This window comes from Collinsella sp. OM04-5 (assembly GCF_003439125.1).
Classification (GTDB): domain Bacteria; phylum Actinomycetota; class Coriobacteriia; order Coriobacteriales; family Coriobacteriaceae; genus Collinsella.
This window is the reverse complement of sequence record NZ_QSUU01000010.1, coordinates 1-56,900: the sequence shown is the minus strand read 5'-3', so window position 1 is coordinate 56,900 and position 56,900 is coordinate 1. Positions and strand designations below refer to the sequence as shown.

At 57.8% G+C, this 56,900-nt stretch carries 57 protein-coding genes and 2 tRNA genes (1 of these 59 running past the window's edge); 17 read left to right on the top strand and 42 right to left on the bottom strand.

What is annotated here, in order from left to right; translation table 11 throughout:
- The 6 genes from DXB53_RS07190 to DXB53_RS07165 all read right to left on the bottom strand — a co-directional run.
- Window positions 1-202 carry the 5' end (the start) of an L-lactate dehydrogenase gene (locus tag DXB53_RS07190; protein WP_006234343.1) on the bottom strand. Its footprint begins 749 nt before the window's first position, so the window shows 202 of its 951 coding nt (coding positions 1-202); it begins with the start codon at window positions 200-202; the stop codon falls past the left edge of the window.
- 200 nt (window positions 203-402) lie between these two features.
- Window positions 403-1,566, bottom strand: a complete 1,164-nt coding sequence (locus DXB53_RS07185) for a pyridoxal phosphate-dependent aminotransferase (protein ID WP_117583911.1) — start codon at window positions 1,564-1,566, stop codon at window positions 403-405.
- A 118-nt stretch (window positions 1,567-1,684) separates the two neighbouring features.
- A complete protein-coding gene (locus tag DXB53_RS07180; RefSeq protein WP_117583910.1) occupies window positions 1,685-3,685 on the bottom strand; it encodes an NAD(+) synthase in 2,001 nt (666 codons plus the stop codon).
- 312 nt (window positions 3,686-3,997) lie between these two features.
- Window positions 3,998-6,319, bottom strand: coding sequence for a radical SAM protein (locus DXB53_RS07175; protein ID WP_117583909.1), 2,322 nt, complete (start codon window positions 6,317-6,319; stop codon window positions 3,998-4,000).
- A 7-nt stretch (window positions 6,320-6,326) separates the two neighbouring features.
- Window positions 6,327-7,511: an MFS transporter gene (locus DXB53_RS07170; RefSeq protein ID WP_117583908.1), complete on the bottom strand. Its 1,185-nt coding sequence runs from the start codon at window positions 7,509-7,511 to the stop codon at window positions 6,327-6,329.
- Window positions 7,489-7,770 carry a DUF2087 domain-containing protein gene (locus tag DXB53_RS07165; RefSeq protein ID WP_055251466.1) on the bottom strand — a complete coding sequence of 94 codons (282 nt, stop codon included), beginning with the start codon at window positions 7,768-7,770 and terminating at the stop codon, window positions 7,489-7,491. Before DXB53_RS07165 ends, DXB53_RS07170 begins: the two co-directional genes overlap by 23 nt.
- Before the next feature lie 493 nt (window positions 7,771-8,263).
- Between DXB53_RS07165 and DXB53_RS07155 the strand changes: the two genes are divergently transcribed.
- Complete coding sequence (locus DXB53_RS07155; RefSeq protein ID WP_117583907.1) at window positions 8,264-9,226, top strand: hypothetical protein; 963 nt, start codon at window positions 8,264-8,266, stop codon at window positions 9,224-9,226.
- A gap of 140 nt (window positions 9,227-9,366) precedes the next feature.
- Window positions 9,367-10,668, top strand: a complete 1,302-nt coding sequence (locus DXB53_RS07150; RefSeq protein WP_117583906.1) for a hypothetical protein — start codon at window positions 9,367-9,369, stop codon at window positions 10,666-10,668.
- A gap of 61 nt (window positions 10,669-10,729) precedes the next feature.
- Here DXB53_RS07150 and ettA read toward each other — a convergent pair whose 3' ends face one another.
- The 3 genes from ettA to DXB53_RS07135 form a co-directional block, all read right to left on the bottom strand.
- Window positions 10,730-12,409 carry an energy-dependent translational throttle protein EttA gene (gene ettA / locus DXB53_RS07145; protein ID WP_055251458.1) on the bottom strand — a complete coding sequence of 560 codons (1,680 nt, stop codon included), beginning with the start codon at window positions 12,407-12,409 and terminating at the stop codon, window positions 10,730-10,732.
- 184 nt (window positions 12,410-12,593) lie between these two features.
- Entirely contained in the window at window positions 12,594-13,298 is a 705-nt protein-coding gene (locus tag DXB53_RS07140) for an SdpI family protein (protein ID WP_117583905.1), read from the bottom strand.
- Window positions 13,291-13,569: an autorepressor SdpR family transcription factor gene (locus tag DXB53_RS07135; RefSeq protein ID WP_022094448.1), complete on the bottom strand. Its 279-nt coding sequence runs from the start codon at window positions 13,567-13,569 to the stop codon at window positions 13,291-13,293. The genes DXB53_RS07140 and DXB53_RS07135 overlap by 8 nt, the downstream gene beginning before the upstream one ends.
- A gap of 461 nt (window positions 13,570-14,030) precedes the next feature.
- Between DXB53_RS07135 and DXB53_RS07130 the strand changes: the two genes are divergently transcribed.
- Both DXB53_RS07130 and DXB53_RS07125 read left to right on the top strand, forming a co-directional pair.
- Complete coding sequence (locus tag DXB53_RS07130; RefSeq protein ID WP_117583904.1) at window positions 14,031-14,828, top strand: ThiF family adenylyltransferase; 798 nt, start codon at window positions 14,031-14,033, stop codon at window positions 14,826-14,828.
- Between the two features lie 14 nt (window positions 14,829-14,842).
- Window positions 14,843-15,625 carry a TatD family hydrolase gene (locus DXB53_RS07125; RefSeq protein WP_117583903.1) on the top strand — a complete coding sequence of 261 codons (783 nt, stop codon included), beginning with the start codon at window positions 14,843-14,845 and terminating at the stop codon, window positions 15,623-15,625.
- A 264-nt stretch (window positions 15,626-15,889) separates the two neighbouring features.
- On the opposite strand, the gene DXB53_RS07120 is transcribed toward DXB53_RS07125, so the two are convergent.
- The 4 genes from DXB53_RS07120 to DXB53_RS07105 form a co-directional block, all read right to left on the bottom strand.
- Complete coding sequence (locus DXB53_RS07120) at window positions 15,890-16,549, bottom strand: HAD family phosphatase (protein ID WP_338134623.1); 660 nt, start codon at window positions 16,547-16,549, stop codon at window positions 15,890-15,892.
- A gap of 63 nt (window positions 16,550-16,612) precedes the next feature.
- The gene (locus tag DXB53_RS07115) at window positions 16,613-17,455 is read right to left on the bottom strand and encodes a Cof-type HAD-IIB family hydrolase (RefSeq protein WP_117583901.1); all 843 of its coding nucleotides are present in this window, start codon (window positions 17,453-17,455) and stop codon (window positions 16,613-16,615) included.
- Between the two features lie 236 nt (window positions 17,456-17,691).
- Complete coding sequence (gene pgi / locus DXB53_RS07110; protein ID WP_117583900.1) at window positions 17,692-19,386, bottom strand: glucose-6-phosphate isomerase; 1,695 nt, start codon at window positions 19,384-19,386, stop codon at window positions 17,692-17,694.
- A 199-nt stretch (window positions 19,387-19,585) separates the two neighbouring features.
- Window positions 19,586-20,110 (bottom strand): iron-containing alcohol dehydrogenase, encoded by a 525-nt coding sequence (locus DXB53_RS07105; RefSeq protein WP_158556507.1) that lies wholly within the window; start codon window positions 20,108-20,110, stop codon window positions 19,586-19,588.
- A 225-nt stretch (window positions 20,111-20,335) separates the two neighbouring features.
- Between DXB53_RS07105 and DXB53_RS07100 the strand changes: the two genes are divergently transcribed.
- Window positions 20,336-21,841, top strand: a complete 1,506-nt coding sequence (locus tag DXB53_RS07100; RefSeq protein WP_117583898.1) for a DNA repair protein — start codon at window positions 20,336-20,338, stop codon at window positions 21,839-21,841.
- Window positions 21,834-22,259, top strand: a complete 426-nt coding sequence (locus tag DXB53_RS07095; protein WP_233503836.1) for a hypothetical protein — start codon at window positions 21,834-21,836, stop codon at window positions 22,257-22,259. Before DXB53_RS07100 ends, DXB53_RS07095 begins: the two co-directional genes overlap by 8 nt.
- A gap of 26 nt (window positions 22,260-22,285) precedes the next feature.
- Here DXB53_RS07095 and DXB53_RS07090 read toward each other — a convergent pair whose 3' ends face one another.
- On the bottom strand, window positions 22,286-22,669 hold the full coding sequence (locus DXB53_RS07090) for a heavy-metal-associated domain-containing protein (protein ID WP_117583897.1): 384 nt from the start codon (window positions 22,667-22,669) through the stop codon (window positions 22,286-22,288).
- Between the two features lie 174 nt (window positions 22,670-22,843).
- Here DXB53_RS07090 and DXB53_RS07085 point away from each other — a divergent pair, with 174 nt between their 5' ends.
- Window positions 22,844-23,548 carry a DUF3793 family protein gene (locus tag DXB53_RS07085; protein WP_117564428.1) on the top strand — a complete coding sequence of 235 codons (705 nt, stop codon included), beginning with the start codon at window positions 22,844-22,846 and terminating at the stop codon, window positions 23,546-23,548.
- A 45-nt stretch (window positions 23,549-23,593) separates the two neighbouring features.
- Window positions 23,594-24,013, top strand: coding sequence for a flavodoxin (locus DXB53_RS07080; protein ID WP_117583896.1), 420 nt, complete (start codon window positions 23,594-23,596; stop codon window positions 24,011-24,013).
- Window positions 24,014-24,129: 116 nt separating this feature from the next.
- Here DXB53_RS07080 and DXB53_RS07075 read toward each other — a convergent pair whose 3' ends face one another.
- The 5 genes from DXB53_RS07075 to DXB53_RS07055 all read right to left on the bottom strand — a co-directional run bounded on the left by DXB53_RS07075 (window position 24,130) and on the right by DXB53_RS07055 (window position 29,535).
- A complete protein-coding gene (locus tag DXB53_RS07075) occupies window positions 24,130-24,882 on the bottom strand; it encodes an amino acid ABC transporter ATP-binding protein (RefSeq protein WP_055251428.1) in 753 nt (250 codons plus the stop codon).
- Between the two features lie 12 nt (window positions 24,883-24,894).
- Window positions 24,895-26,256 carry an ABC transporter permease subunit gene (locus tag DXB53_RS07070; protein ID WP_233503835.1) on the bottom strand — a complete coding sequence of 454 codons (1,362 nt, stop codon included), beginning with the start codon at window positions 26,254-26,256 and terminating at the stop codon, window positions 24,895-24,897.
- A gap of 118 nt (window positions 26,257-26,374) precedes the next feature.
- Window positions 26,375-27,235, bottom strand: coding sequence for an ABC transporter substrate-binding protein (locus DXB53_RS07065; RefSeq protein ID WP_117583895.1), 861 nt, complete (start codon window positions 27,233-27,235; stop codon window positions 26,375-26,377).
- A gap of 147 nt (window positions 27,236-27,382) precedes the next feature.
- A complete protein-coding gene (locus tag DXB53_RS07060; protein ID WP_117583894.1) occupies window positions 27,383-28,249 on the bottom strand; it encodes a deoxyribonuclease IV in 867 nt (288 codons plus the stop codon).
- Between the two features lie 98 nt (window positions 28,250-28,347).
- Window positions 28,348-29,535: an aldo/keto reductase gene (locus DXB53_RS07055; protein WP_117583893.1), complete on the bottom strand. Its 1,188-nt coding sequence runs from the start codon at window positions 29,533-29,535 to the stop codon at window positions 28,348-28,350.
- Between the two features lie 261 nt (window positions 29,536-29,796).
- Here DXB53_RS07055 and DXB53_RS07050 point away from each other — a divergent pair, with 261 nt between their 5' ends.
- On the top strand, window positions 29,797-30,711 hold the full coding sequence (locus tag DXB53_RS07050) for a ketopantoate reductase family protein (protein ID WP_233503834.1): 915 nt from the start codon (window positions 29,797-29,799) through the stop codon (window positions 30,709-30,711).
- Window positions 30,712-30,818: 107 nt separating this feature from the next.
- Here the strand turns inward: DXB53_RS07050 and DXB53_RS07045 are convergent, their stop codons facing one another.
- The 3 genes from DXB53_RS07045 to DXB53_RS07035 all read right to left on the bottom strand — a co-directional run bounded on the left by DXB53_RS07045 (window position 30,819) and on the right by DXB53_RS07035 (window position 33,612).
- Window positions 30,819-31,025 carry a hypothetical protein gene (locus DXB53_RS07045; protein WP_117583891.1) on the bottom strand — a complete coding sequence of 69 codons (207 nt, stop codon included), beginning with the start codon at window positions 31,023-31,025 and terminating at the stop codon, window positions 30,819-30,821.
- Window positions 31,026-31,212: 187 nt separating this feature from the next.
- Window positions 31,213-31,989: a hypothetical protein gene (locus DXB53_RS07040; RefSeq protein ID WP_117583890.1), complete on the bottom strand. Its 777-nt coding sequence runs from the start codon at window positions 31,987-31,989 to the stop codon at window positions 31,213-31,215.
- 312 nt (window positions 31,990-32,301) lie between these two features.
- Window positions 32,302-33,612: an O-acetylhomoserine aminocarboxypropyltransferase/cysteine synthase family protein gene (locus tag DXB53_RS07035; RefSeq protein WP_117583889.1), complete on the bottom strand. Its 1,311-nt coding sequence runs from the start codon at window positions 33,610-33,612 to the stop codon at window positions 32,302-32,304.
- A gap of 272 nt (window positions 33,613-33,884) precedes the next feature.
- Here DXB53_RS07035 and DXB53_RS07030 point away from each other — a divergent pair, with 272 nt between their 5' ends.
- From DXB53_RS07030 to DXB53_RS07010, 5 genes are all read left to right on the top strand, one after another.
- Entirely contained in the window at window positions 33,885-34,787 is a 903-nt protein-coding gene (locus tag DXB53_RS07030; protein WP_117583888.1) for a LysR family transcriptional regulator, read from the top strand.
- Between the two features lie 99 nt (window positions 34,788-34,886).
- On the top strand, window positions 34,887-35,372 hold the full coding sequence (rnhA, locus tag DXB53_RS07025) for a ribonuclease HI (protein ID WP_117583887.1): 486 nt from the start codon (window positions 34,887-34,889) through the stop codon (window positions 35,370-35,372).
- A 73-nt stretch (window positions 35,373-35,445) separates the two neighbouring features.
- Complete coding sequence (locus DXB53_RS07020; protein ID WP_117583886.1) at window positions 35,446-36,552, top strand: Gfo/Idh/MocA family protein; 1,107 nt, start codon at window positions 35,446-35,448, stop codon at window positions 36,550-36,552.
- Window positions 36,553-36,554: 2 nt separating this feature from the next.
- Entirely contained in the window at window positions 36,555-36,965 is a 411-nt protein-coding gene (locus DXB53_RS07015; RefSeq protein ID WP_117583885.1) for an acylphosphatase, read from the top strand.
- A 61-nt stretch (window positions 36,966-37,026) separates the two neighbouring features.
- Entirely contained in the window at window positions 37,027-37,407 is a 381-nt protein-coding gene (locus DXB53_RS07010) for a Fur family transcriptional regulator (RefSeq protein WP_199408885.1), read from the top strand.
- A 15-nt stretch (window positions 37,408-37,422) separates the two neighbouring features.
- On the opposite strand, the gene DXB53_RS07005 is transcribed toward DXB53_RS07010, so the two are convergent.
- The 3 genes from DXB53_RS07005 to DXB53_RS06995 all read right to left on the bottom strand — a co-directional run bounded on the left by DXB53_RS07005 (window position 37,423) and on the right by DXB53_RS06995 (window position 39,314).
- Complete coding sequence (locus DXB53_RS07005; RefSeq protein WP_158551675.1) at window positions 37,423-38,220, bottom strand: HAD-IIB family hydrolase; 798 nt, start codon at window positions 38,218-38,220, stop codon at window positions 37,423-37,425.
- An 83-nt stretch (window positions 38,221-38,303) separates the two neighbouring features.
- A complete protein-coding gene (locus DXB53_RS07000; protein WP_117583883.1) occupies window positions 38,304-38,882 on the bottom strand; it encodes an urease accessory protein UreE in 579 nt (192 codons plus the stop codon).
- Between the two features lie 3 nt (window positions 38,883-38,885).
- Window positions 38,886-39,314, bottom strand: a complete 429-nt coding sequence (locus tag DXB53_RS06995; RefSeq protein ID WP_055286916.1) for a peptidylprolyl isomerase — start codon at window positions 39,312-39,314, stop codon at window positions 38,886-38,888.
- 120 nt (window positions 39,315-39,434) lie between these two features.
- On the opposite strand from DXB53_RS06995, the gene DXB53_RS06990 reads away from it, so the two are divergent.
- Together DXB53_RS06990 and DXB53_RS06985 are read left to right on the top strand one after the other, a co-directional pair.
- Window positions 39,435-40,448: a dipeptidase gene (locus tag DXB53_RS06990; protein ID WP_117583882.1), complete on the top strand. Its 1,014-nt coding sequence runs from the start codon at window positions 39,435-39,437 to the stop codon at window positions 40,446-40,448.
- Between the two features lie 74 nt (window positions 40,449-40,522).
- Window positions 40,523-41,299 carry a M48 family metallopeptidase gene (locus tag DXB53_RS06985; protein ID WP_158551674.1) on the top strand — a complete coding sequence of 259 codons (777 nt, stop codon included), beginning with the start codon at window positions 40,523-40,525 and terminating at the stop codon, window positions 41,297-41,299.
- Between the two features lie 6 nt (window positions 41,300-41,305).
- On the opposite strand, the gene folB is transcribed toward DXB53_RS06985, so the two are convergent.
- From folB to nrdG, 4 genes are all read right to left on the bottom strand, one after another.
- A complete protein-coding gene (gene folB / locus DXB53_RS06980) occupies window positions 41,306-41,791 on the bottom strand; it encodes a dihydroneopterin aldolase (protein WP_117583880.1) in 486 nt (161 codons plus the stop codon).
- A gap of 43 nt (window positions 41,792-41,834) precedes the next feature.
- Entirely contained in the window at window positions 41,835-42,416 is a 582-nt protein-coding gene (locus tag DXB53_RS06975; protein WP_171021502.1) for an HD domain-containing protein, read from the bottom strand.
- A gap of 1 nt (window position 42,417) precedes the next feature.
- Window positions 42,418-42,975, bottom strand: a complete 558-nt coding sequence (folE, locus tag DXB53_RS06970; protein ID WP_117583879.1) for a GTP cyclohydrolase I FolE — start codon at window positions 42,973-42,975, stop codon at window positions 42,418-42,420.
- Between the two features lie 66 nt (window positions 42,976-43,041).
- The gene (nrdG, locus tag DXB53_RS06965) at window positions 43,042-43,623 is read right to left on the bottom strand and encodes an anaerobic ribonucleoside-triphosphate reductase activating protein (protein ID WP_117583878.1); all 582 of its coding nucleotides are present in this window, start codon (window positions 43,621-43,623) and stop codon (window positions 43,042-43,044) included.
- 116 nt (window positions 43,624-43,739) lie between these two features.
- Between nrdG and DXB53_RS06960 the strand changes: the two genes are divergently transcribed.
- Complete coding sequence (locus DXB53_RS06960) at window positions 43,740-44,003, top strand: hypothetical protein (protein ID WP_117583877.1); 264 nt, start codon at window positions 43,740-43,742, stop codon at window positions 44,001-44,003.
- 46 nt (window positions 44,004-44,049) lie between these two features.
- Here the strand turns inward: DXB53_RS06960 and nrdD are convergent, their stop codons facing one another.
- The 13 genes from nrdD to DXB53_RS06895 form a co-directional block, all read right to left on the bottom strand.
- Window positions 44,050-46,272: an anaerobic ribonucleoside-triphosphate reductase gene (gene nrdD, locus DXB53_RS06955; protein WP_117583876.1), complete on the bottom strand. Its 2,223-nt coding sequence runs from the start codon at window positions 46,270-46,272 to the stop codon at window positions 44,050-44,052.
- A 568-nt stretch (window positions 46,273-46,840) separates the two neighbouring features.
- The gene (locus tag DXB53_RS06950) at window positions 46,841-47,308 is read right to left on the bottom strand and encodes a hypothetical protein (protein ID WP_117583875.1); all 468 of its coding nucleotides are present in this window, start codon (window positions 47,306-47,308) and stop codon (window positions 46,841-46,843) included.
- Between the two features lie 100 nt (window positions 47,309-47,408).
- Window positions 47,409-48,608 (bottom strand): MFS transporter, encoded by a 1,200-nt coding sequence (locus tag DXB53_RS06945; RefSeq protein ID WP_117583874.1) that lies wholly within the window; start codon window positions 48,606-48,608, stop codon window positions 47,409-47,411.
- A gap of 74 nt (window positions 48,609-48,682) precedes the next feature.
- The gene (buk, locus tag DXB53_RS06940; RefSeq protein WP_117583873.1) at window positions 48,683-49,795 is read right to left on the bottom strand and encodes a butyrate kinase; all 1,113 of its coding nucleotides are present in this window, start codon (window positions 49,793-49,795) and stop codon (window positions 48,683-48,685) included.
- 3 nt (window positions 49,796-49,798) lie between these two features.
- Window positions 49,799-50,806: a phosphate acyltransferase gene (locus DXB53_RS06935; protein WP_117583872.1), complete on the bottom strand. Its 1,008-nt coding sequence runs from the start codon at window positions 50,804-50,806 to the stop codon at window positions 49,799-49,801.
- Between the two features lie 5 nt (window positions 50,807-50,811).
- Window positions 50,812-51,045, bottom strand: coding sequence for an acyl carrier protein (locus DXB53_RS06930; protein ID WP_055251381.1), 234 nt, complete (start codon window positions 51,043-51,045; stop codon window positions 50,812-50,814).
- A gap of 104 nt (window positions 51,046-51,149) precedes the next feature.
- Window positions 51,150-51,572, bottom strand: a complete 423-nt coding sequence (locus tag DXB53_RS06925) for a Zn-ribbon domain-containing OB-fold protein (protein WP_117583871.1) — start codon at window positions 51,570-51,572, stop codon at window positions 51,150-51,152.
- Between the two features lie 38 nt (window positions 51,573-51,610).
- On the bottom strand, window positions 51,611-52,897 hold the full coding sequence (locus tag DXB53_RS06920; RefSeq protein WP_233503833.1) for a thiolase family protein: 1,287 nt from the start codon (window positions 52,895-52,897) through the stop codon (window positions 51,611-51,613).
- Between the two features lie 322 nt (window positions 52,898-53,219).
- Entirely contained in the window at window positions 53,220-53,837 is a 618-nt protein-coding gene (locus DXB53_RS06915) for a TetR/AcrR family transcriptional regulator C-terminal domain-containing protein (protein WP_117583870.1), read from the bottom strand.
- Between the two features lie 29 nt (window positions 53,838-53,866).
- Window positions 53,867-54,355: a 4'-phosphopantetheinyl transferase superfamily protein gene (locus DXB53_RS06910; RefSeq protein ID WP_158551577.1), complete on the bottom strand. Its 489-nt coding sequence runs from the start codon at window positions 54,353-54,355 to the stop codon at window positions 53,867-53,869.
- 284 nt (window positions 54,356-54,639) lie between these two features.
- Window positions 54,640-54,714, bottom strand: a tRNA-Val gene (locus tag DXB53_RS06905).
- Window positions 54,715-54,717: 3 nt separating this feature from the next.
- A tRNA-Gly gene (locus DXB53_RS06900) sits at window positions 54,718-54,793 on the bottom strand.
- 141 nt (window positions 54,794-54,934) lie between these two features.
- Entirely contained in the window at window positions 54,935-56,668 is a 1,734-nt protein-coding gene (locus tag DXB53_RS06895) for a glycoside hydrolase family 13 protein (RefSeq protein ID WP_233503832.1), read from the bottom strand.
- Window positions 56,669-56,900: the final 232 nt, after the last annotated feature.

Sequence of the window (56,900 nt, the reverse complement as noted above, 5' to 3'; positions counted from 1 at the left end):
CGGAATAATCGCCGGCGTAGATCTTCATCGGCTCGGCAAACGTCATGCCGTGCGCGATATCCAGGGCCTCACCCTCGGCGCGGTTCTTGTCCACGTCGATGAGGACCATCTCGGAGAACAGACCACTCTGCATCAGCGCGAACGCCGAAGACGAACCAACGAAACCGCAGCCGACAATAGCAACCTTCTTCTCGTTAACCATTAGAAACTCCCATCTCTCTCCACAAACAAGCCGCCCGGGAACGACCCGAGCGGCTTGCCGTAATCCCAATACATCCAATCGGGACTTTGATTATGCTCCTATTCGCAGCCAAAAATCGACCGTTTACCGAAATTGTTTGCAGGATTCGTAAAATAACTGCACGAAATCGGTTTCGAGCTATTGACGAGCGGAATAGCTTTCTAATACAGGCCCGCCTCGCGAATGGCCTCGACAGCCAAAGCGATCTGATCGGGCGGCAGGACCAGCGCCATGCGCACATGCCCCTCACCCGAAGGACCAAAGCTCGCGCCCGGCGTCACCACAACGCCGGCCTTCTCCATAAGCTCCTCGCAAAACGCCATGGAATCGGTGCGACCACCGGGAAGCTTGGCCCACACAAACATAGAGCCATGCGCGTTGGGACGCTCCCAGCCCAAGCCCTCAAGACCGTCGCACAGGGCATCGCGGCGCTCCTGGTACTTCAGACGCTGCGCCTCGACCTCATCGCGCGGACCGTTCAGGCAGGCGATGGCGGCCTTCTGAATCGGGAAGAACATACCGAAGTCGATCTGGCCGCGCAGCTTGGCAAAGGCAGAGACCACATCCTCGCGGCCGACCAAAAAGCCGATACGCGCACCGGTGACGTTAAACGACTTGGAGAGCGAGAAGAACTCAACGCCCACCTCGAGCGCGCCGGGATACTGCAAGAAGCTGCCGCCCGGCTCGCCGTCGAACACGATGTCGGAGTACGCGTTGTCATGGACGATGAGCAGGTCGTGCTCGCGGGCGAAAGCGATAATCTCCTCGTAGACCTCGGGAGTGCCCACCGAGCCGACCGGGTTCGCGGGCAGCGACACGATCATATACTTGGCACGATCGGCCACCTCGGGATCGATACCCGCCACATAGGGCAGGTAATTGTGCTCCGCCACCAGCGGATAGTATTCGAGCTTGGCATCGGCGATCTTGGCACCCGCCTCAAAGACCGGGTAGCACGGATCGGGCACCAGGATGGTGTCGCCCGGATCGAGCAGGGCCAGACCCAAGTGGCCCACGCCCTCCTGCGTGCCGTTGCACGACTGCACCATAGACGGCGTAATGCCCAAAACGCCAAAGCGGCGCTCATAGTAATCGCACACGGCTTGCTTGAGTTCGGGCAGGTCGCGCAGGGCATACTTCCACATCTCGGGGTCCTGGGCCGCTTGCGTGAGCGCCTCGACCACGTGGTCGTACGGCTTAAAGTCGGGCGTTCCCACGCTCATGTTGTAAATGGTCTTACCCTGAGCCTTCAGCGTGAGCAGCTTGTTGTTGAGCGAGGCGAAGACCTCCGCGCCAAAGCGGTCGAGACGCTGCGATGCCTGCATGGTGCCACCTTTCGATATAAAAAACGCGGCGCTCCGACAAGAGCGCCGCGCGATACGGGCCATCAGATTGCAAAAGTGTAACGCTTGCAAACCCCGTATTGGTTCAATTTAGCCAACCTTAGTCAATTGGATTGAGTGCGTCGATCTGCGCAAGCCACAGATGCGAGCTGGCGTCACTCGGCATACGCCAATCGCCGCGCGGGCTGAGCGTCACCGAGCCCACCTTGGGACCATCGGGCAGGCAGCTGCGCTTAAACTGCTGGGCAAAGAAGCGACGGTAGAACGTACGCAGCCACGTGTGGACGGTCTTGGCATCGTAGACACCCTCAAAGCTCTTGAGCGCCATGCGGTAGATCTTGCCGGGCTCAAAGCCAAAACGCAGCAGGTAGTAGAGGAAGTAGTCGTGCAGCTCGTACGGGCCCACCAAATCCTCGGTCTTCTGCGCAATCTCGCCGTCGCCCGTGGGCGGCAGAAGTTCGGGAGACACCGGCGTATCGAGGATATCGAGCAGCACCTTGGCGATGCGCCCGCCAAAGACATCGGCCGCATAGCGCACCAGATGGCGCACGAGCGTCTTGGGAACGCTCGAGTTGACGGCGTACATGCTCATATGGTCGCCGTTGTACGTAGCCCAGCCGAGCGCCAGCTCCGACAGGTCGCCCGTGCCGATGACAAAACCGCCAGCCTGGTTGGCCAGGTCCATCAGGATCTGCGTACGCTCGCGGGCCTGGCTGTTCTCGTAGGTCACGTCCTGCACGGCCGGATCGTGCTCAATGTCCCTAAAGTGCTGCTCCACGGCCGCGTGAATCGAAACCTCGCGGAAGCTCACGCCAAGGTCGCGAGCGAGCGACTCGGCATTCGACTTGGTGCGATGCGTCGTGCCAAAGCCGGGCATGGACACGGCCGTGATACCGGTGCGCGGCAGCCCCAGCGCATCAAAGGCGCGCACGGTCACAAGCAGTGCCAACGTGGAGTCCAGGCCGCCCGAAAGACCGATGACAGCCGCCTTGGTACCCGTATGGGCAAGGCGGGTCTTGAGGCCGGCGGTCTGCAGGTCGAGGATGGTCTCGCAGCGCTCGGCCAGATCACCGTGGTCGGCCGGCACAAAAGGCGCGCGAGGGAAAACACGGTCGATATCGCAGGCATCGCGCAGGACAGGCTCTTTGGCCAGCACGCCCTCAAAAGAAAACTCAACGGTCGTGGCCTCCGGCGCATCGTCCGCGCGCGCCCACGTCGTCGAGCGACGGCGCTCGGCAACCAGGCGGTCAAGATCGACATCGGCGATGGCCATATCGCAGGTAAGCAGTTTGGTCGCGGCGAGCTTGGAGCCGTTTTCGTAGATAAGGTTCTCGCCCGCAAAGACCATGTCGGTCGTGGACTCGCCCTCGCTCGCGTCTGCGTAGGCATAGGCGCAGTACAGGCGTGCGCTCTGGTTGGAGATGAGGCTGCGGCGGTAATCCGCTTTGCCGATGATCTCGTCCGAGGCCGACGGGTTGAGAATCACCGTCGCACCGGCAAGCGCCATCTCGGTCGAAGGAGGCGCCGGCACCCACAGGTCCTCGCAGACCTCAACGCCCAGCACCAGGTCCTCGGTGCCCTCATCACAGCAACGGTAGACAAGCCCCGAGCCCAACGGGACCGGACCCTGACCGGCAAATTCAAGCCAAACGGGATCGGTAGGTGCCGGAGCAAACCAACGGCGCTCATAGAACTCGCCATAGTTGGGCAAATACTTCTTGGCCGTGAGGCCCAAAAGCTCGCCCGCGCAGCACACAGCGACACAGTTGTAGATATTCTCGGCAACCGCAACGGGAAGACCAATGGTAAAGACAATCGGCAGCTCACGAGTCTCGTCGAGGATATGCACCAGAGCAGCCTCGCAGGCATGCAGCAGTGTGCGGTTATGGAACAGATCGGCCGCGGTATAGCCGGTCAGGTTAAGCTCGGGCAGCACCAGCGCGCGAACGCCACGCTCGGCAGCATCGCGAACAGCCACCAGTGCAACCTCGGCATTGCCCTCGACATCGGCCACGCGAATCCGCGGCGACGCCGCCGCCACACGCAAAAAGCCATCGTTCTTATTAGCCGAAACGCAGCATTGCCTTGTTGATCTGGACACTGGAGGCCCCTTCTACCCTGAGATTCAGTCTAACGGACGTTCACATATCTCTAACTAGCCAAAGCAACCTCCCAGTTTACTGAGACGCCAACCTGTGCTAAGAGCATGTATTCCAAAAATATCTTTAATTAAAAAAGGAGAAATCGATAATCGACTTCTCCTTTAAGCGAGGCAAGTTAATTCCGAAACTAATGGCAGAATTTATCCATGTAGTCCTCAAAGTCGAACACTTCTACCACGACGCCCTCTTCCTGAGACTCTTTCAGTTGCTCCAAGAGATCTTTGTTAATAACGTCCATGCAGAAACCTCCTCTATCTAATCAATTGTAGTATATCTGCTTTCATGCAATTATCAACCAACTTGTTTAATTGCTCCTCGTTTGTCGATAGTCCCTCTTTTTTCAAAATGTCGCGCACCTCGTTCTTAGTAATCGGCTTTTCAAACAACGAAAGCAAAGCGAACGAAAAATCATTAACCGCACACATTCTATGGGTGGCACAACTCAGCAGTACTCTTAACCCCTCTTTTGAGCGTCCGACTTCTTTAACAAACGAACTTTTAACCAATTGAAAACCATTATCGTGCATTACATAATCGGCATCGATATTTGTATTCAGCAATCCATAATGCAACAGTTCTTCTATCGCCCTTGTCAGCTCGAGGTCGCCCTGATCAAGAATAAGAGAAATGCTACAATCGGCCTCCAATAAACGGGCCAACTTAAGGTATACCAACTGGGAAACAGCATAGACATGATGGTATTCAGAATTATAGAAGTAGGCAAATGGCTCAACGAGCACGACAGAGGTCTTGGAATCCAGCCAGATTCGATCAGCTGGATTCAGGCTAGTTAGCCGTCGCTTTACTTTGGTCAAATGTCCCTTATACCTGACAGCGTGAATAGAATCTAGGATCCAGGTCACCTCTGAAATATGAAGCCGCTGGGGCAAGTCAATTGTGTCGCTACCGTTTATGACCTCTTGCATATAAAAATCAATATGATGCTCATCAGATAAGGATTTTGCTTCATTTAAAGTTAAACCAGTGCCTGAAACATAATCCACTTCGAGGCGCAAATCCTCATATTGGGACTTCGGCATTACAGAGACACCATACTTATCGGGATGATACCAAACATCCGACCCCATAACGAGACCAAAATTCGTAAATCCTCTCGTGGAATATGGAACACCACATACCTGTTTTGAATAATTCAAAACATTCTCTGTATAAGCTAAGGTGTTCAGAGCCTCTTCTTTAGTTTCGGTCGGAAAGCCAATCATAAAAAATAGGTGAACAGGAATACCCGCATTGAGACAATCATGGATATTGCGATCAATCCAATCAACTCTCGTGTTCTTCTTCATTAGATCAAGAACTCTTTGGTTGTATGACTCGAGGCCAAACTGAATCTGCCTACATCCACTTTGGTATATCTTGTTAAAAACTTCTGTACTTAGGGTTGGAGAGAACCTCGTTTCTCCATGCCAGAAAAACGTTTTTCCCGATGCATTTATTTCATCCGCGAGTTGCTCCATTCTTTTGCCTTCGAATGTTTCATCCACAAAAGAGAAAACTCTCGTGCCGTATTTTTCATTTAACCGACACATTATTTCAAATACTCTCGATATAGGCATCTTTCGGTAACAGCCACCGGTAGCACCGGGAATGGTGCAGAAGGCGCAATGATTAAAACACTGCCTAGAGGAATAAACCGGCAATATTAACTCAGGCATGAAGTATTTAGAAAGGGCGAAGCCATCGAAATCGGGAACTGTATCGTTGATAAATGTTTGCTCAATCCGATGGTTTTTATATATCTTTCCACCTTTAGCATGGCAAAGGTTTGGAACACAGTCGAGATTGTCATCACCAGAGTCAAGAGCCTCAAGAAGACGTGCAAGCGGCTCTTCGCCGTCATACATCATTATCGAATCAATGTATTCAAAAAAGGGAAGCCATTCTTTCATGCAGTCATCTGCTAAACGAGTAATGTAATTGCCGCCCAATGAGACGTGTTTAACAGATGGACATTCTTCTTTAATCAGTTTCGCTAACGTAACTGCAGAAATCAATTGGAAACAGCCGCTCACCGAAATCCCAATAAACTCGATTTTTTCCCTCTGAATACGCTTAAGAAAGGCAGTTTCATAGAAGGAAATAAACGGATTATGCAAGGTATCCGCAAGCGATTTCATTATTTCTGGTGTCGAATAATAATCATAGGGCAGATCTATGGAGTTGAACGTGTATTTAACTCCATATGAGACGTGATTTATGATATAGAGTGCATTTCTAAAAATGTTTTCAGCATATTGTCTTTCTTTTAGATTAAAGTATCTCTTCGATCTGAAAATATCTTTTGCCTCGTCAACATTAAGTGCCGACTTTTGTATCAACTCGATTGTTAATTGAACATTCGAACTAAACGAATCCTTTGATTCCCGATACCTTTTACAGCACTCTTCGACATGTCTAAAAGATAGGAGGTCATCGTAAAATTCCACGTTTAAGTCAACAATGTCAACTTTGTATTGTTCAACCTCTTGAAGATATGACTTCAAAATAGGCAAGGCAAGATACGGCCCCACTGGACTCCATCCTGGGGGAAATACTAAAAGCGTTTTAGGCATATCACCGTCACATCTTTCGCAAATAATTCAATTGAAACACAACTACCATCATAATTGAAAATACACCAAGTCCTGTAACGAGAATTGAGAACATCGCGATGCTCGTGAACAGCGAAACAAGAAGTGTTGAAATAACAACAGCAACCGATTGCAAAGACTCCCTAATTGAAAACAGGCTTATCGATTCAGATCCGTCTCTCGCCAAATCCTGCAGCGATGTTATGAGAAGCACATCTTGAATGGCGTTTCCGGCACCGACGATAAAAAGGAAAATGAACGATATCCCAGACGCATAGCGATAGCCAAACGCCAGATACGCACCGAGCGCAAGATACGTCACAAAACAATATGATTTAACGCAATCGGAACCACTGATTAAACGACCATATATTGTATTTCCGAACAACAGTCCGATTGTAAGACTACTCTGAAGGAATCCGTATTGTATCGATGACGAGTCAAATTGCAATTGCGCTATAGCTGGCAAAAGAGAATTCAGAGAGCCGAATGCCACGCCACTAGAAATATCGATTAATAGGAAGCCAATTGCCAAGTGCTTCGCGCTAAGATCACTAAATGCAGTCCTGTTTTTTTCATTTTTGCTTATTCCCTCTTTATCATTAACCTCGATAACCGACGGAATATCTCGCAGCAACCAGAACGACGCGGCAAAAGAAAGCGCGTCTAATGCAAGAACAGCCTCCGCCCCAAATTGAGCGACAACAAAACCGCCGGCAACTGGCCCCAGAACCATCATCAAATTCTGCAGGAACCCAAACGAATTATTAATTACGTCGCGATTGATACTATTCGTATTGGCTCTTAACAACGAGTAAAAGCAGGGCATTTCTACCGTTCGGCAAAGCGATACCGCGCACGTAATAGCAAACATACTCCATTTACTATCAACAAAAATATAGCAAACGAATAATCCCGCGCGAATTAAGTCTGCCAATCTCATGGCCTGCAGTGTCCCGATACCCATCTTCTGAGGCAGCTGCGCGAGCGCAACTGAAAACAGAGAGGGGGCAAATCTGCAGCAGACCATCAAAGCAGTTGCAGAAACATCGTGAGTTACCTCGTAAATCAGCATTGGCAAAGCAATATTCGCACACCAATTGCCTATTTCGCTTATCCCTCTAGCAATATATAGGACCCGAACCGGACGGCTAGCTCTCAATACCGTGAACATCACGATTAACCTCGTATTTCAGGCCTCGTTCATCCCTTAATAGGAATCCATAATCAACCAAGTACCGCCTCAACACGGCATAATCAGGATAGAGCTGTGACAGCACACGATTAACCTGAAGCTCCGTATAACTTGTATTTAATTCAAAGAAAGAGACAGCCCATAGCAGCATGATTCTTTTATAGCTTTCCTTTTTTGGAATTGAAACCAGCTCGCCATTCTTGAGAAATCGTTTTTTAAAGTCTATTAGCTCATCCATTCACATCCTCCATTTCATGCGCATCTAATACTAAAAATGCATACGCTTTAGGTCATCGCATTCAGCTTCTTTATTCAAACTAAACTCGAACTAATCTAAATTATTTGCTCAGACACTCTTCGAAAGCTCGTTTTTCACTCTGAGTAAAATGCCCTTCCCAGTCAGTCCACGAACAGGAAGGCAACTCACAACGAGCGGAGTCGAAGCCCTCTGCCGTCGGTCGCTCAAAATGCACGATAACCTTTTCGATATCGCCATCTGTAATCAGGTCAGAATGAATGACCTCGGTTCCATCTTCGAATGTCATATACGGGTACATCACGTAAACCACCTCGCAAACATAAATCAAGTTTAGCATCAAGCTATTGCACCAAAGGCAGCAGGCCCCCTTGATGAGTTGATGGTATCTGTTAAATGTCACGTACGATTCACATCTGGTGGGTACCCTGATGGCTACACGAAACGAAGCAGATTTACACCGGGAGGACCCCGTATGACAACCAAGTACACCGACGCGCCGCGTACACGCGTCATGACTCCCGCCGCACTGAACAACGGCGTTCACGAAAACCATTCCATCGGACAGACCATGGCCATCGCGCCCAAAAAGGGCCTGTTCGACGACATTTCCATTCCCCAGATCATCGCCGGCGCCGCAGCTGCCGCCACGAGCGTGGCGCTTGCTTCAAAGATCGGCATTGCCGGCTCGGTGATTGGTGCCGCTGTGAGCTCGGTCATCACCGTTGTGTCCTCGCAGGTCTATCGCCACTTTATCTCCGCCAGCGCCGAAGCAATCAAGGGCACGCATGCCGCCGTCGACTACCCTACCGGCGCCTACGAGCCCGTTGAGCCCAATGTCGAGGAACACCTAGGTGGCGCCGCAACCACGCAGGAGATGCGCCAGGTTGCGGGACGCGCGACCACGGCGCGCGTCGCTCCCAACAGCCTGCGCGCCAAGGCGGCGGCTGAGCGCAGCCAGACGCAAAAGAAGGTCATCGTCTTCTCGATCGCTATCGCCATCGTCGCGGTCATCGCCTGCGCCGGCGCCATCCTTATCACCACTGCCGGTGAGGGCCTGGGCGAGCGTCCCGAGCCAATCCTGTCGTCGCGCACGACCGAGAGCGATGCAAATGGCAACACCCAGTCGCAGGATCAGCAGGCACAGACGGACGATACGCAAGACAGTTCTACCTCTGCCAATTCGTCCTCGAACACCCAAAACCAATCGCAGGGCGTCGATTCCTCTGCGAACAACAGCGGCACGCAATCCGGCACGACTGACTCAAGCCAAACGACTGACGGTTCGCAGCCGAGCACGGGCGGCCAGACGAGCGACAGCACTTCGGGAACGGGCACAGCAGACAGCAGCAGCACCAACAGCTCGAACAGCTCGAGCGGAACCGCGTCCGGTACGGCATCTGACAACTCGAGCCAAGGCACGGCATCGGGCAACTAAGCACATTTGCCTCTCATAGATAACCGACCTGTATAACGGGCGCGAATCGACAGCGGTTCGCGCCCGTTTGCCTTGGGCGCCGCCATGGCGAGCGCCATGCGATGGTAAGATGCTTTACATGTGTAAAGAGGAGATTTGCCATGAGCAAGACAATAGTTAGGCCCACGCTTTCACTGGGCAACCACATCTATCTGTATCGCCTGCTGCGCGATGCGATTGGATGCGGCAAGCAAACGTTTATGACGCAGGTCGAAGAGGCGCTCGCCGCTGGCGACATGACTGCTTATGACCTGGGCTTCGAGTCCACGCGCGAGTTGCTCGAAGAGCTCGACGACTGCATTAAGCTGACTGTCTTTAAGGGCGGTCGCCTGTATGCCACGGTCATCGCCAACGAGGCATGGGATGCCGCACTTGCCAAGGGCGAGGACAAGCCCAAGACCGCCAAGGGCGCCAAGCAGTCGTACAAAAAGAAGAAGCGCGTCGAGAAGGACCTCAAGGCCGTGCGCCCTAAGCACGTTAAGCGTCCCGAGCCCGAAGCCGTGACTGAAGCCGTGCCGGAGCCCGAGGCAGAGGTCGAAGTTGTTCTTGAGGTAACAACAGAGGTCGAAACCGAACTCGCCGACATGACCGATCCCGAAGTCATGACTGAGCAGGAAGCCGCTGCGGAGCTCAACGAGGCATCCAAGTCGACAACCGAAGAGGCGGCTGGCCAGCCCGAGGCGCCCGTGTTCCAGAACCACGATGTCTTTGGCGACAACACCGAGGACAATCAGTCCGACGAGCTCGCGGATCAAGATGCTGCCGAGGCAACACCGGAGCCCGAGGCGCCCCAGCCTGCCATCTCGCTCACGGTTGTCTACGACCCCGAGAACGCCAACGCCGGCATCACCACCATGGTATCCACGCCGGTCGAGGCCAAGCCGAACGTCGAGGCAGAGGACACTCCGCAGGCCGATGCCAAAACCGGGACCGAAGACACGTCCATCTCCGTGGAACCGACAGATTCCATAGCTAAGCCAGAAGCGGCATCTGAGTCTGCACCTGTCATTGAGTCCGCATCCGCACCCGCCTGTGACCAGGCTCCCACACCTGCACCGACTCCGGTCCCCAATTCAGCACCGGCCCCCGCTCCCGCAGCACCGACCATCCCCGGGGACTTCCCCATCGATTTCGCGACCGAGGTCTTCTGCCCTAGCCCGCTGCTGCACCAGCTGTCGACTTATCTCCCCTACGGCGCTGACACCCTCGGCATCGTCGGCGAGTACTACTGGATCGCTCGCGAGCGCGGTACCATCGAGGCCGGCCGTAACCGCGCGAGCTTCCCCCTGCGCTACACACAGGCCGGCAAACGCCACGAAGTCACCGTACGCATTCGCCGCAACACCACCGGCGGTCTCGGAGCCGCCTGGACCATCGATAAAGTCGAGCCTTCTACCAAGTAACAAAAAGGGACGATAACCCTCAAGGTTATCGTCCCATTCTCGTTAGGCCACCTGAGCTCGACTAGTCGCGCGTGAGCTTGCGGTGAATACGATGCGGCTGGGCTGCGTCCTCGCCCAGGCGCTCGATGCGGTTGGCCTGGTAGGCCTCGAAGTTGCCCTCGAACCAATACCAGTTGCCCGGATTCTCGTCGGTGCCCTCCCACGCCAGAATGTGCGTGGCGACGCGGTCCAGGAACATGCGGTCGTGGCTAATGACCACCGAGCAGCCCGGGAACTCGAGCAGCGCCGCTTCGAGCGAGGACAGCGTCTCGACGTCGAGGTCGTTCGTGGGCTCGTCGAGGAGCAGCAGGTTGCCGCCCTGCTTGAGCGTGAGCGCCAGGTTCAGACGGTTGCGCTCGCCACCGGAAAGTACGCCAGCGCGCTTCTGCTGGTCCTGGCCCTTAAAGCCAAAGCTCGCCACATAAGCACGGCTCGGAACCTCGGTCTCGCCGACCATCATGTGGTCCAGGCCATCCGAGACGACCTCCCACAGGTTCTTGTCGGGATCGATGCCGGAACGGTTCTGATCGACATAGGAGATCTTGACGGTCTCGCCCACCTCGAGCTCGCCCGAAGTCAGCGGCTCCAGACCCACAATCGTCTTGAAGAGCGTAGTCTTGCCCACGCCGTTGGGACCGATGACGCCCACGATGCCGTTGCGCGGCAAGGTGAACGAAAGGTCGTCGATGAGCACGCGGCCATCGAACTCTTTGTGCAGGTGATGGGCCTCGAGCACCTTGTTGCCCAAACGCGGGCCCACAGGGATGCGGATGTCGGTCCAGTCGAGCTTCTGGCTTGCGCGGGCCTCGGCCTCCATCTCCTCGTAGCGAGCCAGACGGGCCTTGTTCTTTGCCTGGCGAGCCTTGGGCGAGCTGCGTACCCACTCGAGCTCGGCCTCCATGCGCTTGGCGAGCTTGGCGTCACGGTTGCCCTGCGCCTCGATACGGGCGGCCTTGGTCTCCAGATACGTGGAGTAGTTGCCCTTGTAGGGATAAAGGTGGCCGCGGTCGACCTCGCAAATCCACTCGGCAACGTTATCCAGGAAGTAGCGATCGTGTGTGACGGCAAGCACCGCGCCCTGGTAGTTGTGCAGGAAGTGCTCGAGCCACAGGATCGACTCGGCGTCCAGGTGGTTCGTGGGCTCGTCGAGCAGCAGCAGGTCGGGAGCCTCGAGCAGCAGCTTGCACAGGGCCACGCGGCGGCGCTCGCCGCCGGAGAGCACGTTGACCGGCATGTCGGAATCGGGCAGCTGCAGGGCGTCCATGGCCTGGCCGAGCTTGGAATCGATATCCCAGCCATCAGCGGCGTCGATCTCGTCCTGGAGCTTGCCCATCTCGGCCATGAGGGCGTCCATGTCGCAGTCCGGGTCGCACATCTCCTCGCCGATCTTGTTGAAGCGATCGACCTTGGCAATCATGTCGCCAAACGCCATGCGCACGTTCTCGATGACGGTCTTGTCGTCGTCGAGCGGCGGCTCCTGTTGCAGGATACCCACGGTGTAGCCGGGGGTGAGCCTGGCATCGCCGTTGGAAACCTCCTCGATGCCGGCCATGATCTTGAGCAGGGTCGACTTGCCCATGCCGTTGGGACCCACGACGCCGATCTTGGCACCGGGGTAGAAGCTCAGGGTCACGTCGTCAAGGATTACCTTGTCGCCATGGGCCTTGCGAGCCTGATACATCTGGTAGATAAACTCTGCCATTTGCCTGTTCTATCCTTTCTACCTGCTGTTTCCCTATTCTTGATTCGCTTTAGTAGAAACGAAATGAGGAAACCAGCTCTGAAACGTAACGAAAAAGGGGCATGGTTGCCCACACCCCCTAATACTACCTGGGAAAAGTCCCCCGGAACATACTATGAACTGCGTACGCTAGTTTTCCGCAACCTTAACGAGCGGCTCGCTGCGATTTGCGCCACAACAGATACGAGTAGACGTAGACGGCTCCAACCGAACCAAACGCCAGAACCGCAATCACCGCGGCGACGACTTCACTCGAAAGCACGCTGCCTGCCACGCCCATCACAATCAGGCCAATACCCAGCACCATAAAGCAGGCGCCGCCAAAACGCTGCGTACGGCGCCAGTTCTCGGGATCGGCAAGCGCCCAAGGTGTCTTGATACCGAGCGTATAGTTCTGCTTCACACGCGGCAAGTAGTTGCCTACGCCGATGAACAGCAAACCGACAACACCGGAAATCAGCACGTTAACCGAACCGACCGCCGGCACCACGCCCCAGACCGTAAGCTCTCCCAGCCAGCTTATGGCGCACATGAACAAGGTGAAGGCGATTACGAAGCCCTGATAGAACTTGCCCGAGGTTCGATATGCCTCGCCTTTGGGGTCGATGCGCGGCACCACGCAGAACATTGCGAGAAGCGCCAGAGGCAGCGCGCCGAGCGCGGAGGCCATCCAGCTAGGACCCCAACCGTCGACGGCGCCGTTCGCGCCCCAGTGCGTGGGAATCTGCGCAGGCAAGCTCGGCATCACCATGAGGTGCGCTACGACATTGGCGACGCACAGAGCGACCAGCGCAATCCACACGCGCGACGATACCCCCGTGGGGTGAATGCCCTTGTTTTCGTTATTCATCCTTATCACCTTCAGTGTTTGTAAAGCCCATAAACCAGCCAATTAAATCCTGCATGACGGTGGTGTTTAAGCTGTATACGATGTTTTGGCCATGGCGCTCGTCGGTCACCAACCCGGCATTTTTGAGCGTCGCCAAGTGATGGCTTAGCGACGGCTTACTGATATCGAAATGCTCGGCAAGCTCCCCCGCCGTGCAATTGCCCTCGCGCAGCAGTTCTAAAATGCGCCGCCGCGTTGGATCCGCCAGCGCCTTAAAACCTTCTCCCGGCATAGAACCTCCTCTCGCTATCTCTCGCGACGTGCACACTATACTCGATATTTAGATGTTTGTCTAATTATCTAATAGCAATGTTATGTATAGAACATTCGTTCGTTTTTAGATACAATGGGTCCAGAAGCAGATGGGCCAGCTCCCTCTTCCCAAGAAGGAGATGGACTATGAGTATTAACGATGTCCTGACGTTGTTGTTGCTTGTAATCGCGGCTGTGGAGCTCGGCATCCACATTGGAGGTCGAATGAAATAGCCGCCCCCGCGTAATGCGAAGACGGCCACTTCTCACGCTACAAACGTGTTTGGGAGTTGGCCAACCCGCTGCAACGGGTGCCATCTGCTTCATCTTATGCGAATCACTGCCTCATTTCAACAAGCCCCTAGGGCTCAAATGGAATCGCGATAATACCTATAATGGCGATAGCTAAAACACGATTCGCTTCCCCATCGGAGGATGTCTATGACCGAAACCACAGCCGCAACTCCCAACGAGACGCGCGATGCCAAGCTCGAGATCATCATGGGCCGCGAGGCACTCGACAAGCTCGCCGATGCCACGGTGCTGGTACTCGGCTGCGGAGGTGTGGGCTCCAACTGCTGCGAGGCACTCGCCCGCGGCGGCATTGGTCATTTTGTAATTCTGGACAAGGACATCATCGCGCCCAGCAATATCAATCGCCAGGCCATCGCCTTTCACAGCACCATCGGCAAGCGCAAGGTCGATGTTATGGAAGCCATGATCCACGATATCAATCCTGCCGCCACCGTTATCAAACGTACCGAATACCTGCTGAGCGACAACATCGATGATTTCTTCGCGAGCGTTTTGGAGCAGACGGGCGGCAAGCTCGACTACGTCGTCGACGCCATCGACACCATCTCGGCCAAGCTCACCATTGCCAAATATGCTCAAGATCACGACATTCGTTTGGTTAGCTCTATGGGCGGGGCCAACAAGCTGCATCCCGAATGCTTGCGTTTTGCCGATATCTTTGACACCGTGCGCGACCCCATGAGCCGCATCATGCGCAAAGAGTGCAAAAAGCGCGGCATCAAGAGCCTGCACGTGCTGTTTAGCTGCGAGGAATCGGTTAAAACCCAGCCCCGCGACCCTTCCAACATCCACGAGCGCACCGAGCTGGGAACCGCGAGCTTTATGCCGCCCATCATGGGCCAGATGATCGCCGGCGAGGTTATACGCCAGATCAGTGGGCGCGGGTGCGAGCGCGTGCGCGCCGACGGCCAGCGCCTAGATTAACGAGATGTGCCGCAATGACACCGCAGTTATTTGACGCGCACTGCCATCTCGATTTAATGGCTCGCCCGGACGCCGTTGCCGACGAGGCGACGGCGCTGGGCATGGGTCTCTTTGACTGCGGCGTCGATCCGCGCGACTTCGCAAGCGCCAACAAGCGCGCCCGTAGCCGTTCAAACATCTTTGCCGGCATCGGCCTCCATCCCTGGTGGCTCGCCGACGGACGATGCGGTGCCGCCGAAATCAATCTGCTTTGCAAGGTCGCCGCACAAGAGCGCTTTATCGGCGAGGTCGGACTCGACTTTTCCGCGCGCTGTGCCGGAAGCGAGCCGCTACAAACACAGGCGCTCGACCAGCTCTGTAATGCACTCGTGCACTATCCTCTTGCCGGGCGCGTGATATCAATTCACGCTGTTCGTTCGGCAGGAACCGTACTGGACGCCCTTGAGTCATATGGATTACTCACCCCAAGCCCCAACTCCCCCGCCATCATCTTCCACTGGTTTAGCGGCACCTCGAACGAGTTCGACCGTGCGCGAAACGCAGGCTGCTATTTTTCCGTGAACGAGCGGATGCTCGCTACCAAGCGCGGTCGTGAATACGCCCGACAGATCCCACTCGACCGTCTGCTGCTCGAAACCGACGCTCCAGCCGAACCGCAAGCAGATGCAAGCGCGCGACAGCTCATCACATCGCTAAAAAGCGCCTCCCTGCACATCGCCGAACTTAAAAACTGCGCCGAGGAGAGCGTCGAATCAACCGTTTTAGGAAATTCGCACTCCATATTTGACTTCAACTGACCCCGGTGGGCAAAAAACGCCAAATATGAGTACTGCTGCAAAGCTAGTAGCATTATATTGTGACAAAAGAACGCCTTGATAATGTACAGCTGTTCATTATCAAGGCGTTTTAGCATGGCTAAAGCCATATTTAACAGGTTATAATCGCCCCCAGGCGCTCAACCAGGGCCTTAAAAGCATAATTTCCCTGTTACTAAATTAGTGACAGTACTCATATTTGGCATTTTTTGTCCACGAACCCCTAAAGAGCCTCCAACAGACCCCCTAAGAAAGCTCAAGCAGTTCCGGCAGCTGGTCGATGATCTTGTCCGCGGCATCCTGGCTAAAGCCAAACCGCTCCTCGCGCTTGGCAATCACCGTTAACCCCGCGCGTTTGCCGGCAGTGATACCAGGCACCGAATCCTCAACGCAGCAGCAACGGTCCGCAGGCAGCCCCAACAGATCCAGCGCATGCAGGTAGATGTCGGGCTCGGGCTTACTCTCCTTAAACTGCTCGCCGCTCACCACGTACTCAAAGGCGTCCGACAGTCCGCATGCATGGAGCACCTCTTCGATGCTGACCATGGGAGACGAACTCGCCAGCGCCACACGGACGCCGCGGCGCGGCAGCTCTCGAATCGTATCAACGGCACCCGGGTTGATCAAAGCCTGATAGTCGCGCGGGCGCTTATGCGCCCACTCGTCCCAACGGGCCAACGCTTCCTCGCCAGTGAAATGCCCCCTACCGGCGCGCTCAAACCAATCGACCAGCATATGCAGGAAGAACTGATGTGAGGTGCCAACCTGCCCGTTTAGCTCCTCTTGGGTTAGATTCAGCCCAAGCTCCTTGGCAAACGCGGCGGTCTCCCCCAGGTAGTAATACTCGGTATCGACGATGACGCCATCCATGTCAAAGATAACGGCGTCGAACGGAAATGCAGACACGGCACCCTCCCTAACAAAAGGGCGCCCGCAAGCGGACGCCCGAACCATACACTATCGGCGATTCTAACCCAGCAGTTGGTCAAGTGCTACCGCGATACCGTCTTCGTTGTTGTTGGCGGTCACCATCTGGGCCACGGCCTTAACCTCATCGACGGCGTTGCCCATGGCAACACCGGTGCCGGCCCACTCAATCATGGACTTGTCGTTCTGGCCGTCGCCAAACGATACGACCTCACTGGCATCGATGCCGAGCTTGGGCAGGGCACCCTCGAGCGCACGGGCCTTATCGATACCGGGCGCCGTGTACTCAAAGTACCAGTCGGCCGTAAACATGCCCGAAAGCGTCTGGGTAAAGGGCGCATACATCTCCTCGTAATGCGCCTGCAGGTAGGTCGGATCACCCGCCGTCAGCAGCTTGTCCACGGGATAAGTGTCCACGACCTCATGCAAGCTCTCGACCTCGCGAATCTTAAGATCGCACGCATCGCGCTCATACTTGACGATATTCTTCTGCAAGCCGTCAGGCAGCGTGATCATGCAATGGTACGAGTCCTCGACGTGCAAATCGCGACCGAGCGAAATCATAGGGATCACGTCGAAATTGCGCAGATGATCAATCAGACGGTGCAGCTCGTCAGCCGGCATGGCCTGGTCAAAAAGGACCTCATCGGTCTGAGCGTCGACCACATGCGCGCCATTAAAGGCAACTAGCAGACCGTCATGGTTTTGAAGGTCGAGCTCCTGCGCCAAGGCGTGCAACCCCCATGCGGGACGGCCCGAAGCCAAGATGAGCTTAATGCCCGACTCCTGCGTCGCGAGCAGCTTCTCGCGCGTACGCGGGCTGATGACCTTTTGATCGTTGGTGAGCGTACCGTCGATATCCATTGCGATGGCTTTGATTGCCATATATGCCTCCCTGTCATTGAACAACCTTGTCTGAGCCATCATACAGAACACCCACGGCGGCGCTGTTTGCAACGGGAAAAATGTCATATTGTCCCAAACATGAACGGCGCGCCTTCGACGATTGCGATGCCCGTCGAGGCGCCTCCCGATACATTCCATCCTATCCAAATAGCAAGGGGCCCGTATCCCAACGGATACGGGCCCCTTTCAGCCATAAGCCAACTCAGCCGTAAAGACTACTTGCGATGAGCGCGATAGAACTCGATGAGCGCCTGGGTCGAAGCGTCCTGCTCGGCCTTGGCGGCGTCGTCGTGGAAGGCCGGGGTGATCTGCTTGGCAAGCTGCTTGCCCAGCTCGACGCCCCACTGGTCGTAGGAGTCGATGCCCCAGACCGTGCCCTCGACAAACGTGATGTGCTCGTACAGGGCGATGAGCTCGCCGAGTGCGAACGGGGTCAGCGTGTCGCCGAAGATCGAGGTCGTCGGACGGTTGCCCTCAAAGCAGCGGGCCGGGACGATCCGCTCGGGCGTGCCCTCGGCACGAACCTCGTCGGCCGTCTTACCAAAGGCGAGCGCCTTGGTCTGGGCCAGGAAGTTGCCCAGGAACAGCTCGTGGACGTCCTGGCCGCTGTCGGTTGCGGGGTTGGCAGTGTTGGCGAAAGCGATAAAGTCGGCCGGGACCACCACGGTGCCCTGGTGCAGCAGCTGGTAGAAGGCGTGCTGACCGTTGGTACCGGGCTCGCCCCAGAAGATCTCACCGGTATCGGAGGTCACAGCGCTGCCGTCCCAGCGGACGTGCTTGCCGTTGGACTCCATGGTGAGCTGTTGCAGGTAGGCCGGGAAGCGGTGCAGATACTGGCAGTACGGCAGCACGGCGTGGCTCTTGGAACCGAAGAAGTTGACGTACCAGACGTTGAGCAGGCCCATCAGCGCGACGGCGTTGTTCTCGAGCGGGGTGTTGCAGAAGTACTCGTCGATGGCGTGGAAGCCCTCAAGGAACTGCTGGAAGCGCTCGGGGCCGAGCACGACGATCAGCGACAGGCCCACGGCGGAGTCGACAGAGTAGCGGCCGCCGACCCAGTTCCAGAAACCAAAAGCGTTGGCGGGGTCGATGCCGAAGGCCTCGACCTTCTCGAGTGCGGTGGAAACGGCGACAAAGTGCTTGGCCACGGCCTCGGCGTTCTGCTCATCGGAGCCGTCGATGGCACCCTGAGCCTTGAGCTGCTCGAGCATCCAGGTCTTGACCTCACGAGCGTTGGTGAGGGTCTCGAGCGTGGTGAAAGTCTTGGAGACGATAATCACGAGCGTGGTCTCGGGATCCAGACCCTTGAGCTTCTCGGCCTGGTCGTTGGGATCGATGTTGGAGATATAGCGGCAATCGATACCGGCGTCGGCATAGGGACGCAAGGCCTCGTAGGCCATGACCGGGCCCAGATCGGAGCCGCCGATGCCGATGGACACCAGGTGCTCAATCTTCTTGCCGGTAACACCCTTCCACTCACCGGAGCGCACGCGCTCGGCGAAGGCATACATGCGGTCGAGAACCTCGTGCACGTCGGCGACGACGTCCTGGCCGTCGACGATGAGCTGGCCCTTCTCGCTTGCCGGGCGGCGCAGCGCGGTGTGCAGGACGGCGCGGTCCTCGGTGGTGTTGATGTGCTCGCCGGAGAACATGGCGTCGCGGCGCTCCTCGAGCTTCACCTCGCGGGCAAGATCGCACAGCAGCTTGACGGTCTCATCAGTCACCAGGTTCTTGGACAGGTCGAAGTGCAGGTCACCGGCGTCAAAGCTCAGCTTGTTCACGCGCTCGGCATCGGCGGCGAACCAGGCCTTGAGGTCGATACCCTCGGCCTCGAGCTTCTCCTGATGGGCCTCGAGCGCCTTCCAAGCGGCAGTCGACGTAGCATCGATAGGTGCGGCAACAGTTGCCATAGAGTCCTCCTCAGCATACGGGCGCACGCCTCCATGCGCCCGGACATTCAGATGCCACTATTCTAGCGCAGGTCAAGACTATAATCAGCGAGCGTTGCCAATCGGCCCCCAAACGGCAACCGACCAAAAAGGGACAGGTTTAATTTGGCAGGTCAAACGCTTTACCAATCAAAAATAACCTATCCCTTTATGCCAAATATTAGGCCGCAGCGCAGACGTTACCGAGCAACTCACGCAGAGGAAACCCGATGCCCTCCAGCAGTTCGGGCGCGATGATGGCAAAAACGGGAACCTCGCCGGCCCCCACGACGGCAGGCACTTTGCCCTCCGAGACGATACATCCATAAGGGGCAAAACCGTCTTCGCCGGCATCGAGTACGGCCATGCGACGAGCGAGTTCGCGCGCAAAGCCCGCCGTATCGGCATCGCCGATCGCCAGGACAAAGTCCACGCCCTCATCGGTCGCCAGGGCCACGGCCTCGTCGATCAGCTCGTCTCCCCCGTCGCCTTCAACCGAGCCGCAGCGAAAAAGCACGCGTTCGAGCAGAGCTCGATCAAGCGAGCCCAGCGCCGCCGAAACGAGCTCATCACGCGTGTGCTTGTCGCCTCCCAGCACGACCAGTGCCTTGGTGCCGCCATAGTGGGCAACCAATCGCCCGCACCAGCGAGCCACATCCCCATCCGCAACCAAGCGCGTCGGCATACCAAACCCATAGTTGACCATTATCCCCACAACCCTTCCGTGCTTTATGGTGGTATCAATCGTTAGCCTCATGCTACGAAGCGAGGTTTTCCGAGCTGTTTCGCACTCTTTAGAGCTGCGTTAAAACCCGATTCATGACCGACCAAAACAAACCAGTCCCTTTTTGACAGGTTTTGACGATGTCCGGACGAGCGGGTATTATCGAACAGGTATTCGATAAGAACATGTGTTTGATGGGAGGCACGGATGGCGCACGAGCAGCACACCTACATCTGCATCGACCTCAAGACGTTTTACGCCAGTGTCGAGTGCGTCGACCGCGGACTCGACCCACTCACTACATGCCTGGTCGTTGCCGACGAATCGCGCGGGCGCACGACCATCTGCCTCGCCATCACACAGGCTATGAAGGACCTCGGGATACACAACCGCTGCCGTCTGTTCGAGATTCCCGACGGCATCGACTGCATCAAGGCCGTACCGCGCATGCAGCACTACATGGAGGTGTCGGCGCAAATCTACGGCATCTATCTGGAATACGTGAGTCCGCAAGACATTCACGTCTACTCCATCGACGAATGCTTTATCGACGTGACGCCCTATCTGGACCTCTATCACACCGATGCGGAAAGGTTCGCCTGCACGCTGCGCGACGAGGTCTTGGCGCGCACCGGCATCACGGCGACGGTCGGCATCGGCCCCAACCTATTCCAGGCCAAGGTAGCGCTCGACATTACCGCCAAGCACGTACCCAGCCGCATCGGCATACTCGACGACGGGACCTTTCGCAAGGAGATCTGGCCCCATCGCCCCATCACCGACATCTGGGGTATCGGCCCCGGCGTGGCGGCCCGTCTCGAGAAATACGGCGTCTACGACCTGATGGGCGTCGCCGCACTCGACGAGAACCTGCTCTACGACGAACTCGGCGTCAACGCCGAATATCTCATCGACCACGCCTTCGGGCGCGAGCCGACAACCATCGCCGATATCCAAGCCTATCGCCCGCAAGCGACCTCGACCACCACAGGACAGGTGCTCTCGAAGGGCTATGCCTACGAGCAGGCCTACACCGTCTTGCGCGAAATGGTCGACAACGCCGTGTTGGATCTAGTCGATAAGCACGTGGTCTGCGACAGCATCTCGCTCTTTGTGGGCTACGCGAGCGAGCGCGCCGACATACGCCGGCTCAACGCCAGCGGCACGGCGCAGTATATAGACGGCTGCGGACACTTGCGCTCGAGTACCTCGGGCATCGAGCCCGCAGCGACCGACGGCCCCGAGCTCGCGCCCCGTGCTCCCAAGCCCGTCCAGCGCGATGACGAAAGGCGTCGCCTGGTGCGCGAAGCGCAGGCAATCGATGGCATCTTTGTGGGAGAGCATGGCGGCAAACCGCGTGGTGGCTATGCCGCACTCTTTGCGCACTCCAACGCCTCGCGAAAGCTGCCCGAGCGCACTAATTCGTTTAAGAAAATCATGGGGTATTTCGATGACCTTTGGGCACAAACGGTCGATCCCAAACGACCGGTCAAGCGCATCAACCTGGGATTTGGCAATCTTGTGCCCGAGGAATTTGCCACCATCGATCTGTTCAGCGATATCGAGGCCGATGAGCGCGAGCGCGACCTGGCGCGCGCCGTCCTGGCCGTGAAAGGCAAGTACGGCAAGAACGCGCTCGTCAAGGGATTAAGCTTTACCGCCGGCGCCACCGCGCGCGAACGCAACGGCCAAGTTGGAGGACATCGTGCCTAAACCCAAGCAGCAGCCCGTGCGCCCGCCGACCGCCTTCGAGCGCCTGGCGGACCCCGAGGGCAGACGTCGCGCCGCCGACCCCAACCTCACTGCCAACGGTGCCGTGCGCGCCAACCGCGCCGCACAGTTTATGCCCTTTGCCGCCCTCACGGGATACTACGAACTCGTGCGCAAGCAGGAAATCACCGTCGAGTCAAAACGTGAGCTCACGGAAGAAAAAGCCCTCGTACTTTCTAAAAAGCTCGAGGGTCTCAAACGTGGCGACTTGGTTCGTGTCACCTATTACGATACATACGGCTATCGCAGCCGCACCGGCATCCTCGACGAGGCGCTCCCCGCCTTCAAGCTCCTCAAGCTCCGAGACATCGCCATCGACTTCGACGACATCCAAGACATCGAACTGCGCGGACGAGCCTAGCCAAGGAAGCGCATCCAGGGCGGCGCTTACAGCGTCATGACGTAGTAGCCCGCGTCTTTCACGGCCGTCTCGAGGACACCACGATCAACCGGCTGCTTAGAGCGCACGCGTGCCGTGTGGTCCGCATACGTCACCGTTGCCCACACGCCATCCAGCGCATTGAGGGCATTGGCTACGTTCTGAGCGCAGCCGTCACAGTTCATGCCGCCGATGAGCAGCTCATCGCTATAGGGATAGTGTGACGCATCGGTATCCACCACAACAACCTTTTTGGCCTTCTTGCCGCTCGTACCATCGCTGCAGCAACTCTTCCCGTGTGTCGAAGCGGCAATGCGACGCAGTCCAAAAAACATGCCGACGGCAATGACGGCCAGCACGATGAGATTCGCAGGGTTGAGCAAGTCACTCATGCGCTCCCCTTTCAAGTAGCACTATCTAGATACCCCCATGGGGTGCCCCCATCTTAACCCAAAATCATGTCTGTTCGGTCAATTAGTTTCCCTCTTCAAACTTTTTTGTTGACCATGGCTTACTTTCGTGTATAAGTTTTCCTAGGCTAACAGTTTAGATCCGTAAGGAGCGCCGTGACTCGAACCATAGACATCCCAACGTTTCAGGCGGCAGTCGTGCGCAACTGCTCTCCCACGCTCGCGGGCATCAAGCCGGCATCGCTCTTTACCTATCCAGGCACCTACGCCCACGGGGACGGCTCGACCACAACCGAAACCATTGCAGAACGCCGAGCACGCCTGCTCAACGTTATCGCCCAGTGCAATCGCGAGCTTGACCCGCTCGGCATCCACCTGAGTGTTTTGGTCTGGCGGCCCTGCGGAGCGCTCGTGTACGCGTACCGAGCCAAAAGCCTCACCACCTATTTCGCAGACCCTCGCGTCCAAACGGCGCTCACCTCGGAAGGCTACGACACGAGAGACCTTTCGGCATGCCTTGTGCATTTGGCATCACGCATCACGCTCGCGAGCAATAACGTCGCGGAATGCGCCTGCAGCCAGACTCGATGCGCACTACCCCAGCAAGCTAGCTGCAGCAAAGACTGCACCTGCGAGTTTCCGCACGAAATAGGCTACTTCCTTGGATATCCCTACGACGACGTGCACGAATTTATCGTCCAGCGCGGCGAGAACTACAAGGTCTTTGGGGCCTGGAAGGTCTACGCAAATGTCGAGCAGGCGCTTGCGACGTTTGATGCCTACCGTGCCTGCACCCAATACTTCACTTTTATCTATCAGCAGGGCTGCAGCCTGGCGCAACTTGCCCAGGCAACCCGATAGAACGTACAAGCCGCGGCAAGCGCCGCACGACCGAAAGGACAAAACATGAGCAAGATCGCCGTCGTCTACTGGAGCGGCACGGGCAATACCGAGGCCATGGCAAACCTCGTCGCCGAAAGCGCCACGTCCGCGGGGGCCGAGACTGAGGTCATCCCCTGCGCCGACTTCTCTGCCGACAAGGCCGCCGAATATGATGCCTTCGCCTTCGGCTGCCCCGCCATGGGCTCCGAGGAGCTTGAGTATGACGAGTTTCAGCCTATGTGGGACGAGGTCAAGGAGACCCTCGACGACAAGAAGGTCGTCCTCTTTGGCTCCTATTCGTGGGCCGAGGGCGAGTGGATGGACAACTGGAAGGCCGACGCCGACGAGGCCGGCGTCAACGTCGTGGACTCCGTCATTTGCTACGATGCGCCCGACGATGAGGGCGAGGCGGCCTGCAAGGCCCTCGGAGCCGAGCTCGCGTAACGAAACCAGGCCTCCAAAAGAGCCTGTATCACAGCGCATCCCCATCCCTACAAAAGAGCGGGGGCTGGATTCAAGTCCAGCCCCCGCTCTTTTGTAACGGCAGTTACATCAACCGGCTACGAGATATTTCCCAAGAACGCCTTGGTGCGCTCGCTCTTGGGGTGGTCGAAGACCTCGCTCGGCGTACCCTCTTCCACAATGACGCCGCCGTCCATAAAGACGACGCGGTCGGCGACATCGCGGGCAAAGCCCATCTCGTGCGTCACGACGATCATGGTCATGCCGTCGCGTGCCAGGTCGCGCATGACACCCAGGACGTCGCGCACGAGCTCGGGGTCGAGCGCCGAGGTGGCCTCGTCAAAGAGCATGACGTGCGGGTTCATCGACAGGGCGCGGGCGATGGCAACGCGCTGCTGCTGACCGCCCGAGAGCTGGCTCGGCATAAAGTCGATACGCTCGGCAAGACCGACCTTGGTCAGCTCCTCGACGGCAATCTTCTCGGCCTCTTCCTTGCTGCGCTTGAGCACCTTCTGCTGCGCGAGCATGACGTTCTTTTTGACTGAGAGGTGCGGGAACAAATTGAACTGCTGGAACACCATACCCAGATGCGTGCGCACCTTGTTAAGATCGACGCCCTTGGCGCACACGTCCACACCCTCAACGACAATCGAGCCACTCGTGGGATGCTCAAGACGGTTGATGCAGCGAAGCATCGTCGACTTACCCGAGCCCGAGGGACCCAGAACTACGACGACCTCGCCCTTGTGCACATCCAGATCGATATCGCGCAGGACCACGTTATCGCCAAAGGCCTTCTGGAGGTTCTTGATGCTGACGACGACCTCGTTCGAGTTATTGGTTTCGCTCATGATAGGACCTCCTTACAGACCGGCGATGTGATCGGCGGGCGTCGCGACGACCTGTCCGGCGCTCTTGGCGGGACGCTTCTTCTTAGTTTCGGCCGTGCCCAAAAGCCTCGCCTCAAGGCCGCTCACCAAGCGAGCGAGCGGCAGGGTGATGACCAGATAGAACAGGGCGGCAACCACATACGGCGTAATGGAGCCCGTCGTAGCCACGATGGTACGGGCGTTCATGACGATCTCGACCACGCCCACGGCCGCGAGCAGCGACGTATCCTTGTAAAGCAGGATGAACTCACTGGTCAACGTAGGCAGAACATTGCGGAACGTCTGCGGAATCATAACGTAGAGTAGCGTCTGGAAGGCGTTCATGCCCAGCGAGCGCGCGGCCTCGTTTTGGCCCTTGGGGATCGACTGAATACCGGCGCGGAAGATCTCGCACAGGTAGGCGGACGAGTTCATGGCCATGACGATAACGCCCAGGACATAGTCGTCCACCTTGACGCCGGCCAGCGGCAGGCCAAAGAATGCAATGTAAATCTGCAGGAACGCCGGCGTACCGCGGATGATATTCACATAGATGCCGGCAAGGCAACGCAGGATGCGCGACTTGGAGATGCGCATGAGCGACAAGGCAAAGCCAAAGGGGATTGCCAGCGGAAACGCCACGAGCACGATCGAGAGCGACATGAGGAAGCCCTTAAAGACGATCGGCAGACTCTGGACCAAAATGACCGGGTTCAAGAACAGGCGCAGGAACATATTGGAGTTCCAGGCCTCGACCCACGGCTGCTCCTTAAGATCGGCCAGGAAGTTATCGAAGGCCGTCACGCCCTTGATCTCGACGGAAGGAATCTTGGAAATCTTCTTGGTCGAACCGTCGGCGAGCGTATAGGTGCCGCTAAAGGCCTCTTCGCCGCCCTCGACGGGAAACGTCACGCCGTAGACCTCAACGCGGAAATAGCCGCCGGCGGGCGCCGTCTCGCCAAAGTCGATCTTGAGTGTCTGGCCGTTAGCCTTGCACGTGGGCTTCATGGGCGTACGATCCATGAGATCCTCGCCCGAGAGCATCGTCAATCGCGTGTCATCGGTACCAAACGTCGTGCCGTCGACAAACGTCAGCGAAAGACCGCTCAGCTCCTCGTCGGTATCGGCCTGAACCTCCCAGGTAATGCGCGTCTCGGTGCCGCCGACCACAGCGCTGCCCGAACCGGTGTTGGGTCGGGCGGTAATCTTTGCGGTCTCAAGCGCCTGAGCGGTCGAGGGCACGCAGGCCCCCGCGCATACCAGGGCGAGCGCCACAGCCAGGGCACAGGCCAGCTTTTGGAGCAAGACGGGCAGTGGAAAACGCTGCTCAGCGGCCCCTTTGTTCAGTCGAGACAAGGTGGCTCCTATCGTAGAAGTTGCCGGCAAAACGAGACGGAAACGCTCTCCGTCAAGAGAAACGCAAAGGCCCTCTCCGCCAAAACGGAAAGGGCCCGCGTGCAATCAAGTAGCTATTTTACTTGATGTTGTACTTAGCCATAAGGGTGTCAACGGTACCGTCGTCGGTCAGGTCCTTGATGGCCTGGTTGACGTCGTCCTTGAGCTTAGTGTTGCCCTGGTTGATGGCGATGGCGTACTCCTCGCCGGTGCTGATCTGCTTGATGGTCTGGCAGGTGTTGAACTGCTCGGCGGTCAGCTGGCTGGCGACGGAGCGGTTGGTGACTACGGCATCGCCCTTATCGGACTGCAGGGCGCTGAAGCACTCGGTGGCGTCCTTGTAGGGAACGATCTTAGCCTTGGGGAAGTTTTCCTGAGCAAAGGCCTCGGCGGTCGATCCAGACTGGACGATGATGGTAGCGTCGGCGTTGTTGAGCTTCTCGCTGTAGTTGTCGGCCGTGATGTCGGTGTTATCGACCTTGGTCACGATAGCCTGATCGTCCATGTAGTAGGAATCGGAGAAAGTGACTTCCTTCTCACGCTCGGGCGTGTCGGTGATAGCCGCGATGGAAACGTCATACTTGGCGCCCGAAGCGACACCCGGAACCAGCGTGTCAAAGTCATTGTTGACGTACTCGACATCCAGGCCCAGCTTGTCGCCGATAGCCTTGATAAGCTCAAGGTCAAAGCCCTGATAATCGCCGTTGTCATCCTTGTACTCAAACGGAGCGTACTCGGCAGAGGTGCCGACGGTCAGCGTACCGTCCTTGACGAGCGCGTACTCCTTGGAGCCGTCGACCTTCTCGACCTTAGCGTCGTCAGAGCTGCTGGAACCGGCATCAGAACCAGAGGTGGCGTTGGACGAGCCGCAGCCCGTCAGTGCGAGGGCGAGTGCCATGGCGCCCGTGGCGGCAAATGCGCCAAGCTTCTTCAGCTTCATAATCAGTCTCCTTCCGGTGACCCCGTTTGATTCAGAGGTCTGCAAAAACTGTTGGATATTATGCGCCCGTTTGGAAGAATCCGCAATTAGAAAACTGATTGAAACAAACCCATAACGTGAATGGAACACTCCACTTTATGACAGTCATTACTGCTGCAATGACCTTAACAGTTTGATTTCAGCCGCATAACCTGCAAGTTCGTTCGGTGTCTCCAAAATGAATGGCAATGCGCGCAAGCGGCCATTCGATACAATATTCTGCATAACCTGCATACCGCCGCCAAACTCCTCGCTGCCAAGGTAGCCCTTGCCGATGCACTCATGACGATCTTTATGGGCACCACTGGGGTTCTTCGAATCGTTGATGTGTACGGCACGCAAGCGGTCGATACCCACCACGCGGTCGAACTCGTCGAGTACGCCGTCCAGATCATGGATGATGTCGTAGCCGGCATCGCTCACATGGCAGGTGTCCAGACACACGCCCAGCTTGTCCGATAGCTCTGGACGCCTGGCGGCAGCACCCTCGATAATGCGCGCCAGCTCTTCAAAGCTACGGCCCACCTCGGTACCCTTTCCCGCCATGGTCTCGAGCAGCACCGTCGTCTGCTGCCCCTCAAACATCACCTGACACAAGGTGTCGACGATCATCTGAATGCCGGCATCAGTCCCCTGCCCCACATGCGCGCCGGGGTGGAAGTTGTAGTAGTTGCCGGGCAGCGCTTCCAGACGCTGCAAGTCCTCGGCCATTGCCTCCAAGGCAAACTCGCGTGCCCGCTCTTTGGCAGAACAGGGGTTGTAGGAATAGGGGGCATGAGCCACAAGCGGGCCAAAGTCGTTTTTCTCCATAAGCTCGCGCAGGGCCGCCACGTCATCCATGTCAAGATCTTTCGCCTTGCCGCCGCGCGGGTTGCGCGTGAAGAATGCAAAGGTGTTGGCGCCAATGGATAGCGCCGTCTCCCCCATCGCCCGATAGCCCTTCGTCGTCGAAAGATGACACCCAATCGTCAGCATCTCCAGCTCCCCCTCATCAGTTGCGGTGAAATAGTTCCTGTCGATGCCCTATTCTGCCGCAAACAGGAACTATTCCACCGCAACTTATAAAAGGGGCATCAGGAACGCGTTTTGCAAAAGGCTTTAAGCGCGGCCGTTACGGGGCCAGGCTGGAAACGTCGGCGCACATCGTCGAGACGCTCAGGAATATCGATGTGCTGCGGGCAGTGACGTGCGCATTTGCCGCATTTGACGCAATTGCTCACCAACTTGGGCTCACTCGTCCGCACCGCGCTCGCCGTAAAATACTGCGACAGGCCCGTAAACCAGCTGTGCGCATAGCTTGCGTTGTAGGCGGCGAAACACCCAGGGATATTGATGCCTTTGGGACACGGCATGCAGTAGCCGCAGCCCGTACAGGGCACGCGATTCGATTTCTCAAACTCTCCCAGCACACGCGCGATGGTATCGAGCTGCTCTGTCGTCATCGAATTCGGCAGTGCGCGATCCGCCAATGCCGCGTTCTCGTCCACCTGCGCGGTATCGGTCATGCCCGAAAGCAGCATCGTGACTTGAGGATGGTTCCACACCCACGAAAGGCCCCAGGCGGCAGGAGTGCGCAAATGCGGGTCAGGGGCGCCATCGAGCACAGCGCGGGCCCGCGGCGGCAGCTTGCCCGCTAAACGCCCGCCCAGCAGCGGCTCCATCACAAACACCGCGAGCCCGCGCTCCGCAGCCGCCATGAGTCCCGCCGTCCCCGCTTGGTAGCGCTCTCCAGCGTAGTTGTACTGGATCTGGCAAAAATCCCAGTCATACGCGTCAAGCATCGTGAGGAAGTCCGCCGCACTGCCGTGATACGAAAAACCTATCTGGCGAATACGCCCCGCAGCCTTTTGGTGCGCAATCCAGTCCTCGATGCCCAACGCCACCACGCGCTCCCACTGGGCGGGCGAGGTGATGTTGTGCATAAGGTAGTAGTCGATATGGTCGGTCCGCAAACGGTGCAGCTGCTCGTCAAAAAAGCGGTCGAAATCCTCCGCACATTTGCACGAAGCGTGCGGCAACTTAGTCGCCAGCAACACCCGGTCACGCAGCCCCAAGCGCTCAAGTGAGGCGCCCACGCACACCTCGTTACCGGGATAAAGATACGCAGTATCCAGATAATTAATCCCCTGTTCCACCGCACGGGAAATGATGGCATCGGCCGTCTTCGCATCGGGGTGTCCCGGCGCACCGGGAAATCTCATGCAGCCCAGACCCAGAGCAGATATTCGGTTACCACTTTTGGGGTCAACGCGGTATTGCACGGCCCCTCCTTTCGCCATCAGCGCCCCGGCAAGACGAAACACAATGGTCACGCGGCCGAAACATCGTGGAATCGCAATCGAGAACGTATCGTAACGCAGCAGAAATCGAGCTGTCACGGCACCGCTTTAACATCAGCAAAAAGCCCGATGAAAGGAGCAACAAACAAATACGGCCATCCGGTGCACGCAGCATGGTCCGGCAGCATACAATCCATCAGGCGCCCCTTACGCGGGCGCCTTTTATATGGGGAGATGATTCGCATGCAGATCAACAAGATCGCCTTTATCGGCAAGGGCGGCGTCGGCCTGCTCTACGGCAGCATGATTGCCAAGGCCCTCGGCAATGACGCCGTCGAATACGTTATGGATGACGCCCGTTTTGAGCGTCACGCAAACGATGCGCTCACCGTCAACGGCAAGCCCTGTGCGCTCAAGTCCGTCCGCGCCAGCAAGGCAACGCCCGCCGATCTGGTCATCCTGACGGTCAAGACCACCGGTCTCGACCAAGCACTCAAGACTATGGAGCGCGTCGTGGGACCCAATACGCTCATCGCCTCGCTGTGCAACGGCATCACGAGCGAGCAAAAGATTGCCGAGCGCTTTGGCTGGGAGCATACCGTTCTTGGTATTTGCCAGGGCATGGACGCTGTGTTTCTCAACGGAGAGCTCACCTTTACCAACACGGGCGAAATCCGCTTTGGCGCGGCGGCCGGTACGGATCCCGCAGCCATCACCGCAATCGACGAGCTCTACACGCGCTGCGGCATCGCACACACCGTCGAGAGCGACATTGCGCACCGCATGTGGGCCAAACTCATGCTCAACGACGGCATCAACCAGACCTGCATGGCCTACGGCGGCACGTACGGAAGCGCCACGGAGCCGGGCTCCGAGCAGCGTCGCTGCCTTGTTTCCGCCATGCGCGAAACGCTTGCGGTCGCCAACGCCGAGGGCGTTGAGCTGACCGAGGCAGACCTGACGCAGATGGTGCACCTCATCGAAGGAATCGATCCCGCCGGCATGCCCTCGATGGCGCAAGACCGCGTCGCGCGGCGCAAAACCGAGGTCGAGGAGTTCGCCGGCACCATCTGCCGTCTGGCGGCCAAGCACGATATCCAGGCACCGCAGAACGAATGGCTCTATCAGCGCATTCGCGATATCGAGGCAAGCTGGTAGCGCCCGACTCACCACGTCAACAGACTCAACAGCAAAGCCGCCGCAAGGGCACTCCCCTTACGGCGGCTTTCATCTTCATCTATAACCAGTAGTCGATGTCCCGACGGTCAGAGCTGCGACTCCGAGGCCTGGCCCTCATCGTCGCGACAAAGGACTACACCCGCACTTCCCAGCAGCGCGGCCGCAATCAGCGCGCCAACCACGATTGGAGCAGCCCCGCATGACCCCTGCATGCCCGCAATGAGCGCGGCCGTAGGACCAAGGCAACCAAGCACCAATGCGACGGCGGCAACGGCGATATCTCGAGCGTTCACAAGACCACTTCCTCCAAGAGAAAGACCTTATTTCTCATGAACTAGTGTGCCCCGCGCCCATATGCGCGGCGTACTGCCACGGTAAGCGCTCTGTTAACTCAAGCACGCACAAAAAACGAACGCCCTTACGTTGCCCAAAGGCTCGGTAAAGACGCCCGCCCGTCATGTCCTATTGGCTTATGGCAGATTACCAGCCAGTGTAGTAGTCGGTGGTTCCGGCAGCGCAGCCGGAGTCATAGACCTTGCACTCGCCCTTGGAACCGGTAAACGTAGAGCCTTGGGCCTTATCGCCCGCGGCAACGACGTAGTAACCATCGGAATCGCGCCAAAAGCCCTCGGAATCCTGCGTCCACTCGCCCGTGCGGTGGTGATACAACACGTTGCTGCTGTAATAAGTCTCGCGGCGGCCGTTATAGTTATTGACGCCGCTCGAGCGCGTCAGACCCGAGCCGTTCGCGTAATACGCAGCAGACGTATAAGACGAGCCGGAGCCGGCGTTGTAATACGAAGCCTGAACGGCCTCAGCGGCCTCGGCTTCGGCTGCGGCAGCCTCGAGCGCCTCGCGCTTGGCATCCTCAAGCGTGGAGCGAAGCTCGTCGAGCTCGGTCGACTTGGCGTCGACTTCCCCCATCGTCAACAGGCTACCCGCACCGTCGATGCAACCCTGCAACACAGCGCGCTCGTCATCGGTAGCATAGTCGCCATACATATTCATAATGATCTGAGCGCGCATCTCCAGGGAATCGCGCTTTGCCCCCATCGAGGCGTTCCACTCCTGCATAGAGCCATAACCGTCGCCGCGGTAGTCGACGGGCTGCACCAGCGTCGCCTCGGACGGCGCAGATCCGACCGTATCGGATAGTGTTGCCGCGTGGGCATCAGTTGCGCCGGCGCCCGCCAAAAGTGCCACGGTCAGAGCGGCGGAAAGGGCGGCGGCTTTCGGTTTTCGTGAATCGATCCTCATGTAGCTGGAAACCTCCGTAGTGCGTTTTTGCTGCGTTTGAGCTGCGTGTGATTTAATCGCGCTGCATAGTACCCCGAGCAAATCGCGACCTGCGGTTTTACTCAAAAGGCGCACGTCAATTGCGTAAAACTCACATCCTCTCAACAGGAGTTTTCCACATCTCGATTGCATAAAGCGTGTCAAAAACCCTGTTTTTGCACCCTCTCTATGCAAAAACGACGCCTGTGCAACCATTGTTCGCACAGGCGCCTTGAGCAGGCATTTTATGCAGTTATACCTATCGAGTCGCAAGGGGTCCTTGCACAAGTCGCCTTACTCGTCCAGCGCGGCAAAGGCCTGCTTCAGATCCCAAATGATATCCTCGGCGTTCTCGGTACCGATGGAAAGACGGATCGTGGAGGGCGTGATGTTCTGCTCGGCGAGCTCCTCGGCAGAGAGCTGGGAGTGCGTGGTGGTAGCCGGGTGCACGACGAGCGACTTGACGTCGGCCACGTTGGCGAGCAGCGAGAACACCTGCAGATGATCGATGAACTTCCATGCAGCCTCCTGGCCACCCTTAATCTCAAAGGTAAAGATCGAAGCACCGCCACGGGGGAAGTACTTCTGATAGAGCTCGTGATCGGGGTGCTCAGGCAGGCTCGGGTGATTCACCTTGGCGACGTGGCTGTCGCCAGCCAGGAACTCAACGACCTTCTTGGTGTTCTCGACATGACGGTCGACGCGCAGCGACAGAGTCTCGGTGCCCTGGAGCAGGACCCAGGCGTTGAACGGGCTGATGCAGGCGCCCTCGTCACGCAGCAGGATAGCGCGGACATAGGTTGCGAAGGCGGTGGGACCGGCAGCCTCGGCAAACGAAACACCATGGTAGGAGGGGTTGGGCTCAGCGATCTGGGCGTACTTGCCACTCGCCTTCCAATCGAAGTTACCGCCGTCGACGATCACACCGCCCAGCGAGGTACCGTGGCCGCCGATGAACTTGGTTGCGGAGTGGACGACGATGTTGGCGCCGTGCTCCAGCGGACGGAACAGATACGGGGTGCCGAAGGTGTTGTCGACGACAACCGGCAGACCGTGCTTCTTGGCAATCTCGGAGATGGCGTCGATGTTGGGGATGTCAGAGTTGGGGTTGCCGAGCGTCTCGAGATAGATGACCGTGGTGCTGTCCTTGATGGCACCCTCAACCTCTTCCAGGTTATGGGCATCGACAAACGTGGTCTCGACGCCAAACTGGGAGAGCGTATGCTCCAGCAGGTTGTAGGAGCCACCGTAGATGGTCTTCTGAGCCACCACGTGGTCACCAGCCTGAGCAAGAGCCTGCAGGGTATAGGTGATGGCAGCAGCGCCGGAGGCGACGGCAAGACCTGCCACGCCGCCCTCGAGCGCGGCGATACGGTCCTCGAAGACGCCCTGGGTGGAGTTGGTCAGACGGCCGTAGATGTTACCGGCGTCGGCAAGACCAAAGCGGTCGGCGGCGTGCTGGGAGTTGCGGAACACATAGCTCGTGGTCTGGTAGATAGGCACGGCACGGGAGTCGGATGCGGGATCGGCACTCTCCTGGCCAACGTGCAGCTGCAGGGTATCGAAACCAAAGGTGTGCTCGGGGTTGTTGATGAACTGGCTCATGATGATCTCCTTGATCGAACGAAAGTAAGTAAAAAGAGAGAAGTAAGTCGCTGTCTCCTGATCACGCCGACGGGCGCAAACAGGAGCCCGGCATTCGTCTTGGTAAGCAATTCATATGCGGGCCTCCTTTCGCGTCCCGATTCCGTAGTCGGCTTAATAACCTACCGCCTTTGTGTGTTTTGAATAGTACGGGCATTGTCTTCCTCGGTCAATCACTAAAAAGCGCTAACTTGTTATCTGTTTTATAGATAACTATCGAAAGGATGGCGTCGATGACCCTTCAGCAGCTTCGTTTTCTGATCGCCGTGGCAGAGTCCGGCTCAATCAACGCCGCAGCTCAGCGCCTCTATACCGCTCAGTCCAACATCTCAAACGCCGTCAAAAGCCTGGAACAGGAACTCCATCTGGAGATCTTTACGCGCTCCAGCCGCGGCGTCACGCTCACCAACGACGGCACCGAGCTTTTGGGCTATGCGCGCCAGGTCGTAGAGCAGGCCGACATGCTCGAGGCACGCTACGAGAACGGCGGCACCCCGCAAGCCCGCCTCGCCATTTCCGCCCAGCACTACGCCTTTTCGGTCGAGGCCTTTGTCAACGTGGTCGAGCGCTGCCGCGACAGCAAGTTCGAGTTCATCATGCGCGAGACCACCACATCGCAGATCATCGATGACGTCCGTGCGTTTCGCAGCGATATCGGCATTCTGTATCTGGATGACTTTAACGCCCGCGTTCTGCAGAAGGCCTTCGCCGATGCCCGCGCAAGCTTCCATCCCCTATTCGACGCGACGGTCCACGTATTCGTCAGCGAACGCCACCCGCTCGCACGCCGCCCTCAGCTGTCCCTTGCCGACCTCGCGCCCTATACGCGCTACAGCTTTGAGCAGGGAACCTCAAACTCCTTCTATTACGCCGAGGAACCTTTTAGCTATATCCCTTGCGACCGCAACATACGAATATCGGACCGCGGAACACTTACCAACTTACTTATCACGTCGAACGGTTACACCCTGTCGACCGGTGTCCTCTCCAATGAAATGCAATGGGGCATGGCATCGATCCCGTTAGCAGACGCCCCAACGATGCACGTTGGCTACATCATGCACGACGAGCGCAAGCCCTCTCTCCTCTTGCAGCAATACCTCGACGAGCTCAACCGCATCATCCATGCCAGCTAACAGTCGGAAGACGGGGCAGAAATCGTAGATTGCTGGCCCCCGGCGGGCATGGCGCTACAATGGTCACTCACATGAAATGCACTCAAAGAAAGGAAACCCGTGAAGGTCATCATCTATACCGACGGCTCGGCCCGATCAAATCCGGGACGCGGCGGCTACGGCGCCGTGCTCAAATACACCAACCCCGCCGGCAAGACCTTTACCTCCGAGCTCTCGCGCGGCTACGCCAAGACCACCAACAACCGCATGGAGCTCATGGCCGTTATCGTGGCGCTCGAGGCACTCAACCGCCCCTGCGAGGTCGAAGTCCATTCCGATTCGCAGTACGTCGTCAACGCCTTTAAGAAGCACTGGATCGACGGCTGGAAAAAGCGCGGGTGGAAAACCGCCAACAAGCAGCCCGTCAAGAACCGCGACCTGTGGGAGCGCCTACTCACCGCCAAAAGCAAGCATAAGGTTGAGTTCATCTGGGTTAAGGGTCACGCCGGCCACGAGCTCAATGAGCGCTGCGATGAGCTCGCCACCACGGCGGCCGACGGCAGCAACCTCGATATCGACACCGGCTTTAACGAGAGCGACCTGTAATAGCGTTTTCGCACAGCTTTATATCCCCACGCGCTACACTCATCCTGTAGACCAAACAACGCAAGGGGGACGTATGCTGCGCATCGCGACCATCGGCACATCCATGATCACCGACGACTTTATCCAAGTCGTCAACGCCAACGACCAAGCCGCGTTTGTGGGCACGCTTTCACGCGATGCCAATCGCGGTGCTGCCTTTACCGCCGAGCGCGATGGCGAGCGAAACTTTATCTCACTCGATGAGCTTGCGGCAGCCGCCGACGTCGACGCCGTCTATATCGGCAGCCCCAACGCACTTCACTACGAGCAGGCCCTTGCCTGCATCGCCGGTGGCAAGCACGTCATCGTCGAGAAGCCCTTCTGCGCCACCGAAGCGCAGGCGCTGGAAGTCTTCCGCGCTGCCGAGGCAGCAGGTGTCGTGGCCCTCGAGGCCATGCGTCCCCTCCACGATCCCGCCTTCCACGCCATCGAGGACGCCCTGGGCGAGATCGCCCCCATCCGCCGCGCCTCATTGCGCTTTGGCAAATATTCCTCGCGCTACAACGAGATTCTCGCGGGACGCGCCACCAATATCTTCGACTGCAATATGGCATCGGGTTCCCTCATGGACATTGGCGTCTATACCGTCGAGCCCATGGTCGAGATCTTTGGCATGCCCTCCGGCCTTACGAGCATGACCACTCTGCTCGATCCCACCACGCGACGGCTCACGCACGGCCCCATCGATGGCTGCGGTTCCATCCTCGCCAGCTACGGCGGCGGCCGTATCTCCGTCGAGCTCGCGCACTCCAAAATTACGAATGACCTGCTGCCCTCGCAGATCGAAGGCGAGCGTGGCACTATCCAGATCGACCATCTGTCCACGCCCCGCAACGTCCGCATCGACTATCGCGGCGACGTCGTACGCGGCTCGGCGACCGAGGCACCGCGCGAACAGGGAGACAACGGCCGCGTGCTCGACCTGCCCAAATCGAGCAACACTATGGAATACGAACTCACAGACTTTATCACCGCCATCGGCGGCATCGATAACGTTAAGGAAGAGATTTGGGAGACCCCGGCGGGACGCCACGAGCTTGGCCACTACCGCGATGTCACACTCGTCTCACTGCGCATCATGGATGCCGTGCGCCAGCAGGCCGGCATAACCTTCCCGGCCGACGCAGGCAAGCAGGCATAGCTATGGGCCTCTTCGATACGTTCTTCTCCAGCGTCACCGGCGGCAGTCGAGAGCCTCAAAAACCATCAAACGTCGAGCTCGAGCTGCGCCGCAGGCTTACTGTGCTCGCAAGCGACGAGGCCACTCAAGACACTCCCCTGCGCTATTTCCTGCGCTGGGCGGGGCAAGTCCAGGGCGTTGGCTTTCGCTTTACCAACACCAACCTCGCGCAGGCACGCGCGCTCACCGGCTGGGTGCGTAACATGGAAGACGGCTCAGTCGAGATGGAGATACAGGGGGCTCCGGCAAATATCCTATCTCATCTCGAGGCGCTTCATGCCTCCTACGAGCGTATGGGAACGCGTTTTCGCCTCGTAGACGCCCAGGCCCGAGCCCCACTTGCCAATGAAGACGGTTTCACGCCTCGTTATTAGTATTGTGTGCTAAATACGGTATCATTTACCTACGACCGTTGATAGAAAAGAGGCGAGGCGCATGGCGGTGCAAAGAAGGAATACCAGGCAGCGAAAGCTGGTTCTTGACGCCGTGCGCCAAAGCTATAACCATCCCACCGCCGACGAAATCTACAACGTCGTGCGCGCGCAGGATGACAAAATCAGCCGCGGCACGGTCTACCGCAACCTCAATCTCTTGGCCGACGCCGGCGAGATTCTCTCCATCAAGACGCCGGGCGGCAGCCGCTTCGATCGCACGATCGAGCCGCATGCGCATATCATCTGCACCTCGTGCAGCCGCGTCATCGACATACCACTCCCCTTCGATGCCCAGCTCGACGCCAAGGCATCCGAGCAAATCGGCTGGCACGTCACGTCGCACTACACCATCTTCGAGGGTCTCTGCCCCGACTGCCGGTAGATGTTTGGGACATGCCTACTCGGCAAGCAGGCGACGCAGTTCTTCTTCGACCGTGTACACATAGCGGACGCGGTCGTTGATGCCACGCATAGAGGGATTGCAGCTCTCCATTAGATAAGGATGGCCCACTACGTTGAGCATGTCGCGGTCGTTCTCGTTATCGCCAAACGCCATCATCTCATCGGGCGAAATACCCAGGGCACGACCGTAATCGGCAAGCGCGGAACCCTTACCCGAATCAAAGCCGATAAAGTCCGTCCATTCGGTTCCCGATGTCATGACATCGACTCGATCGCTAAAGTGGCGCTCAAAATACTCCAGCGCCGCCGGCTGATTCACCTCGGGCGTCTGGAAGGCAATCTTAATGACGTCCTCTTCGATGTCCTCGGGACGGTCGACCACCGCCACATCGCAGTGGACCTCATAGCGCAAATGATCGACGAACGCATCGTTGCCGCTCATGGTGTAGAGGTGCCCCTCACACGAAAGGGTCACGTCGGCATGGGGATATGCAATCACGGCATTCGCGATATCCATAGCAAGGCTACGCTCCATGGAACGCTTGACAACGGCGCGTCCCTCGCTCATCACCAGAGCTCCGTTTTCGCATACATAGGCGAGCTCATCGGCCACCGGGGCAAACAGATAGCGCAAGCTCGCATATTGACGGCCGCTCGCCGGCATAAACACGATACCGCGACGATGCAGCTCATCGATGAGCTCAAAGGCCTCGGAACGCGGCTCGCGCTCCCCCGGATGCAGCAACGTGCCGTCCAAATCGCATGCAATCAGCTTGATTCCTTCAAGACCCATATGCTTTCCCCCACAGCATCTCATCAACAGAAAGACGGACTTTGAATAGTTGCCTCTCAAAGTCCGTCTTACTTATACGCACGTTAACCGCGCGCCTTCTTTACGATCGTAAAGTCTGGAGCCATACTCACAACGGCATCCGCCGCATTCGACGCAAAGCGCCGGTCCGAATCGAGTTTACGGGTAACCACCGAGAGCCGAACGCCCTCGACGCCCCGGAGCATGCGGCCCAAAACAGGCTGCACCGGCGTATACATGCGCACGGTATGCTCGTCCGAATCGCCTCGGAAAAGCGGCGTATGCATATTGCCGATCTCCCAGCACGTATGCGCGAGCGCAATCGGGTCCATGCGGTCAACTTCGACCAAATAAACCTCGGCGCCGCGCAGACGTACGACAACCACCACGGGCACCGCACCCGTATGGTCGATAGCGAGCACGTCACCGTCGGCAAGACGACCGCCGTCGGCAGTATCCAGCCGAACATCGACCGTGCGCCCCAGCTCCGTCACGCCCACAAGCGCGCATACATCAGCCTGGTCCCAATCGAGCAGCAGCTCGTCAACTTCAAAGACGCCGCCCAACTTCCGGCGAAGCAGGAGTTCATAGGACGGATCGTTGAGATTTCCCAAGCATGTCGTCGAAACCAAGCGTTCAGGCATACTCTAACCCTCGACCTCGACGAGCTCGATATCAAAGTTGAGGTCCTTGCCGGCCAGCTCGTGGTTGGCGTCGAGCGTCACGGCCTCGGGCGTTACGTCGATGACCACGGCGGGGACGGGCATACCGCTCGGCGTGGACAGGAAAAGCTTCATGCCCTTCTCGATCTGCTCGATGTTGGGAACCTGTTCGGCCGGGAAGGTAATAACCATCTCGGGATTGTGCTCGCCGTAGGCATCGGCAGCAGGAATGTGCACGGTCTTCTTCTCGCCCACCTGCATGTCGACAACAGCGGCGTCGAAGCCCTTGATCATCTGACCGGCGCCGCAGGTGAACTCCAGCGGCTCGCCGCGATCGTAGGAGCTATCGAACTGCGTGCCGTCGTCGAGCGTGCCGCGATAATGGGTCTTGACCTTCTTGCCCTGGTTGGACATGGTAACCTCCGTGATAAGGGCGGCGCACAACGCGGACCGCCATGAACATATGGCGCTAACTATACCCTAGTCATACAATTCAAAGACAGTTTGCAAAGAAACGCTGCAACCGGAGGAACCATGGCATATCCCGTATTTGACCTACACTGCGACACCGCCGACCGCATCGGCTGGGCCACACTCGATCTCGACCTGCGCTTTACCGCCGGTACCGACGGTTATTTCCCCGGCGACGAAACGCATCCGCAGGATTTCGACCTCATCGAGGGTAACGCCTGCGCCATCTCGCTCGCAAAGATCGGCAACACGCCATGGGCACAGTGCTTCGCCACGTTTGTCCCCGACGAGATTCCCACCGCCCACGCCGCGCGCTTCCAGGCGCAGATCATGGCGCATATGAGCGGCCAGGCAATGCTCAACCACGACAGTATGGTCAACGTGCGCAGCGCCGCAGACATCCGCCCCGCGCTCAAGGACGGCAAGGTCGCTTGCATCCACACCATCGAAAACGCCACGTTCTTTGCCGAGGACCCCGCGCTGATCGAGGTGCTCAAGAGCTTGGGCGTACTCATGTCGTCACTCAGCTGGAACGCGCAGGGGCCGCTCGCAAGCGGACACGATACCCACGCCGACCTCACCGCCGCCGGCATCGAGGCACTTACGCAGATGGAGCACGCCGGCATGGTGCTTGACGTCTCCCACCTCAACGATGAGTGCTTTGACGAGGTTGTCGCCCACGCCACGCGTCCCTTCGTCGCCAGCCACTCCAACTCCCGTGCGGTTTGCGGCGTCAAGCGCAACCTCACCGACGACCAGTTCCGCACCATTCGCGACATGGGCGGTATCGTCGGCCTCAACTACTGCAGCGAGTTCCTTTCCAACGACGCAACCGACAAGACCGCCGCAGACGTCACCTTCGACCAGCTAGCGGCACATATCGAGCACTGGCTCGACCTGGGCGGCGAGGACGTCATCGCGCTCGGCGGCGACTGGGACGGCGCCACTGTGCCCGCTTTCCTCTCCGATGCCAGCATGATGCCCGAGTTCCAGAACATGCTCTCCAAGCACTTTGGCAAGACCGTGATGCAAAAGCTCTGCAGCGACAACGCGCTTGCCTTCTTCGAGCGCTATTAATTTCACATCCCTTGAGCGGGCCGGCATGCCGAACGGTCGACATGCCGGCCCGTCCCCAATCTGAAGGACCGCTTTTGACGCAGCAGTTTACGATTTCCGTATCCCGACCGGATGGGACGCCCATCCCTGTCGTCGTTACCAAAAAGCGCGTCAAGAACTTCAACCTACGCGTCACATCGAGCGGCGAGGTCCACGCCAGCGCACCGCTCGGCGCCAGCCGCGAGCGTATCGAAGCGTTTGTGAAGCGCAACAGCGCCTGGATTATCAGCCGACTTGCCCAGCGTGAGCAACGTCAGGCGACGGCGCGAGAGCCGCTCAGTCCCTCGTCCATCATTGCACTTTGGGGCAAGCCCATTACGGTACAGGATGCACTCGATCACAACTTTGCATCACCCGCATCGCGACCCAAACAGGCCACCTTCGCAAGTTTTATGGGTACCGATGAGCCAAGTGGGCGCACGCAGGCAAAGCAGCGCACAGCCCTTGACGGCCTAACGCCCAAAGAACTCCAGACCCGCATCGACCAACTCTATGCATCCGAGGTCACCGCAGCGCTACGCGACATCGTGCACGCGTACGAAATCGCAATGGGCGTCACCGTTTCCCGCATTTCCGTACGCAGCATGAAAACGCGTTGGGGCTCATGCACGCCCAAATCCGGCGCCATTCGCATCGGGCGCGAGCTCGCCGCCTACCCCGTCGAATGCCTCGACATGGTTGTCGCCCACGAGCTCGTCCACTTGCTCGAGCCAAGCCACAATCAGCGGTTTCACGCCCTGCTCGACACGTACTGCCCCAACAATAGAGCTCTGTCGCAGCGGCTCAAGCAGCCTCCCGTAGAGACGTATTAGAACCGGTTAGCGCACGCGCTCGATCTCGACACCGCAGCTTGCCAGGGGCAGGCCAACAGGAGCCCACGGCTTATCGAGCTTTATGCGCACACCAAGCAGCGAGGGATAACGGCGCAGCAGCATCTGGGCCGTCCCCTCGGCTGCCGCCTCGATGAGTTTAAACGTATGCTCGCGCAGATAGCCATCGACATCGTGGCACACCGAGCCGTAGTCAATCGAGGCGTCCAAGTCATCGTGCTCCCCCGCTGCGCGCAGGTCGGCATAGAGCACCAAGGACACGATGAACTTCTGACCCAGCGCGTTCTCCTCGGGATACACGCCATGGTTGGCAAAAACCTCTAGGCCGTCAATGACAATACGGTCGGCATGGCGCAAGTCGTCATAGCTCACGTGGGGCACCGCCGTTGCGGTGGATATTTCGCCCCTTCCACGGCGGGCGAGCTCGGCGCCTTCAGTCTTGGTTGCACTCTCGGGCAGCTTCTTGTTACTCATCGCGATCGTCTCCTTCGTTTAGAACCCCGACCGCGCAAACTAACTACACGCGAATCGACAGGTTCTTTTTATCATCGCTCCAGTTGCAAGCATTGCGCGCGGGGCATGCAAAGCAGGCGCGCGACGCTTTGTCGGCTGCATAGAGCAGACGCTCAAGCGGTTGGCTGTTCACGCGCAGCTTTCGATGGCCCAAAATGGCCGTCTTAATGGCTGCGGCATCGGCCGGCTCAAACGCCACATCATCGGGCATGCCGCCGAGAATCGCATCAGCGACGCGTTCGCTTGCAACATCATGGGATATACCCGATTCGTACTGTTCATCTTTGCCGATATCGTGAAGAAGTGCCGTGGCGTAGATGACCTCGCGGTCAAATTCGAGCTGTTCCTCGAGATTCTTGATCCACATAATGCGAGCGACATCGAGCAGATGGTCAATACCGTGGCGGCAGAAAATGCGTCCCGATTCCAACTGCGCAATGTTACCCAGGTGCCGCCGGAACAGCCCGTTGGCACAAATGTAATCAATGCGAGGCATAGCACCAAAAGGGGCCAGGCCCGAAGCCATAAAGCCGCGACGCGACGTCCCCTCATCGGTCTTCGATGTAAAGTCGTTGACGACCCTCATGTTAACGGCCCAGCATCCTAAAGAACCGCTCCTCGAGCGCGGGATCGGTCTCAAAGACGCCGCGGCGAGCGAGCGTCACGGTCTTGGTGCCGGGCTTTTGCACGCCGCGCATGGTCATGCACATATGCTCAGCCTCCATGAGCACAATCGCTCCCTGGGGAGCGAGATAATCCATGAGGGCGTCGGCAACCTGCGCACACAGCTGCTCCTGCAGCTGCAGACGACGGGCATAGACCTCAACCGTGCGAGCGAGCTTAGACAGACCCGCCACGCGACCGTTAGGGATATAGCCGATCGCAGCCTTGCCATAAAACGGCAGCAGATGATGCTCGCACAGCGAGTAAAACGTGATGTCGCGCTCGATAACCAAATCGTTCGAAGCGACGGCAAAGGTTTTGGACAGGTGCTCCTCGGCACTCTGCTCCATACCGCCGGCGATCTCGCCATACATACGGGCAACGCGCGCCGGGGTCTCCAGCAGGCCCTCACGAGTTGGGTCCTCGCCTATGCCCTCAAGCAACAGCTTAATGGCGGCCTCGACTTTTTCCTGATCGACCATCTGGGCCTCACTTTTCCGATTTCACGTTCGCGCTATGGTACCACGCCCTTCGGCATCGACCACAAGCTACATAGTATGGGTCGAATAGACCGGATCATCACGCCAAAGTTCAACCGCATCACAAAGCGCAACGCCCTCGCGCTCAGCACGGTCGCGCGTGGCGTTCATATCGATCACGCGCTGGTTACTCGAGCCCCTAAAACGCAATGAGATATCGTACAGATCCTGAACAAACGGGCCGTCCACCAACATATCGAGGCAGGCAAGGATACGGTCCGTGACTTCGGTATGGTGACGACCGCCCGGCATAAGTTCCTCGAGCACGTCGCCAGTAAAACACCAAATGGTCTTTCCTGACCCCGCAGGATAAGCGGCACGAACACGCTCGACAAACTCAACGAGCCCCGCCTGATTCTCAGGTTCCATAGGCTCGCCGCCCAGAATCGTCAGGCCGTCAATAAAGGGATGGTCGAGGCTCTCGATAATCTTGTCCTCGACGGCACGATCGAACAGCTCGCCCGCAGCAAAGTCCCACGCGACAGAGTTAAAGCAGTTCTTGCACCCACGACGGCACCCGCTCACAAACAGAGAAGTACGAACGCCTTCCCCATCAGCAATGTCGAAATACTTAATGTTCGCGTAGTTCATAGGTAACTCTCCCGGGAGGCCGGGACATATCATCCCGTCCTCAAACATTCTCGGCCTTCGGCCTGCGAAACTGCGGGCGGGACGATATGTCCCGGCCTCATGCAAAGGGTAACTCAATGAACGAAGCGAACATCGAGTATAGGGTTCGAGGTCCAATAAATACTCAGCTGCAGCTCAGCCGCCATTGCAAGCAGATCGTCATTGCAGCTCAACTCATTTCCGCTAAGAACTTCGAGGAGCGAGCAGACCGCATGCCGCATCTCAGCTACATCACCTTGGCTGTCCCGCAGCGAGGCCCCGGACCTTTGCTCGATATGAGTTCCGCACGAACAGGAGGCGCCAGTGGCGCCTCCGTCGTGAGCCAGGACTGTCCGAAATAGCGAGTAAAGGTCCGGGGCCTCGCTACGGGGCAGCCTGGGATGGTTATTAGAGATGCAGCACGCGGTCGCGGATCTCCTCGGTTCGGCCCTGGTTCCAGAATTGGGTACCGATGTAGCCGCACGTACGACGAGCGACGTTCATCTTCTCCTGATCGCGGTTGCCGCAATTGGGGCACTCCCACACCAGCTTGCCGTCATCCTCGACAATCTTGATCTCACCGTCGTAGCCGCACACCTGGCAGTAATCGCTCTTGGTGTTGAGCTCGGCGTACATGATGTTGTCGTAGATGTACTGCATCACGCGGATGACAGCCTTGAGGTTGTCCTGCATGTTGGGAACCTCGACGTAGGAGATGGCACCGCCCGGCGAAAGTTGCTGGAACATACCCTCGAACTTGAGCTTGTCGAATGCGTCGATCTCCTCGGACACGTGGACGTGGTAGCTGTTGGTGATGTAGCCCTTGTCCGTCACGCCCGGGATGATGCCAAAACGACGCTGCAGGCACTTGGCGAACTTGTAGGTCGTCGACTCCAACGGCGTACCGTACAGCGAGAAATCGATATCGCTTTCGGCCTTCCACTCCGCGCACTTGTCGTTCATGCGCTGCATGACGGCCATGGCAAACGGCGTGCCTTCCTTCTCGGTGTGGCTGTGGCCCGTCATGTACTTGACGCACTCATACAGGCCGGCATAGCCAAGGCTGATGGTAGAGTATCCGCCCACGAGCAACTTATCGATCGTCTCGCCCTTCTTCAGACGCGCTAGGGCACCATACTGCCAAAGAATCGGCGCGGCATCCGAAAGCGTGCCCATCAGGCGCTCATGACGGCACAGCAGGGCGCGGTGGCACAGCTCGAGGCGCTCGTCGAAGATTTTCCAGAACTTGTCCATGTCCTGATGCGAGCTCAGCGCGACATCGGGCAGGTTGATGGTCACAACACCCTGGTTAAAGCGGCCATAGTACTTAGGTTTGGTCGGGTCATAGTTCAGCGCGTTGGCAACATTGTTAAAGCCGTTGCCCGAGCGGTCGGGCGTCAGGAAACTGCGACAACCCATGCAGGTGTAGCAATCGCCGTTGCCGGCGGTCTCGCCCTTCGACAGCTTGAGCTCGCGCATCTTCTTCTCGGAGATGTAATCGGGCACCATGCGCTTGGCGGTGCACTTGGCAGCCAGCTGGGTCAGGTAGAAGTACGGAGAATTCTCGTGAACGTTATCGTCCTCGAGTACATAGATAAGCTTGGGGAATGCCGGGGTAATCCACACACCGGCTTCGTTCTTAACGCCCTCATAGCGTTGACGAAGCGTCTCCTCCACGATCATGGCAAGGTCGTGCTTCTCCTGGGGCGTACGGGCCTCATTGAGATACATAAAGACCGTCACGAACGGCGCCTGGCCATTGGTGGTCATAAGGGTCACGACCTGATACTGAATCGTCTGGACGCCGCGACGGATCTCATCGCGCAGACGGTCCTCAACGACCTCACGGACCTTTTCGGCAGATGCCGAAACACCGAGCTCCTCGAGCTCGCGGGCAACCTCGCCGCGAATCTTTTGACGGCTCACCTCAACAAACGGGGCAAGATGGGTCAGCGAAATAGACTGGCCGCCGTACTGGGAGGAAGCAACCTGGGCGATAATCTGCGTCGCGATGTTGCAGGCAGTCGAGAAGCTGTGCGGCTTCTCGATCAGCGTGCCCGAGATAACGGTGCCGTTCTGGAGCATGTCCTCCAGGTTCACCAGGTCGCAGTTATGCATGTGCTGGGCAAAGTAGTCAGAATCGTGGAAGTGGATCAGGCCCTCATTGTGGGCATCCACGATCTCCTGGGGCAGCAGCACACGCTGAGTCAGGTCCTTGGAAATCTCGCCGGCCATATAGTCACGCTGGACGGAATTGACGGTCGGGTTCTTGTTAGAGTTCTCCTGCTTGACCTCTTCGTTATTGCACTCGATCAGCGACAGAATCTTGTCGTCGGTCGTGTTCTTCTGGCGCTTCAGGCTCTGAACATAGCGATAGATGATGTAGTGGCGAGCAACCTCGTAGCAGTCGAGACGCATGATCTCGTCCTCGACCAAATCCTGGATCTCCTCGACCGAAACGGTGTGGCCCGCGTTCTCGCATGCCTCGGCGACGTTTTGTGCCGCGTAAACCACCTGGCGGTCGGTTAGACGAGAGCTCTCCTCGACCTCCAAGTTGGCGGCGCGGATGGCATTGACGATCTTATCGATGTCAAAGACAACCTCGGTGCCGCTGCGCTTGATGATCTTCATCCTCTTGCCTCTTTCGCATCGTAGCCTCATTGCGCTTCAGAGCCAAACGATGCCCGGCAGGGCCTGTCCCTGTCTTGCGGCGCCGTCGCGCAATCTGTGTTCTCGATAAACCATAAGCCTCCATGCGGACATTCCCAGAAGCCGATCAAGCGGCTCAAGGACACGTTCAAAAGAGGCAGTTAAGGTCTTCGTTCTCTGTCCGCCATCTATCATACGACAAAGAGGCATCTATATCCTGTATTCTTTTTTTAGGTCAAACACAACATATAGTGTTTCAGCAGGTCAAAGCAATTAGTCATTTTGCAAACGCATTAAAAATGAAGGGCTCTTGGCAGAGTGCTAAAACGTTATCAGCTCGACTACCTGCACGGCAGTTTTGAAACCCCCTCAACCGCGCCGCTGACAAATCCTACCAAAACCAAGCCGCTCACGCCAAAAGAATCCAAAAGATTATGCTTGACCAACATGTTGCGGTCGAATGCCGGCGGACGGAGCGACAGGACTGTAAACGCTCGGAAGACTACAGCCCCGGCGCCCCGTCCGCCGGCATTCGATAGGCGAGGATCTATTACCTCTCTTCGCGAACCATCATGCGGCCGAGAGCCGCTGTAAAGGGATCGAGCAGCACGCCGGCGATAACCACAAAGGCCCATCCCTTTGTGACGAGGCCGGCCCAACGCGCGAAGAACGTACGGCCTTCAATCGTTCCGAATCCTCCTTGGAAGGCAATCTCGCCAAAACCGATCACCATAAAAAGGAGCGTGGCACCGATGACCGTACCGGCGATCTTGTGTGATGCACTCCCCTGCTCAAAACCAAAAAAGTCCAGGCACATACCAACCGTTTTGCCAAACAGCGGGAGTGCGCTCAGAACCTCGGCGATCACCGTGGCCACGATGAGTTGTCCCCAAAAGCCCGTGGGGCCCGTCAGATCCAAGCCAGGCGCCCCTTCAATGATGGGGAGAAACGCGCAGAGCAATAGCGGGTTAAAGAAGCCGTTGAGAATACCGATAACGCGCCTGACAGGTAACTTCATAGCCGTAAGCCTTTCAAAGTCATTGATAGAAAGAGGGCCGCCGGCATATGTCGGCGGCCCCGATAAAACATGATGTGCGGCAAAGCAACTACTCGAGCGGCTACTCCGCCTCGCCGCCGGCCGCCATCTTCTCGGCCTCGGCAAGCTGGGCCGGGGTGAGCTTGCGATACTTAATGGCGCCAAAGACGACACAAGCCGCACAGACGATCATGCCGGCGATGAACTTCTGGTCAATCGTTGCACCAAACGGCGACGTCACGGCCTCAAACACAATGGGAGACAATGCCATGCCAAAGTTGATACCTGCCATGCCAATGGCGAGGTTAAACGCACGTCCCTCGGGGGCAGAGTTGCCGGCGGCAAAATTGCCCTCCAGCGGCACGTAGGTCTCCTTGCCCAGCGCAACGACAAAACCCGCAACGCACAGCACCATAAAGGCGGGCGCAACCAGCGTCAGGCCCAGGCCGACGAGCGTCACGCCCCACGCGATCGGCATAGCCAGGTTCTTAAACTTGGCAAACAGCGGACCGACCAAAAGACCAGCCGCAATACCGGCAACGGTCATAACGGTAGAGGCAAGACCGGCCTCCACGGTACCGCCAAAGCCACGGCCCACGACAAGCAGCGAGACATTGGAGCTAAAGAGCTGGAACGTAAGTACGAACACAAAGCTCATGAGCGTGATAATCGCGACCTCTTTAGGCATATTGGCAAACACGTTGACCTCGCGCTTGGGCTCAAGATGACCCTCAGGAAGGCAAACAGCCTCGATTACGATGAAAATGATCATGATGAAGTACGCCGCATAGCTGTGGAACCACTCGGCAGAACCCAAGATGCCGGAAACCATCGTCCAGATAATGCCGCCCAGTGCAACAAAAGTGGAGTAGATGCCCATGACAAACGAGCGCTGCTTTCCGCCAAAGTAATCCGCGATAAGAGCGTCCGTTGAATTCTGCACGGCACCGAGACCAAGGCCCATGACAGCAGAAGCCGCTAAGACTTGGCCGAGCGAGTCGTGGAACACCAGCACCGAGGCGCCTGCCAGCATCACGATAATGTGACCGACGAGCGTCGTCTTCTTCTTGGACACGCGAGAGGCAAGCTGTGAAGAGACGAGCATGGCGGACAACGCCATCATCAACGGGATGATGCCGATAATCATCTGAACGGCAGCGATGTTCTCGTTGGGAAACGCGGCCGCAACAGAGGCCACGATGGGAACGGGCACGAGCATGCCCATGATGCACATGGCGGCTGCGTAAATGCCCACCAGGTACTTGATCTTGGTTTTATCCATGATCCATCCTTACACTTAAAGAAAAGGGTCGGAGCGGCCAGACATCACCAGCGGCCGCCCCAAACACAGCACTATTAGTCGTTGAATCCGGTGAACACGGGTTCTCCGCTGTACACGAGCGCTTCCTCGACACCATCGAGCACGCGGCAGGCGCCAGACGCCATCGCCTCGAGCTCAAACTCGCCGGGATAAGCCGATACGGGAGCGATCCAAGAGCAGCATTCCTCAATCGAGGCAACGAGCTCCTTGCTGTGGACCATGCCGCCTCCGAGCAAGATGCCGTCGACGTCGCCCTTCAGCACGCAGGCCATCTCGCCAATCCACTTGCAGACTTGGTAAACCATTGCATCCCAAGCGCGTGCTGCAGCCTTATCGCCCGCAGCGGCACGTTCACACACCTCGATGGCATCGGACGTACCCAAAAGGTCAACGAAGCCACCGGTCTTCATGCAATGGGCGCGGGCAACGTCGAGACCATGTTCCGCCGTATACTTCGCGACCTCGATTGCGGGGACCGAGCCACAGCGCGTCGGCGCCATGGGGCCCTCGCCGCCGACGATGTCGTTGCCGTCGACCATCTTGCCCTTAAGGTGAGCGGAAATCGAAATGCCACCGCCGATATGACAAACAATAAAGTTACACTCGTCATATGCGCGACCGAGCTTTGCCGCGTGACGAATGGCGGTCTCTTTAAGATTAAGGGCGTGCAGGTGCACGTTTCGATACACGCCCTTAATGCCCGTCATACGTGCGAGGTCGCACAGCTCATCGGTATCGGGAGGATTCACCACAAAAGAGGGCTTGCCCGTCTTTGAAGCGAACTCATGGGCAATCTGGGGGCCAAGCTGCGCCGGGTGCTGAATGCCGTTCGCACCGATGCGGGCATGCTCGAGCATGACCTCATTGATGGCATACGTGCCGCCGGGCAACGAAAGCAAGCCGCCGCCGCGACCGACAAATGCATCAAAGTCCTCGAGCTTCAGGCCCGCCTCCCCCAGTGCTCCAAGAATCAGATCGCAGCGATACGGCATCTGAGCCGAAACCCCATCGAACTGGGCGAGGTCCTTCGCATCGTGCGCAACGTTCTTGCTGAGCTTGCACTCATCACCCTCAAAAACGCCCACCTTCGTGGAAGTGGAACCCGGGTTGATTACCAGGATGCGCCAGGGAGTCTTTTTATCGGACATATCTTAAGCCTCCTTAAGCGCCTGGGCGCGCACGCAGCTCATCACCACGTTGCCGACGATCTCGTCGACGGGCGCAGAGCGCGAGCAATCGCACACGATCTTCTTGAAGCCCTGAAGCATGGGGCCGTAAGCATTGGCGCCGGTCAGGTTCTGGATGATCTTGACGCCGATATTGCCCACGTTGATATCAGGCCAGATGACCACGTTGGCCTGTCCCGCAACAGCGGACTCACGACGTACCTTCTTGGCCGCAACCTTGGGGTTAATCGCCGAGTCAAACTGGAACTCGCCGTCGATGGCAAGGTCGGGACGGCGATCGTTGGCAATCTCGCGAGCGCGGCGTACTTTGTCGACGAGTTCGTTATCCATCGAGCCGTCAGTCGAATGCGAAAGCAGCGCGCAACGGATATCCCATCCGGTCAGCGAGCGCACCGTTTCGCTCGACGAAATCGCGATCGAGGCAAGTTCCTCGCTCGTAGGGTCGACGCAAACGGCGGAATCGCCAAAAGCCAAAAGGCCACCTTCGCCGCCGTTCCAGTTGGGAATGTCGGCGATACCGCACGAGCTCACGGTGTCCACCCCGTCGGCAAGGCCGACGATGGTCTGACCCGCCAGGATAATATCGCCCGTGGCGTTATCAATGCCGGCGAACATTACGTCGACATCGCCGAGCACCTGCAAAATCAGGGCGCGCTCAAGCGGACGCGCCATACGGCGCGCGGCGCCCTTGGGCTTAAACTTGCAATCCGGATGCGAAAGGTAGCGCTCGCAGCAGGCAGCGTTCGCCTCCTCGTCGGTCACACCGACAATCTCGATGCCGTCAAGGGAGATGCCGCGCTCATCGGCAAGCTCCTTGAGCTTACCGCCGTCGCCGACCAGCACACATTCGGCAAGATGCTCGGCGGCGATCTTTGCGACCGCCTGCATCATGGTCTCGTTTTCGCCCTCGGGAAAAGCAACGCGCATAGGCTTGGCGGCAGCCTGCTCGCGCAGGGTCTGCATCAGGTCCATGGCAGCTACTCCATCTCTTCGGCAGTGCGCTCGATAAGCTCGCCGATGGTCTTCATGACCATGACCTCGCGAACGGGGACCTCGGCATCGAGCTCGTTCTCGATCATGGAGGTCAGGGCGATCATCTTCATCGAGCCCTTGCCCAGGGTCTCAAACGTCGTCTCGGGGGTCACATCGCCATCGTAGTTGTAAGCGGACTTGGCAAAATCGCAGATCTGCTGAGTGAGTTCTTCGTTCATGATGGTGCCTTTCTAAGATAAAAAGAGGGGCGGCCACGGCGGGCTGGAGACACGGGTCCCGCCGTGGCCTAAGAGAGGAATCGAATTGTTAAAAGGGTGAAAACCTAGTCGTCAAGCTCAAACGTGAGCTCTTTGTAACCCGGTCGATCGATGACCTTGGCATGGACACCAACGGTCTCGCCCGCCATGAGCTTGGCGCGGATCTCGGGGGCCTTCTTCTTGGTAATGCCGTAGATGACGTAGGTGTACTGAGAACCCTCGTCAATATCGACGGCGCCGTAGGCGTACTTGCCATACTCCTTGAGGTAGGGCTTGTCGTTCTGCGGACCAGGCAGGGTAAAATCGATCAGATGGCCGTGACCGGAAACCTGGACCCAATCGGTCTTGTGGTAGCCGCAGGCATTGCAGGCAAGGTGAGGCGGAAACTCGACGGCTCCGCACTCGGGGCACTGACGTGCCCAATAGATGCCCTCTTCAAGACCCGTGTAGAACTTCTTGACCACGGGCTCCATATCTTTGAGTTGCATGAGAATACTCCTTATGGGAAATCGAAAACCGCGGTCGCTTAGGCGACGGTACGAAGAATCTGGCAGCGCACATTCTGAGAACCGCCAAAACCGCGCAGGAAGGCCGTCTCAGGAATCTTCTTCATCTGGGTTGCACCGGCGACGCCGCGCATCTGCTTGACGGCCTCGACGATATCGGCGATACCGGATGCGCCATGAGCGTGGCCGAAGTTGCAACGGCCACCGTGCGGGTTGATGGGCTTATCGCCGTCAAAAGCGGTGCGGCCATCGATCGCATACTTCCAAGCCTCGCCGCGCGGAATATAGCCGCACTCCTCGGCCGAGACGATCTCGGAAGCCAGGAAGAAGTCATTGCACATAAACAGGTCGATCTCATCGGGGCTCACGCCGGTAAGGTCGTAGACCTGCTTGGCAGCAAGCTCGGTAGCCCAGTGCTCGTTGTGAAGCAGGCCGGCTTCGACGGCAGAGGCGCCCGTGCCCAGAACCTCGATAGGTGCATACGGGACACCCATGGCCTTGGCCTTCTCCGTGGGCATCACGACAACAGCGGCGGCACCGTCGCATTTCTTCTCAAAGCCGGTAACGCGCAGGTACTGCGTAACGCGCGGGTTGTACATGCTCTTGAGATACTCGTCGGCGGTATCGAACCCAGCCGCCTTCGCATCCTCCTCGACCGTGGTCTCGTACCAGGCAAGGGGATTCAGGACGGCACCGCGGCGAAGGCTCTTGGTAAGGCCGTTCAGGGCGTCATCGATCTGATCGGCAGTAAGGTCGTACTGCATCGAATACTCGTTGATCCAGTTGTCGAACGACACGCCAAAGGCACCATCGAGCGGGCGACCATACGCGCGGTCATAGATCTTATCGAGCGAGGGAATCATGACGTCAAGCGTAAAGTCCTGGCGAATATGCGAGGGCATGTGCTCAACGGGAAGGGTCGAAGCCAAATCGCAGGCACCCGTAAGGACGACATCGTAGGCACCGGAGGCGACTGCCATCACGGCCTGCTCAAGGGCGACGTAGCCCGTGCAGCAAGCCTCGGAATGATGGACGGAACCCTTGGCGCGAACGCCAAACCAATCGGCAACCTGCATGTTGGGGGTAATGCAATCGCCAACAAGATACGGATTGGCGCTGCCGTGGTAGAAAAAGTCGATATCGCGGGGCTCAAGACCGGCATCGGCAATTGCCTCGAGGGCAGCATAGCCAAACGCCTCGCCCTCGCCAATGCCCTGGGTCTCGGGATGCTCCTCAAAATCCTTGAACGGGGTGCAGCCTACGCCTACAATCGAGACGCTGCGCATGTTCTTTCCGAGCGTAACCACTGAATATCACATCCTAATCATGTGAGGGTGTACGGAGTGATGGCGCAGTCCGGCCGCGAGCGAAGGTGAGAGAGCGCTCGCGGCTTTTCTGTGCCGTCACACGTTGAACTACTGCAGTGGTTCTTTTGAACGTAGCTTTAGTTTATGAGGGGTTTATTTGGTGTTGTGGGACAAAAAGCCGTTATATGTCCCATCATTTGGTACGCATAGCTTAATTTCGTTCCAAATAGCAGATAAATGACCGTGCTTAAAACCGATTCATAGGGTTGGAGCACTTTGAGTTCGCTGCATGCGCAACCGTTCATCCCTAAAAAACAGCCGCTCACCCGAGTGGCTTTTCAAAATCGGGGATACGTGGGTGCCAATGGCGCGAGGTATCGTCGACAAAGAGCGGTGCGTAGAACATGCGATTGAGCGCGGCGGCAACGGTTCGTGCCTCAAGGTCAGGCCGGACTTCGAGCCAATACTGGATGAGGTTATGGTGGCCCGCAAGCGCAAAAGCAAGATACAGATCGAGGTCCGTCTCATCCGAAAACGTCGACCGCAAACGATCGCGAAAATAGTCATGCATGAAGATCGTTGCCTTGTGTGCAAACACGGGATCACCGTTATCGCTGTTAAGCGCCAGGACTTTCGAGCGATTGGCCTTGAGGATTTCCATGCGCTTGATCATCGTGGGCGTGGGATCAAGCTGCGCATCACCAAAACGAGCCTCAAGGGCAACGTCGTTAATGTCTTGCATGTTCTGGAGCAGCTCATCTTCAAAGCGCTTGACCACATCATCGACAGAGCGGTAGCAACGATAGAAGGTTGATTTTGATGTATGGGCAAGACGGAGTACGTCGGTGACCTTAATCGATTGCACAGGCGTTGTCGCCATAAGTTCAAAGACGGCGCCTTCGATCCGCGAAGCAATATCGTTTTTAGCGTTCAGTGACATAGAAGGCCTCCCCTGTTGGCGATTGGCTACTATGCTACCCGAAAGGCATGCTCCTCAATGGCGATATGGGGCATAGAACGCGCTGCACAAGAGATGACACACTGGCCAAACACCACCGAGGAAGTAAACCATCCGCTCGGCAACCCGTCTTTGCGGGGATCGATTGAAAAGCCGGACCCCTCCGCCTTCAGGACGGCTTCGATACGCGTCCAAACCCGACACAGCCGAAAGGCGCGTTCCTGCGAATCTGCCGCAGCGTCAATCCACGCCCGTTCCCTTGAGCTCGCCATACGCTCAACCGCAATAGGTACAATCTCATCGACCGCCTCGATATCCACGCCAATAGGTCCTCCGACCGACCGAGCAACATCGGAAACAGCGAGGACGGCCACGCTTCCGCCATGTGAAATGGAAATAGAGGGGGCCTCCCCATCCGCAAGCTCGATCTTGCCGAAAGCAGAGCGCGCAAGCTGGGTGTCGTCGAAGACACCCAGGGCGTCGCGAAGCAGCAGACCCACGCCCGCAGCTTCCCTCCGAGACGCAATGGGGAGATCTCCATTGGAGGCACGCGAGGCATAACGTCCCGCGATTGATGCCATATCAACGGTCTCGCCGGGATCGATCGCAGAAACGTCAACGAGATGCACGGTTATGTTCAAAATGGTCAACCCCCACTCGATTGAGATGACAAGGCTAAACTGACGTTCAGAACCGCTCTTTCATGAAGCGAGGTACCTTTTGCCGGCGATTTGGCGACCAAAACAAAACAGCTCAGAGGCTAAGCCTCTGAGCTGCGAACATTTGGTGGGCGTTAGAAGATTTGAACTTCTGACCTCTTCCGTGTCAGGGAAGCGCTCTCCCCCTGAGCTAAACGCCCAAATGGAGCGGACAACGGGGCTCGAACCCGCGACCCCAACCTTGGCAAGGTTGTGCTCTACCAACTGAGCCATGTCCGCCTGCGAGGATTTAATATACGGGATAATCCACCCAAATGCAAGAACTTTTTTTGAAAAGTTTTGCGACACCCTCGCGAACCTCGCGAAGACATCAGCCACCACGGAAAGCGCAGGCAAACGCAAACTCGCCGCAAGAGGCCCCTACAACTCAGCGAGCATGATCCAGGCAGAACTGTCCTGCGCGAGCTTGCCGTCTGCAAGCGGTGATGAGGTGAGCAGGACCCTGCCCGCCGGCAGCTCCACGGGTGCTGCACCGAAGTTCGTCACACACGCCCAGCCGTTGTCACGGCGATAGGCGATGACGCCGCCCTCAGCGCCCTCGGCACCATCCGCAAGGCCGGTGCGCCCGTCAAGATCGAGCCACTTAAGATCGTTGGCGCGCCCGCGCAGCTTGCGCCGCAGCCAGAGGGCGTCACGATAGAGCGCAAGCATCGATGTCGGGTCCGCTTCTTCCCTATCGGCAGCGTAATCGGAAAACCATGCAGGCTGCGGCAGATGGGGCGCCGCATCGGCGTCCGCCGGTGAAAACCCAAACGATCCGCCCTGCACGGGATCGTCCGCTGCCACCCACGGCAGGGGCACACGGCAGCCGTCGCGCCCCTTCTCGCGCTTCGGTCCGTGCGTATTGGTCGCAGTAGGATCTTCGAGTGCGGCCCACGGGATATCGGCCACCTCAAAAAGGCCGAGCTCCTCACCCTGATACACGTATGCCGAGCCCGGAAGCGCCAGCTCAAGCAAAAGGGCCGCCCGCGCGCGGCGCTCACCGAGTTCACGGCCCTCGTCATAAGACGACCCGTCGCGTAAGAGCCAGTCGAGCGCAATCTGATGGTAGCGCGTCGCCTTGATTTGCGGCAGGGCATAGCGTGTCGCCACGCGCGGCACGTCGTGGTTGGAGAGTACCCAGGTCGAGGCAGAATTGGATTCGATAGCCGCCTTCAAGCCCTTCTCGATTGCAGCGTGCATGTCATCATAGGTCCAAGTGGCCTTGGCGAACTCAAAGTTGAATGTCTGGCCAAGCTCGCTGGGGCGTGCGTAGAGATACTGGCGCTCGGGCAGAACCCACGCCTCGGCAACGGCGCTGCGCGGCGGATCATAACGGTCGAACACGCGGCGCCACTCGCGATAGATCTCATGGACCTCGTTGCGGTCCCACAGCGGATGGGTGCCGTCCTCAACCATGTCATCGCCCTCGGCGAGATGCCACCGGTCGAGGTCATCGCGGTCGAGATCCTTGGCGAGACCGTGCGCCACATCAATGCGAAAGCCATCGACGCCTCGATCGCTCCAAAACGCCAGGACGTCGCAAAAGAACGCATGAACCTCGGGACACGACCAGTCAAAGTCCGGCTGCTCGGGCGTAAACATGTGCAGATACCACTGACCGTCCGCGACGCGCGTCCAGGCGGGGCCGCCAAAGTTGGCATTCCAATTGGTGGGAGGCAGCTCGCCGTGCTCGCCGCGACCATCGCGGAAGATATAACGGGCGCGCTCGGGTGATCCGGGGCCGGCGGCAAGAGCGGCTTTGAACCAGGGGTGCTGGTTGGACGAATGGTTGGGCACGATGTCGACGATGACCTTGATGCCGTGCGCATGAGCCGCAGCGATCATGTCATCGAAGTCGTCAAGCGAGCCGAGACGTGGGTCGACATCGCAGTAGTCCGCCACATCATAGCCGCCATCGACAAGAGGCGATGGGTAAAACGGGCTCAGCCAGATGGCCTCGATGCCCAGCTGCTCAAGATAGTCCATCTGCTGGGTAATGCCCGCGATATCGCCCAGACCCGAACCAGTCGAATCCTTAAACGAGCGCGGATAGATCTGATAGATCGCGGCATCGGACATCCATGGGCGCGACGAGGACTTTTCTGTAGCCATGGGATGAGTCTCCCTTGCAACGAGGTTTTGCGAGATGCCCACGATGATACGCCCAAAGCGGACATTCGCGGCAAACAACGCCACAGCCACGCCCCAAACGCTCGCTCCCTCACGGGCTCGAGCCTCCTGGAGCGAATCAATCGATTAGTGAAAAGAACGGAAGACCCACTTCCCCGGCCACGACAGACACTATGACCCAATCCAGGGGCACGGAAACGACAGGAGCCCCCGC

What these genes read in the sequence shown, in the direction of transcription:
- DXB53_RS07185 (WP_117583911.1), bottom strand. Translation starts at nt 1,566, where the DNA reads ATGCAGGCATCGCAGCGTCTCGACCGCTTTGGCGCGGAGGTCTTCGCC.
- DXB53_RS07000 (WP_117583883.1), bottom strand. Translation starts at nt 38,882, where the DNA reads ATGCCTGAACGCTTGGTTTCGACGACATGCTTGGGAAATCTCAACGAT.
- DXB53_RS07060 (WP_117583894.1), bottom strand. Translation starts at nt 28,249, where the DNA reads ATGCTGACGATTGGGTGTCATCTTTCGACGACGAAGGGCTATCGGGCG.
- buk (WP_117583873.1), bottom strand. Translation starts at nt 49,795, where the DNA reads ATGTCCGATAAAAAGACTCCCTGGCGCATCCTGGTAATCAACCCGGGT.
- DXB53_RS07135 (WP_022094448.1), bottom strand. Translation starts at nt 13,569, where the DNA reads ATGCCGGGAGAAGGTTTTAAGGCGCTGGCGGATCCAACGCGGCGGCGC.
- DXB53_RS06915 (WP_117583870.1), bottom strand. Translation starts at nt 53,837, where the DNA reads ATGTCACTGAACGCTAAAAACGATATTGCTTCGCGGATCGAAGGCGCC.
- DXB53_RS07020 (WP_117583886.1), top strand. Translation starts at nt 35,446, where the DNA reads ATGCTGCGCATCGCGACCATCGGCACATCCATGATCACCGACGACTTT.
- DXB53_RS07115 (WP_117583901.1), bottom strand. Translation starts at nt 17,455, where the DNA reads ATGGCAATCAAAGCCATCGCAATGGATATCGACGGTACGCTCACCAAC.
- DXB53_RS06935 (WP_117583872.1), bottom strand. Translation starts at nt 50,806, where the DNA reads ATGGACCTGATGCAGACCCTGCGCGAGCAGGCTGCCGCCAAGCCTATG.
- DXB53_RS07035 (WP_117583889.1), bottom strand. Translation starts at nt 33,612, where the DNA reads ATGAGCCAGTTCATCAACAACCCCGAGCACACCTTTGGTTTCGATACC.
- DXB53_RS06945 (WP_117583874.1), bottom strand. Translation starts at nt 48,608, where the DNA reads ATGGATAAAACCAAGATCAAGTACCTGGTGGGCATTTACGCAGCCGCC.
- DXB53_RS06895 (WP_233503832.1), bottom strand. Translation starts at nt 56,668, where the DNA reads ATGGCTACAGAAAAGTCCTCGTCGCGCCCATGGATGTCCGATGCCGCG.
- DXB53_RS06925 (WP_117583871.1), bottom strand. Translation starts at nt 51,572, where the DNA reads ATGCAACTCAAAGATATGGAGCCCGTGGTCAAGAAGTTCTACACGGGT.
- DXB53_RS07015 (WP_117583885.1), top strand. Translation starts at nt 36,555, where the DNA reads ATGGGCCTCTTCGATACGTTCTTCTCCAGCGTCACCGGCGGCAGTCGA.
- DXB53_RS06950 (WP_117583875.1), bottom strand. Translation starts at nt 47,308, where the DNA reads ATGAAGTTACCTGTCAGGCGCGTTATCGGTATTCTCAACGGCTTCTTT.
- DXB53_RS07155 (WP_117583907.1), top strand. Translation starts at nt 8,264, where the DNA reads ATGACAACCAAGTACACCGACGCGCCGCGTACACGCGTCATGACTCCC.
- DXB53_RS07010 (WP_199408885.1), top strand. Translation starts at nt 37,027, where the DNA reads ATGGCGGTGCAAAGAAGGAATACCAGGCAGCGAAAGCTGGTTCTTGAC.
- folE (WP_117583879.1), bottom strand. Translation starts at nt 42,975, where the DNA reads ATGGTCGATCAGGAAAAAGTCGAGGCCGCCATTAAGCTGTTGCTTGAG.
- DXB53_RS07065 (WP_117583895.1), bottom strand. Translation starts at nt 27,235, where the DNA reads ATGAAGCTGAAGAAGCTTGGCGCATTTGCCGCCACGGGCGCCATGGCA.
- DXB53_RS06995 (WP_055286916.1), bottom strand. Translation starts at nt 39,314, where the DNA reads ATGTCCAACCAGGGCAAGAAGGTCAAGACCCATTATCGCGGCACGCTC.
- DXB53_RS07125 (WP_117583903.1), top strand. Translation starts at nt 14,843, where the DNA reads ATGACACCGCAGTTATTTGACGCGCACTGCCATCTCGATTTAATGGCT.
- DXB53_RS07105 (WP_158556507.1), bottom strand. Translation starts at nt 20,110, where the DNA reads ATGGTCAACTATGGGTTTGGTATGCCGACGCGCTTGGTTGCGGATGGG.
- DXB53_RS07130 (WP_117583904.1), top strand. Translation starts at nt 14,031, where the DNA reads ATGACCGAAACCACAGCCGCAACTCCCAACGAGACGCGCGATGCCAAG.
- DXB53_RS07005 (WP_158551675.1), bottom strand. Translation starts at nt 38,220, where the DNA reads ATGGGTCTTGAAGGAATCAAGCTGATTGCATGCGATTTGGACGGCACG.
- DXB53_RS07175 (WP_117583909.1), bottom strand. Translation starts at nt 6,319, where the DNA reads ATGCCTAAAACGCTTTTAGTATTTCCCCCAGGATGGAGTCCAGTGGGG.
- folB (WP_117583880.1), bottom strand. Translation starts at nt 41,791, where the DNA reads ATGAGTAACAAGAAGCTGCCCGAGAGTGCAACCAAGACTGAAGGCGCC.
- nrdD (WP_117583876.1), bottom strand. Translation starts at nt 46,272, where the DNA reads ATGAAGATCATCAAGCGCAGCGGCACCGAGGTTGTCTTTGACATCGAT.
- DXB53_RS07165 (WP_055251466.1), bottom strand. Translation starts at nt 7,770, where the DNA reads ATGGATGAGCTAATAGACTTTAAAAAACGATTTCTCAAGAATGGCGAG.
- pgi (WP_117583900.1), bottom strand. Translation starts at nt 19,386, where the DNA reads ATGGCAACTGTTGCCGCACCTATCGATGCTACGTCGACTGCCGCTTGG.
- DXB53_RS07090 (WP_117583897.1), bottom strand. Translation starts at nt 22,669, where the DNA reads ATGAGTGACTTGCTCAACCCTGCGAATCTCATCGTGCTGGCCGTCATT.
- DXB53_RS06960 (WP_117583877.1), top strand. Translation starts at nt 43,740, where the DNA reads ATGAACGAAGCGAACATCGAGTATAGGGTTCGAGGTCCAATAAATACT.
- DXB53_RS06975 (WP_171021502.1), bottom strand. Translation starts at nt 42,416, where the DNA reads ATGAGGGTCGTCAACGACTTTACATCGAAGACCGATGAGGGGACGTCG.
- nrdG (WP_117583878.1), bottom strand. Translation starts at nt 43,623, where the DNA reads ATGAACTACGCGAACATTAAGTATTTCGACATTGCTGATGGGGAAGGC.
- DXB53_RS07170 (WP_117583908.1), bottom strand. Translation starts at nt 7,511, where the DNA reads ATGTTCACGGTATTGAGAGCTAGCCGTCCGGTTCGGGTCCTATATATT.
- DXB53_RS07140 (WP_117583905.1), bottom strand. Translation starts at nt 13,298, where the DNA reads ATGAATAACGAAAACAAGGGCATTCACCCCACGGGGGTATCGTCGCGC.
- DXB53_RS07080 (WP_117583896.1), top strand. Translation starts at nt 23,594, where the DNA reads ATGAGCAAGATCGCCGTCGTCTACTGGAGCGGCACGGGCAATACCGAG.
- DXB53_RS06990 (WP_117583882.1), top strand. Translation starts at nt 39,435, where the DNA reads ATGGCATATCCCGTATTTGACCTACACTGCGACACCGCCGACCGCATC.
- DXB53_RS07050 (WP_233503834.1), top strand. Translation starts at nt 29,797, where the DNA reads ATGCAGATCAACAAGATCGCCTTTATCGGCAAGGGCGGCGTCGGCCTG.
- DXB53_RS06930 (WP_055251381.1), bottom strand. Translation starts at nt 51,045, where the DNA reads ATGAACGAAGAACTCACTCAGCAGATCTGCGATTTTGCCAAGTCCGCT.
- DXB53_RS07040 (WP_117583890.1), bottom strand. Translation starts at nt 31,989, where the DNA reads ATGAGGATCGATTCACGAAAACCGAAAGCCGCCGCCCTTTCCGCCGCT.
- ettA (WP_055251458.1), bottom strand. Translation starts at nt 12,409, where the DNA reads ATGGCAGAGTTTATCTACCAGATGTATCAGGCTCGCAAGGCCCATGGC.
- DXB53_RS07150 (WP_117583906.1), top strand. Translation starts at nt 9,367, where the DNA reads ATGAGCAAGACAATAGTTAGGCCCACGCTTTCACTGGGCAACCACATC.
- DXB53_RS07030 (WP_117583888.1), top strand. Translation starts at nt 33,885, where the DNA reads ATGACCCTTCAGCAGCTTCGTTTTCTGATCGCCGTGGCAGAGTCCGGC.
- DXB53_RS07100 (WP_117583898.1), top strand. Translation starts at nt 20,336, where the DNA reads ATGGCGCACGAGCAGCACACCTACATCTGCATCGACCTCAAGACGTTT.
- DXB53_RS07075 (WP_055251428.1), bottom strand. Translation starts at nt 24,882, where the DNA reads ATGAGCGAAACCAATAACTCGAACGAGGTCGTCGTCAGCATCAAGAAC.